This window comes from Arthrobacter sp. Y3222053 (assembly GCF_059092805.1).
This window is the reverse complement of the sequence record NZ_JBNHIA010000005.1, coordinates 225,732-281,078: the sequence shown is the minus strand read 5'-3', so window position 1 is coordinate 281,078 and position 55,347 is coordinate 225,732. Positions and strand designations below refer to the sequence as shown.

Here is a 55,347-nt window from a genome sequence, read left to right as displayed (position 1 = left end):
ACCAGGGCGCGCGGGCTGTGCCGGGCGATCCAGTAGCTGGTCCGGTGGTTGACCGTGTTGGTGGCGGCGGCCCGGGTGCCCAGCAGCTGGCGGCGCGGCCGGTCGTGGCTGCCGATCACCGACAGGTTCTGGTTGCCGGTGCGGTCCAGCTGCGCCGCGCCCATCACCACGTGGCGCCGGCCGGCGGCGATCAGCTCGAACAGCTCGCGGTACGGCAGGTAGCCCGCGGTGACGGCGGACGCCCCGCCTAGGGGCGGCACATCGCCGAAGATCGTGGACTCCCCGTCGCTGAGCATCAGTCCGGGTGCGTGCGTGAGGGCGGCCAGCCGGGCGCCGAGCGTGGGCACGATCCCGGCGGGGCTCGCCAGGATGTCCGTCTCGCCGCGGAACAGGTCGCTGCACGCCGTGACCGCGACTTCGGCCCGGGACGGCGCGCTCATCGCCCGGCTCCCACGGCGGCGAGGTAGCCGGCGTCGTCCACGTCGAGGAACCGGGCACGGAACCGCTGCCAGTCCTCGGCCGAGGCGGCGCTGCGCGCATACTCGCGCTGGAAGGATTCGTCCCGCCCGTAGTCCGGCAGGCAGGAGGTGAAGTGCGCCCCGAGCGGGGCTTCGACCACGGCATCGACCATGGTCCGGTTCAGCAGCAACGTGGAGGGGTGCTCGTTCCGGGTGAGTTCCTCGGTGGGCACCACCGCCTCCGCGCTGACGATGGTGTGCTCCGCCGCCCGCGCGAAGAGGTCGTCGAAGTACGGGTCCGGGCCCAGGCACTGGGCGTTGCCCAGCACGTCGGCGCGGTTCAGGTGCAGCAGGGCGACGTCGAGGGGCACGGCGGGCATGGCCACCAGCACCTCGCCGTCGGCGTAGGGGGAGGCCACGGTGCGGATCCAGGGGTTGGCTGCGAGCGTGTCCGCCCCGACCCCGGAGCGGGTGGCCTCAAAGGGCAGCCGCCGCCCGGCGGCGCGCAGCCCGGCGACCAGCATCGCCTCGTCCAGCTCCACGGCCTCGACGGCGCCGGCCTGCCGGGCCGCGGCGAAGTGCGGTTCCACGGCGATGCTGTCCAGCGTCACGAACCCGAACACCACCCGCCGCACCTGGCCGGTGGCGCAGAGGACGCCGACGTCGGGCCCGCCGAAGCTCACCACGGTCAGGTCCCGGACGCCGGAGCGCACGAGCGCGCGCACCAGTGCCATGGGTTTGCGGCGCGATCCCCAGCCACCGATGCCGATGGTCATCCCGTCGCGGAACCGGGCGGCCACCGCATCCAGGGCGGTGACTTTTCCGCTCATGGGGCGGAGGAGGCGCCGGTGGCGACGAAGTCGTCGCGGAGGTCGTCGGCGACGCCGGCCAGGTTGAGCTCGAAGGTGAAGCCCTGCTCAAACCGGTAGCTCTTCACGACGTCGACGGGGTCGATGCCGTTCAGGGCCTCCTTCGCCGCCCGGATCACCCGGGGATCCTTGGCGGCGACCTCGTCCGCGAAGGCGAACGCGGCGTCGTCGAGCCGGCCGGTGGGAACCACCTCCGCCACGCTGCCCAGCTCCGCCAGGCGGGCGGCGCTGATGGTGCGGCTGGTGTAGTAGAGCGTCCGCAGCAGGTGGGCGGGCACCAGCCGGGACAGGTGCGTGGCCGCGCCCAGGGCGCCGCGGTCCACCTCGGGCACCCCGAAGTAGGCGTCCTCGGAGGCGATGATCGTGTCCGCGCTGCCGGCCAGGCCGACGCCGCCGCCCAGGCAGAACCCGTTCACGGCGGCGACCACCGGCACCGGGCATTCGTAGATGGAGCGGAACGCCTCGTAGCAGCCGCGGTTCGCGCCGAGGATGGCGGTGAAGCCTTCGGTGGCCTGCATTTCCTTGATGTCGACGCCGGCGTTGAAGCCGCGTCCCTCGGCGCGCAGCACCACCACGCGGGTGGCGGCGTCGGCGCCCGCCTCCTTCAGCGCCTCGCTGATCCCGAACCAGCCCGCCACCGGCAGCGCGTTGACCGGCGGATAGTCCATGGTGACCACACGGACGCCGTTGGAATGCATCTTCGATCTGATTGGCATAGCAGTACCCTACCTAACGTTTGCTTGATACCCTAACATTTGCTTGGTAGACGCTACACTGGCCGACCAGGGCAGTGAACCCTAAGGAGAAAATCGACATGACCGGCATCTGTAAGGGACGAGTTGCCATCGTGACGGGCGCCGGCCGCGGCCTAGGCCGCGAGCACGCGCTGGAGCTGGCGCGGCAGGGCGCGAAGGTCGTCGTGAACGACCTGGGGACCTCCCTCGACGGCGTCGTCGAGGCCTCCGGGCCGGCGCACGACGTCGTGGACCTGATCCGCTCGATGGGCGGGGAAGCGGTGGCCAACGGCGCGGATGTTGCCGACTTCGAGCAGGCCCGGGGCCTGGTCCGGCAGGCCGTCGACACCTTCGGGCGCCTGGACATCCTGGTGAACAACGCCGGCTTCGTGCGGGACCGGATGCTGGTCAACACCTCGGAGGAGGAGTGGGACGCCGTGATCCGGGTGCACCTGAAGGGGCACTTCGCCCCGCTGCGCCACGCCGCCGAGTACTGGCGGGCCGAGGCCAAGGCCGGCCGGACCCCCGAGGCACGGGTCATCAACACCTCCTCCGGCGCCGGGCTGCAGGGCAGCGTCGGGCAGGCCAGCTACTCCGCAGCGAAGGCCGGCATCGCCGGGCTCACCCTGGTCGCCGCCCACGAGCTGGCCCGCTACGGGGTCACCGTGAACGCCATCGCCCCCTCCGCCCGCACCCGCATGACCGAAGGCGCCTTCGCCGAGGCGATGGCCGCCCCCGAAAGCGGGTTCGATGCCATGGATCCGGCCAACGTCTCGCCCGTCGTCGCCTGGCTGGCGAGCCCGGGCTCCCGGGAGGTCACCGGCCGGGTGATCGAAATCGAAGGCGGACGCATCTGCATCGAAGAGGGCTGGAACCACGGCCCCGCGCAGGACGCCGGCCGCCGCTGGGAGGCCGCCGCCGTCGGCGAGGCGGTCACGGCGCTGCTGCAGAAGGCCGCCGCTCCCGAACCGGTGTACGGCGCATGAGCGGCGCAGCCGCCCCCGGCATCGGGACCGTCCCCGGGACCGGCACCGGCACCGCCGGCGACTGGGCCGGACGCAGCCTCGGCGACCGCACGGCGGGTTACACCGAAACCGAGGCCATCCTCTACGCGCTCGCCGTCGGCGCCTCCGCGCAGGACCTGGACCTGGTCTTCGAGGACCGGCTGCGGGTGCTGCCCTCCTTCGGCCTGACGCTGGCCCAATGGGCCCCGGACGTGCTGGCCGGGCAGGGGGCCTTCGACAACCGTGCCGTGCACGGCTCGCAGCAGCTCACAGTCCACCGGCCGCTGCCCCGCTCCGGGGAAGTGACCATGAGCGCCCGGGTCGGCGAGGTCTGGGACAAGGGGTCCGCCGCCGTCTTCAACCTCATCGTCGAAAGCGACTTCTTCGCGGCGACCTGGCGGATCTTCGCCCCCGGCTGCGGCGGCTTCGGCGGAGACCGCGGGCCCTCCGCTCCCGCGGCGCCGGACACGGAACCCGCCGCCGTCGGAAGCATCGCCACCCAGCCCAACCAGGCGGCGCTCTACCGGCTGCTGGGGGACCGGCACCACATCCACATCGACCCGCAGGCCGCCCGGCGGATCGGCCAGGACCGGCCCATCCTGCACGGCCTGGCCTCGCTGGCCGCGGTGACGCTGCCGCTGGCCGGGCTCGCCGGAGCCCATCCGGCCGACCTGCGCGAGTTCTCCGGACGGTTCTCCGGCGTGGTGTTCCCCGGCGACGAAATCGCCGTCCGGAGCTGGACGGACGGACGCTTCGACGCCGCCGTGGCGGAACGTCCCGTCATCACCGACGGCCTGATAGCTTTCACGTAACCCGCACGGTTGCGCCCCGAACTTCGACGATGAAAGAGGGAAATCGATGAAAATAGTTGTTCTCATGAAGGAAGTCCCGGACACCTACGGGGACCGCACGCTGAACCTGGAGACCGGGCTCCTGGAACGCGCCGCCGGAGATCCGGTCCTGGACGAAATCACCGAACGGGCCCTCGAGGTGGCGCTGACCCACCGCGGCACCGATCCGGACACCGAGGTGGTCCTGCTCGCCGCCGGGCCGGACGGCACCATGCCGGCCACCCTGCGCAAGGGCCTGGCCATGGGCGCCGACCGCGCCGTGCACGTCTGCGACCCGGCCATGCTCGGCGCCGACACCACCCTCACCGCCGAGGTCCTGGCGGCGGCCATCCGGAACATCGGCTTCGACCTGGTGATCGCCGGCAACATCTCCACCGACGGCGGCGCAGGCGTGCTGCCCTCCATGCTGGCCGAACTGCTGGGAGTTCCCGGCATCACCTTCCTGAGCACGGTGGAACTCACCGCGGAGACGGTCGCCGGCACCCGAAACCTGGAAGCCGAAAGCACCCAGGTCCAGGCGCCCCTGCCCGCCGTCATCTCGATCACCGAAGCCCTGCCGGACGCCCGATTCCCCAACTTCAAGGGCATCATGGCCGCAAAGAAGAAGCCCTTCGACACCCTCACGCTGGCCGACCTCGGCATCACCGTCGACGACGAGGCGAACCGCTCCATCATCCTCTCCGTGGCGCAGCGCCCGGCCCGCGCCGCCGGCATCCGCATCGAAGACGAGGGCGACGCCGGCCGGCAGATCGCCGACTTCCTCGCCGAGAACCAACTCATCAAAGGACACTGACCATGCCCGCATACCCCGAAAACGCGACCCTCGTGCTCGTCGACCTCTCGCCGTCGGGCAAACTGCGCTCCAGCGCCGCCGAACTGATCGGCGCCGCCTCCGCCGTCGGCACGCCGGTGGCCCTCGCGGTGGCCGCGCCCGGCAGCGCTGACCGGCTCGGCAAGGAACTGGCGGGCCTCGGCGCCGCGCACGTAATGGTCGCCGAGACGGACCAGGCCGGCACCGCCGTCGTGGGACCCGTGGTGGACGCGCTGACCGCCGCCGCCGCGGCCCTGGCGCCCGAAGCGGTGCTGGTGCCGAACTCGATCCAGGGCCGGGATGCCGCCGCACGCTTCGCGGTGCGCACCGGCGCTGCCCTGGCCGCCGACGCCGTCGGCGTCTCCCGGGACGAGGAAGGCGTGGTGGCGCACCACTCCGTCTACGGCGGGGCGTACCTGACGGACTCCGCCGCAGCCAACGGCACGCTGGTCATCACGCTGCGCCAGGGCTCCTCCAGCCTCCGCGCCGAAGCGCAGGAACCCTCGGTCGAGGTGCTCGCCGCGCCGGCCTCCGGCGCTCACGACGCAACGATCACCAGCTGTGAGGAGACCGGCACGGTGTCCACGCGGCCGGAGCTGCGCGGCGCCTCCGTGGTCGTCTCCGGCGGCCGCGGCCTGGGCTCCGGCGAAAACTTCGCCCTGGTGGAAAGCCTCGCCGACGCGCTGGGCGGGGCGGTCGGCGCATCCCGCGCCGCCGTCGACGCCGGGTACGTGGCGCAGGCGATGCAGGTGGGCCAGACCGGCGTGACCGTGGCGCCGGACCTCTACATTGCCCTGGGCATCTCCGGCGCCATCCAGCACCGGGCCGGCATGCAGACGGCCAAGACCATCGTTGCGGTGAACAAGGACCCGGACGCGCCGATCTTCGACATCGCCGACTTCGGCGTGGTGGGGGACCTGTTCACCGTGGTGCCGCAGCTGGTGGCCGCCCTCGAAGAGAAGCGGGGATAGTCCGATGGTGAGGAAGGGACTGCCGCGGACCGCGGGGGAGGCAGTCGAGGCGACTCCGGAACAGGCGGCAGCGCCGGTTCCGGGGGCACCGCACGCCGCGGCGAATACGGCGGAAGCGGCAGGCGGCGGTGCGGCAGCTCCGGAGCAGAGGCCGACGGCGGCGGCAGCGGCTGCGACTGCTGCGGCTACTGCGACGGCGGCGGCAGAGCCCGGCGCCGCCCCGGCTCGTTCCGGCAGGCGTCAGGGGCTGCCCCGGACGGCGGGCGCGCCCGGCCCCGGACCGGACGCCGCAACAGCAGCAGCCGCCGGAGAGCCCGGCGGCGCCGCGGCCAACCCCGCCCCTTCCTCACCGTCCGCTTCCTCCTCACCGTCCGCTCCGGCCGCAGCGGCAACCACCGGCCGGCGCCGGGGGCTGCCCCGGCCGGCCGCCGCGGGGGAGGTCCCGGCGGCTCCCACGGCCGAAGCGACTGCCGGCGCGCCTGCGAATGCGCCCACCAACGCTCCCGACGGTGCATCCGCCAAGGCGCCCACCAATGCGCCCACCAACGCACCCACCGGCCGACGCCAGGGGATGCCCCGCCCGGCCGCGGCCACTGCGCCCGCTGCCGCGGCAGCCGCAACCCCGGCTTCCGCGGCCGGAGCGGCCCCAGCCGCCGGTGCCGCAGCCTCCTCTGGCCCGACATCGGCCGCCCCGGCCAAGCCGGCTTCCGCCCCCGCGAAGCCGGAACGGAGCCGGCTGCGGCAGGCCGCCCTGCTCGCCGTCGTCCTGCTGGTGCTCTGCGCCGCCGCGGTGCTGGCCGCCCGGTGGCTGGTCACGCTGGGGCCGGTCCAGGAGTTCCTCGCCCGTTACCCGGGGGAGAGCGAGCTGCCGCACGGAGCCCCTGTCGGGATTCCGGCGTGGCTGGGCTGGCAGCATTTCTTCAACGTGTTCCTGATGGTCCTGATCATCCGCTCCGGCTGGCAGGTCCGCACCCAGCGCCGCCCGCCGGCGCAGTGGACCCCCAAGTGGGGAAAGAACCCGAAGAAGATCAGCCTCACCCTGTGGCTGCACCAGTCGCTGGACATCCTCTGGCTGGTCAACGGTGCAGTCTTCGTGGTGCTGCTCGCCGTGACCGGGCAGTGGATGCGGGTGGTGCCGACCAGCTGGGACGTGTTCCCGAACGCGGCCTCCGCCGCCCTGCAGTACCTGTCGCTGGACTGGCCGACGGAAAACGGCTGGGTGAACTACAACTCCCTGCAGGTGCTGGCCTACTTCGTCACGATCTTCGTGGCCGCGCCGCTGGCGGCGCTCAGCGGCTACCGCATGTCCGGGATGTGGCCGGCCAAGGCGGATCGGCTGAACCGCATCTTCCCGGTGGAGGTGGCCCGGGCCATCCACTTCCCGGTGATGCTGTACTTCGTGGCGTTCATCATCGTGCACGTTGCACTGGTGCTGTCCACCGGGGCGTTGAAGAACCTGAACCACATGTACGCCGGCCAGGACGCGGTGAACTGGACGGGCTTCTGGATCATGTTCGCGTCCCTGCTGGTGATCGCCGGCGGCTGGTTCGCCGCCCGCCCGTTCGTGCTCGCCCCGATCGCCTCGCTGTTCGGCAAAGTCGGGCGCTGACGGCGCGCCGGCCGGCACCGGCCTAGCCGGACCGGGGCCGATTCGGCAATCCGGGCGTTGTCCGGTAGTCTTGTATCTGCTCTTGACGAGCAAACCTGGAGGATTCGCCTAGCGGCCTATGGCGCACGCCTGGAACGCGTGTTGGGTTAACGCCCTCGGGGGTTCAAATCCCCCATCCTCCGCCAGCAGAAAGTTGCCCCGGCTAGGTAGAGCCTAGCCGGGGCAACTTGCGTTAAGGGCCCCGAGCAAAACCGGCGAGTGAGGCAGAAGCCACGGCTGAGCTTCATGACGGCGTCATGGGCGGTGCCTGGCCGTCGGCATCGTAGCCCACATCTCCTGAACCGAGGCCGACCAAGAGCAGTCTAAGGACTGTCACGTGGGGCAGTTAGGCATTGGGGCGTGCTTAAGTGGGTGAGGGGTTCCTCGCAGGCTGCCGGCTGGTCCCGCCCCCTAAGGGCTGCTATTGCTGTTCGATGCCTATCGTCCCTCTGCCCAACAGCTACGCGACCTACCCGCTTGCTCTGGCTGCCAGAGTCGGGGACTGAGACTGCAGGCTTTCCCCATGGTTGTTAGTCGCTCTTGCGCTCCCGGAGTCAGGAGGCAATCCAGCAAGCCGTGGGCAGCGCGGTAGATCTGGCAGGACCGCGTTCATTCAGAGTGGAGCGGTTTCGGCAACGGCTACGGCTTCTGGCGGGGTACCCGCAACACAGGTCTTGGCAGGCTATAGATGTTATCCACAGAGTCATAGGTTGTAGGCGGAACCTATGATTCAGAACCCGAGTTTTATAGCCACACGTGCTGCTGGGCGTCGGCGATGCCAGAGGTCCGCCGCGTCTCATCGTCGTTTGGCTGCGTTGTAGACAGGACTCTAAGGGGCATCACGTCGTATTCGGGGAGCTAGTGGCTCTCATCTAAGCCATCCGTACAGGCAGAACAATGCACCAGGCTCCCGCCGAACTGTCCTTGCCCTCGCTTGGGGGGGGCGCTGTCTCTGCTGAGTACGCTGCTCCTTCGGAAGCGAAGCGAGGCGCAAGCTATAGATGTTGTCCCCAGAGTCATAGGGTGCCCACCAATCCTATGAATCACACCCTTGTGATTCATAGGATCTTCCATGGCGGCGCTCGCACCGGGGCCTGTAGAGGAGAACATCCGTGCGCCTAGTGAGGGGCCCAGCGTTATCTACTCGTCTCGGAACTACATCTATCCCATTCGGCCCTAAGCTATAAATGACGTTGGGCGAGCTAAGGAGACAACCGTGGAGCTGACGGAGTTTGGGCAGGAAGCAGCAGGTACGTTGGTTCCAATTACTGGCTACGATCACTCGCTTGGACGAGATTATGAGCATTGGGCGTTCGTGCCTAATCCCCTTCCAGATGAGCCGAATCTCTCTATGGCTACGTATAACCGGATAGCTGAAGCTGCCTTGGCCCTAGGCCGCTTGGATGCAGCCGCGGACAAGCTGCCAAACCCTCAGCTCCTTGTCCGTCCAGCTCTGCACAAAGAAGCGCAGAGTACCAGTGCCCTTGAGGGAACCCACGCCACGCTATTTGATGTGCTTGAGGCCGAGTTCGTCGACAAAGGGCGCCGCAGTTCGCAAGTTGCCGAAGTGCTGAATTATGTGGATGCTGCCGTTGAAGGTCTAAACTTAATTCAGAGGCGTCCAATTACTGCCGCAGTCATCGCAGAGCTCCAAGGCATTTTGGTTAAGGGCACGAGAGGTGGATCTTGGGATGCGGGGATGGTTCGTCGCTCGCCCGTCTATCTGGGGGGTTCTCGGCCTGGTATCGAGAATGCGCGTTTTGTGCCCGTTCCCGAAGGGGAGCAGCTACAGGAAGGGCTAAACGCTTGGGAACGCTGGATAAATGAACCCAACGACATTCCCCTAATTGCTAAGGCGGCACTGGGGCACTATCAGTTTGAAACTCTTCACCCGTTTACAGACGGAAACGGCCGTATGGGGCGTTTGGTGGTCACCCTGCAGCTCGTTGCAGCCGGCGCGTTGCGGTACCCGATCCTCAATATATCAACGTACTTTGAGCCGAGGAAGGAGCAGTATAAGGACTTGCTCCTGGCCTGCAGCCAGCGGAGTGAGTTCGACAGCTGGGTTCAGTTCTTTTGCGATGCTGTCGAACACCAAGCAAACGCCGAAATTGCTCGAATTGATGCCCTTCTGGAGTTCAGGAACCAGGTCCTAGACGAGCTTCGTGCAGCCAGTGCTAGGGGAGTCGTGCTTGATATTGTTGATGATTTAATCGCTTACCCGGTGATCACGCCATCCCAAGCTGCTCAGTTGCATAACAAGACTTATCCGCCGGCGAATAATGCCATTCAAAGGCTGACGGAAATGGGGTACTTGAGAGAAGTTACGGGGAGGAGCTATGGAAGGGTATATGTCTGCCGCAAGGTTATGGAGATTGTGGACGAGCTGCCTTCGTGACCCTTGCGTTAGGCGATTCGAACTTGCAGTACCCTAAGTAGGGTTGCTGAGCGCGGGATGCGCCGCCGCTAGTTAGATATATGATTTCACGCTGACTCTCTTCAGTCGCTTTAAGTCCTGTTAACCGCACTGGTACCTTTTCACCTCTCGCGGCCCGATGTCACCGTGGTTCCACCGCGATTATTCGGAGGTTCAATTCCCCCCCATCCTCCGCCGATGAGATGATCATCAAAGTAGAAGACCCCGGTCCTATGGGCCGGGGTCTTCTACTTTTCCGGTGTCAGTCGCCGGCATCAGCTCCGGGCCGGGCGCAGCGCCGCCCGGGTGGCCACGGCGACGGAGCCCAGCCCCAGGGCCGCCGTCGCGCCGGCCAGGGCCAGATAGGCGGCCGGGACGATCGACGGCAGCGGCGCCCCGGAGACGCTGTACGCGATGCCCATCAGCGGCGGGACGGCTAGCACGGTGCCCACCGCGACGGCCACCGCCGCGACCAGACCCGCCTCAGCGCCGGTCATCCGCCGCAGCTGGGCATCCGAGGCGCCCAGGCTGCGCAGCAGCAGCATCTCCGGCCGGCGCCGGGCGGTGGCCATGACCAGGGTGTTGACCACCGAGACGGCCAGGTACCCGAGCAGCACCAGCATGGCGATGACGGACACCCAGGACTCGGCGTTCCGTTCCGCGGAGCCGGCCGCGGCCAGGCCGTCGCGGTCCAGCAGCGTCAGCCCCAGTCCGGCCACGGCCGCCTCGAGCTCCGCAGGGTCGGTGCCCGGTGCGGCGCTGACCAGCAGGTGGTCGTTCAGGCCCGTGGTGGTGTGGGCGCGCAGCGTGTCGTTGGCCACCGCGACGTCCCCGAAGCCCAGCCCCCGCTCATAGGTCGCGACGACGACGGCGGTCGCCGGCGTGCCGTCCCCGAACCGGAAGCCGAACTCCCCGCCCGGGGCGACGCCGGCGGCCCGGGCCAGGTCGACGCTGAGGGCCACGGTGCCGGGCTCGGCCAGCCGGTCCAGGGAGCCCTCGCTGACCTTCAGGTCCAGCGTCCCGTCCAGCTCCGCCGGGTCCAGCCCCTGCACGGCGTAGGGCGTGACGCCGTCCTCCATGCCGAGGAAGCGGGTGTCTGCCAGGACCGCGGACCGGGCCACCGCGGTCGCGGACTGCACCCCGGGCAGGGCGGCCACCCGCTCCGCGGTTTCCGCGGACAGCCCCGACGCCGGAGCGCTGACCAGATAGGCGGCCACCGTTCCGTCACGGGCCTGCCGCTCGGCTTCCGCCTCCACGGTGGTGGGCGTGAAGAACTGCACCGAGCCCAGTGCCACGGCCAGCGCGAGCGGAACGATGCCGGCGGCCAGCCGCCGCGGGAAGGCACCGGCGTTGGCTTCGGCCAGCACCAGCGACGCCGAGGCGCTGCGGCCCAGCAGCGGTCGCAGCAGCTTCAGCACCGCGGTGACCAGCCACGGCCCGAGGACCGCCGTGCCGATCACCAGCAGCAGGATGCTGGAGGCAGCCGCCGCCAGCCCGCCGTCGCCGGGCACCGCCATCGGTACGACGGCGGCGAGCAGGCCCGCGGCCAGCAGGGCCAGCCCGGTGTTCACCCGGCCGCGGCCGAGCCGGGCGGACTCGGTCTGGGACTCCCGCAGCGCGGCGGTCGGCGGGGTGCGGACGGTGCCGCGGGCAGCCACGAACGAGGCGCCCACGGCCGCGGCCACGCTGATCAGCACCGCGGCGAGGGCCGGGAGCGGGCCGTAGGCCAGCCGGAAGGATGCGGGGATGACGCCGGCGTCGGCGAACTGCCCGCCCAGCAGCGCGGCGAGCCCGAACCCGGGGGCCGCGCCCAGGACCGCGGCCGCCGCGGAGACCAGCAGCACCTCGCGGACCACCAGCCCCAGCGCCTGCCCGCTGCCCGCCCCCACGGCCCGCAGCATGGCGAACTCGCGGCGGCGTCCCAGCACCGACAGGGACAACGTTCCGGCGGTCACGAACACGGCGGTCATCACCGCCACCCCGGCCAGCGAGCCGCTCAGCAGCAGCAGGCCCGAGCGGGCGGCTGCCCCGCCGAGGTTCTCCACGTCCCCGCGGGCGTCGCCGGTGTAGGCGACGACGCCGTCCACCCGGGCTTCGATCGCTGCGGCCAGGTCGTCCGGACCGACGCCGGGGTCGGCGAGCACGCCGACGGTGGCCACGGAGCCGCCGTGGGGCCACAGGGCCTGCGCCCCGGCCGGGCTGAGGAAGACGGCCGGGCCGGCGGCCGACGACGCGCCGTCCGCGCCGCCGTCGGACGCCAGGACACCGGAGACCGTGTACTCGGTGCGCTCCCCGCCGTGGGCCAGCACCAGCCGGCTGCCCGGCTCCGCGCCGAGGGAGGCATCCACCGCCACGTCGTTAGCCGCCTGCGGGGCCCGCCCGCCGGCCAGCTCGTACGGGCCCAGGGCGGCGCTGTCCCAGCCGGCGGCCGTGACGGCGGCGCCGTCGGCGGTGGCCAGCGGAATCTCGACGCCGCCCACGGCCCGGTCCACGCCGGGCACCGCGGCGATCTGCTCCACCGCCGCGGCCGGCAGCAGGACCCGCTCGGGCAGGGCGACGTCCATGTCCTCCACGACCGGGACCTCCTGCGGGGCGCCCACCACGACGTCGGCGCCCTGCAGCCGCTGGGGGCCGACGCCGCCGCGCAGCCCGGATTCAATCAGCACGCCCATCGCCGTGATCAGCGCCGAGCAGAGGAGCACGGCGACGAAGACGCCGGCGAACCCGCCGCGGTGATGGCGGACGGAGGCTTTGGCAAGGGTCCACATATCAGCGCTCTCCCAGGTCGGCCATGCGGGCGGTGATGTCACGGGCGGAGGCATCCGTGATGCTGCCGTCCAGCCGCCCGTCGGCGAGGAACAGGACGGTGTCCGCGTGCCGAGCGGCCACCGGGTCGTGGGTCACCATGATCACGGTCTGGCCCAGGGCGGAGACCGTGTGGCGCAGCAGCCCCAGCACCTGCTGCGCGGTGGCCGAGTCCAGGGCGCCGGTCGGCTCGTCCGCGAACACGGCGGCCGGGCGGGTGATCAGGGCCCGGGCGATCGCGGCCCGCTGCTGCTGGCCGCCGGAGAGCTCCTGCGGCTTCCGGTGGCCCAGCCCGCCCAGCCCGACCGCCTCCAGCACGTAGTCCAGCCAGGCCTGGTCCGGGCCGCGGCCGGCCAGCAGCAGCGGCAGCGTCACGTTCCGCGCCACGCTCAGCTGGGGCAGCAGGTTGTAGGACTGGAAGACGAAGCCCACATGGTCCCGCCGGAACCGGGTCAGGGCCTTGGGCCGCAGCCGGGAGATTTCGGTGCCGCCCAGCAGCACCCGGCCGGTATCCGGGGTGTCCAGGCCCGCCGCGCTCTGCAGCAGGGTGCTCTTGCCCGAGCCCGAGGGGCCCATGACCGCGGTGAACGTCCCGGCCGGAAGGGCCAGGGACACGTCCCGGAGCGCGTGCACCCGGGAACCGCCGGACCGGTAACTCTTGGAAACGCCCTGCAGCGCAAGGGCCGCAGGTGCGGAAAACTCAGCGGCATCGGTGTACATGGTTTGTCCTATCGGGAAGGGGTTTGGCTTCCCTGTCGACGCTATTGAGCGCCGGGCGGGGATCCGATACCGCCAGCCGGCCGGTTTGGGGTAGAGCCAGCTATACCGACAGCCGCCGGGCGGTCCGGCATAATTCTGGAAATGACCTCCCCGAGCCGCGCAGGCCTCGCCTCCCGCACCCGGGACCTGCTGTTCCTGCTGCGCGAAGGCGCCTGGTCGCTGGTCTCGTGGGCGGTGCTGGTGGCCGGCATCGCGCTGCTGCCGTTCGTGGCGCTGGGCGTGGGCCTCTACGCCGTGCCGGGACTGCTGACCGCGGTGAACCTGCTCGCCGTCCGCGCCCAGCACCGCTCGGCCGGATTCGCCCACGCAGTGATGCCTTTTGACCGGCGGCGGCTGGCCGGCCGGCAGCCGTTCTGCGAGCTGGCCGCCCTGATCACCGCCCCGGACACTAAACGGGACCTGTCCTGGCTGCTGTTCCACTGCGCCGCCGGGCTGCTGGCCGGAGCGCTGGCGCTGGCGCTGCCCGCCGGGGCGGTGCTCTACCTGCTGCTGGCCCCGTGGTGGCAGCTGTTCCCGGCGGACGCGCCGCTGGACATGACGGTCACGGTCACCAGCTGGCCCGACGCCGCTCTGGCCATGCTGCTCGGCGTGCTGTACGCCGTGCTGGCCTGGCTGCTGCTGCCGTGGATGGCCCGGCGGCTGAGCGACGGAACGCTGGCCATCCTCTCGCCGCGCCGCTACGCGGAGCTCTCCCGCCGGATCCAGGAACTGTCCTCCGCGCGGGCCAGCGCGCTCGCCGCGCACTCGGCCGAGCTGCGCCGGATTGAACGTGAACTGCACGACGGCGCGCAGAACCGGCTGGTCGGCGTCGTCATGATGCTCGGGCTGGCGCAGCGGGCCGCGGAAACCGATCCGGCGGCCGCGGTTCCGCTCCTGGGCCGGGCGCAGGACGCGGCGACGGAGGCGCTGGCCGGACTGCGCGCGGCGGTGCACGACATCTATCCGCCGGTCCTGGACGAACTCGGCCTAGGCGGAGCGGCGTCGGCGCTGACCAGCCGCTCACCGATACCCTGCACCCTGGACACGGCCGGCCTGGAGCGGGCCCCGGCAGCGGTGGAATCGGCCGCCTATTTCGTGCTCGCCGAGGCGCTGACCAACGCGGCCAAGCATTCGCAGGCGGCGCGGATCGACGTGGCCCTGCGGACCGAATCGGGCGGGCGGGAGGAGACCCTGGTAATTGAAGTGGACGACGACGGGCGCGGGGGAGCGCGGGTGCCGGACCCGGCCGACGGCGACGGCGCGGCCGGCGGGTCCGGCACCGGCCTGGCCGGCATTGCCCGGCGGGCGGCCGCGTTCGGCGGCAGGGCGCTGCTGGACAGCCCGGCCGGCGGACCGACGAAGCTGAGAGTGGAGCTGCCATGCGCCTTCTGATCGCCGAAGACGACGCGCTGCTGCGCGCCGGCCTGGAACTGCTGCTGCGCGGCGAGGGGTTCGACGTCGTCGGCTCCTGGGACAACGCCGATGACCTGCTGGCGGCCTTCGAGCCCGGCGGCGCCGACGGCGCGGTGCTGGACGTGCGGATGCCGCCGACCTTCACCAACGAAGGCCTGCGCGCGGCCCTGGAACTGCGCGAAAGGGTGCCGGAGTTTCCGGTCCTCGTGCTTTCCGCCTATGTGGAGGACCGGTACGCCAGCCGGCTGCTGGCCTCCGGCGCGCAGGGGGTGGGCTATCTGCTGAAGGAGCGCGTGGGCAACGTCGGCGAGTTCGTGGACGGGCTGCGCCGGGTGCTGGCAGGCGGCACCGTGATGGACCCGGAGGTCATCGCCCAGCTGTTCAGCCGCCGCAGCACCCAGGACCCGATCCGCTCCCTGACGCCGCGCGAGTTCGAGGTGCTCGGACTGGTGGCCGAGGGGCTGGGCAACGCGGCCATCGCGGAGACGATCTCCGTCTCCGAAACCGCGGTCAGCAAACACATCGGCAACATCTTCGCCAAGCTCGGGCTCGCGCCGTCGGACAGCGGGCACCGCCGGGTCCTGGCCACCCTTGCCTACCTGCGCTCCTAGGTCCTCCCAGGCAACACCGGCAGGCGGGGGGCCTACTTGCCGAGGGCTTCGTCCAGCGGCTCCTGGATCTCGCTGTAGTCACCGGACTCGAGCTGCAGCACCTCACCGTCGAGGTAGAGGGTGGGAGTGCCGCGGACCTCGAGCTCCTGGGCGTCCTGCAGGTCCCGGGCCACCCGGTCCCTGATGGCGTCCGACTCGTAGTCGGCGCGGTACCGGTCCATGTCCAGGCCGATCTCCTCGGCGTAGCCGGCGAAGATGTCGTCCACGTTGTCCGCGGTCTTCCAGTCCTGCTGGTGCTCGAAGACGGCGGCGGCCATCTGCTCCATCGCGCCCTGCTCGGCGGCGGCCTCCACGGCGCGGGCGGACGGCTCGGCGTTCTGGTGCTTGGGCAGCGGGTAGTTCCGCACGACGATGCGCACCGAGTCGCCGTAGTCGTCCCTGGCCTGCTGGATCAGCTCATCCATCATGGCGCAGTAGGGGCACTGGTAGTCGGTGAACAGCACCAGGGTGGCCTGCGGATCCGCCGGGTCGGTGAGGGTCCGGGCGTCCGCGGGGATCAGCTGGTCGGCCTGCTCCGCCGGCACCGTGGTTGCCGCGGTGGCGCTGGTCGAGGCTTCCGGAGAGGGCGCGTCGGTGGTTCCGCAGGACACCACGCCGCCGCCTGCCAGCAAACCCGCGATGAGAAGTGAGGTTGCAACCCTGCGCATGGTTCCTTTCAAGAGTCCGGGGATGCCTTGAGTCGTGGGAGGCCTTGTTGATGGGGAGGGGCCGGGAGGGAAAGGAGGGATGGCCGGATCATGCCGGCAGGCACTGCGCTCCCCATCGTTTCGATCGTTGCACCGGCGGCGGGGGTGCCGGTACCCCGCTGATCGGCACCGGCCTATATCGTTCTGATATGGGCGAGCCGTGGCCGGACCTGCAGGTGCTGGAACTGTTCGTTGCCGTGGTCGAGGAAGGCAGCGTCGGAGCCGGAGCGCGGCGGGTCGGCATGGCCCAGCCCAACGCCAGCCGCGCGCTCGCGGAGCTGGAGGCGCACCACGATGCGGCCCTGCTGGTGCGCAGCCCGCGCGGGTCGGTGCCCACCGCCCGAGGACGGCAGCTCGCGGAGGCGGCCCGGGAGCTGCTCGATGCGGCCCGCCGGTTCACCGCCGGGCAGGGCGGCGCCGCCGGCTCGGGTGTACAGGAGCTGACCGTCGGCGCCAGCGACACGATTGCCGAGACGCTGCTGCCGGCCTGGCTGGCCGCACTGAAACGCCGCCTGCCGGAGGCCCGGGTGCAGGTGCAGGTGCTGAACTCCGCCCAGGTGCTCGACGAGGTCCAGCGCGGCGGGCTGCAGCTGGGGTTCGTGGAAACGCCCACCGTGCCGGTCCGGCTGAACACCCTGGTGGTCGCCGAGGACGAGCTGGTGGTGGTCGTGGCGCCCAGCCACGAGTGGGCGGAGCGCGCCGGACGGCTCAGCGCGCAGGAACTGGCGGCCACTCCGCTGGTCGTGCGTGAACCTGGCTCGGGCACCGGCCAGGCGCTGCGGGACGCGCTCGTCGGATACGAGGTCGCCGAGCCGGTGCAGGTGCTGGGCAGCAATGCGGCGGTCCGGGTGGCGGTGGAGGCCGGCGCCGGTCCGGCCGCGCTCAGCGCGCTGGCGGTACGGAACCAGCTGGCCGCCGGCGAGCTGCTGCAGGTTCCGGTGGACGGGCTGGACGCCGGGCGGCCGCTGACCGCCGTCTGGGCAGGTCCACGCCGGCTGTCCGGTGCCGCCGCGGAACTGGTGTCCGTAGCGGCCGCCGGGCATCCGGACCGCTAGGGCAGGTTCTGCAGTCGGGCGATGCGTTCGCGGGCGGAGCGTTCGCTGGGCCCCTGCGCGCCAAGGCCCAGCCGGATCACGCCCAGCACCGCCTTGACCGGCAGGCGCATCGGAATCGGCACCGGCCCCAGATGCGGGGCGCGCAGTCCCAGCAGCCGCCGGTGTTCGGGCGTCAGGGTGGAGACTGCGCCGGCGAACAGCACCCGGTAGCCCAGCCGCTGGGAGCGGGGAAGCGGCGGGTTGCGGAGGAACCCCAGCACCTCGTCCAGATACGCGCTGTGGTACAGCTCGTCGTCGAACGCCGCCATCTGTGCGCGCAGCTGCGCTTCGCTGCGCGGCGGATCGGGAATGCCCATCAGCTCCCCGGCCACCGCCCACTCGTCCACGTATTGGTCGGCGCCGCCGGGAATCGGGCGGCCGAAGGCCAGATGCGAGGTGAGGAACGCGTCGGTGAACGCCAGATGCACCCAGCGGCCGATCTCCGGATCGTTGGCGGAGTAGTCCTGCGGTGCGCCCCCGGCGTCGACGTAGCTGCCCTGCACCCGTTCATGCAGCCGGCGCACCCACTGCGAGCCGTTGCGGGCGGCGGCAGTGTCACCGTAGGTGACGGTGAAGATCCAGCGGATGGTGCCGGCCAGCCGGCCGAGCGGATCCTCCTTGTAGTTGGAGTAGTCATGCACCCCGGCCAGGGCGCCCGGGTGCAGGGCCTGCAGCAGCAGCGCGCGGATGCCCGCGACGATGGGCGTCATGGATCCGTGCACCGCCCAGACGGCGGAGTCGGGGCCGAAGTGGCCGACGTCGTCGCCCTTGGCCAGGTCCAGCTCCCACTGCTGCTCGGTGGGGCTGTTGTTGCTGAAGGTGCCGATCAGCTGCCGGCGCCAGGACTGCCAGGCCTGCCGTACACGGTTCATGGTGCTCCTGCCGCGAGGTTTCTCCCAGTGTCCTCCGGCCGGAACCCCGAAGGCCAGTTCGGGCCGCGTCAGCGTTCCGGCGGGCGGCCCTGCGGCTGGCAGGCCGCGATCACCCACACGGCCGGCAGCAGGGGAAGGAACGCCAACGGCAGCTGGTTCCCGGGGTCCTGCCACAGCACCAGCCGGCCCAGCGCCACCGCCCACACGGTCAACCCGGCGGCGGCGCCCCACGCTGCGCCCGCCGGAAGCCGGCGGCCGAGCAGCTGGCCGTTGAGCAGATACGCCGCTCCCGCCGCCGAGCCCAGGACCGCGGCGGCGCCGGCCACCGCCTGCCCGAGCGGGGTGATCGGGGTCGGGACGGTGAAGGCCACCACCAGGCAGAGCAGGCCCAGGGCACCGACCGTCCAGGCGCCGACGACCCGGCGGGGGCAGCGGTTCGCGGTTTCCATATGCCCGGACCCTAGCAACGGGCCCGGGCCAACACGCCGCCTCGAATTGCTCGAATCCGGCCGGGAACTACGTGAAAACGTGCAGCAAACCTCTCAGCGCAGCAGGATGTTTACCGGCACCGAGCCGCCGGACCGCTGCAGGGTGCCGGAGCGGTTGGTCGCGTCGTCGCGCAGGATCTCGGTGACCGAGCCGAGGAACCGGGACAGGTCCACCTTGTCCTCCGGGGCGGCCAGCAGCAGCTGGAACCCGAACTCGTGCAGCGCGTTGATCGACGCCTCGGCGAAGGAGAGCGAGGACTTCACGAACGCCTCGTCCATCATCACCGTGCCGTAGGTGCTGAACCCCTGGGACACGATGCCCAGCTGGTAGGCCAGCGCGGAGGCCATGATGAACGCGGTGAACCGCTGGCCCTCGCCGCCGGACATCAGCGAGGCCTGCAGGTTGGTGTACGCCCCGCCGTCGGGCAGCCGGTGTGTGCAGGTGATGGTGACGTGCGCGCGCACGTCGAGGACCTCGGCGCGCCAGCGCTTCTCCTCGGGGTCCTTCAGCCGCTCCACCAGCGCCTCCAGGCCGGCGTAGCGGGCGTCCATGTCCGCCTTGTCCTGCCGGCGGCCCATCAGCGGCAGCGCGTTCTTCAGGTCCTGCCGGAACTTGTGCGCGGCGTCGGGAATGCTGTCCTTCACCTCGATCTCCAGGTGGCTGCCGGCGTGGTACTCCACCCGGCGCAGCACCGAGTTCAGCGGCAGCAGCCGCGAGGAGATGCTGCGCCGCTCCTCGTCCAGCAGCTGCAGCAGGTCGCTGAACCGCTCATAGGTGCGGTTGTTGAAGTACTCGCGGAACTCGGCCTCGCGCTGCGGCAGGCCCTCGGTGACGATGTCCTCGTACCGGTCCGCGTAGGCCTCGGCGGCGTCCACGGAGGTGCCGAAGTCCGAGCCCCACTTCTCGGTGTAGGTCTCGAAGATCCGCTCGAGCCGGTTCTTCGATTCCAGCAGCGCCTTCTCGTGCGCGGCGGCGCCGGTGAGCAGCTTGCGTTCGACGGCGGCCGCGGCCGCGGTGACGGCGTCGGCGTCGCGGGCTTCCCCGTAGGGGGCGAACAGGTCCTCCAGCGCGGCGCGCAGCTCCTCGTCCAGGGCCTCGGTGCCGCGGGCGGCGAGCACGTCGCGGCGGCCGACGGCGGCGTCGAGCTGGGCCTGCAGGCGGGCCAGTTCACCCTTGAGCGTGCCGACCTTCTCGACGGCGGCGGTGTGGTCCAGCTCCGCGGTCTCCAGCTCGAAGCGGATCTGCTCCAGGTCCGCGTTCGCGTCCCGGGCGGTGTCCAGGCGCTCCTGCGCGGCGGCCAGCTCGGCGCGGAACGCGTCCGCGGAGAGCTCCTCCCAGGTGCGGGTGTCCTCGGCCACCCGCGACGCGGCAGCCAGCCGGGCGGCGACGGCGTCCTGGGCGCGGGCCTGCTCGCGGGAGGCGGTGTCGGCCTCCTCGAAGGAGCGCTGCAGCGCCTCGAGCTCGGCCTCGAGGGCGGCGACCTTGTCCTTGTTGTCGAAGCCGAGCACCTGGTCGCCGGGGTTGGTGTGCCGGTCGTCCTTTTCGGTGGTGCTGGCGTTGCGCTTGACCGCGCCGCCGCGGGTGACGCCGCGGTCGACGTCGGCCAGCCCGGCCGGATCCGCGACGCACACGTAGTCGTAGTGGGCGGTGATCTTGCGGCGCACCCAGTCGCCCATCGCCCCGGCGGCGGTGAGCAGCTTGGTGACCAGGTGGTCCTCGTCCGGCGCGGTGCGCCCGTCCACGGGCACGGAGACGTCGATGCAGCGGATGAAGCCGCGCAGGTTCGTCTCGCTCAGGTAGCGGGTGACGGCGGGCATGTGCTCGCCGGGCACCAGCAGGGACACGGCCAGGGAGCGCAGGGCGCGTTCGGCGGCGGGGCGCCAGGCGGCGTGCTCCGGGGCGAGGTCGATCAGTTCGCCGGCGAAGGGCATCTCCTCGGCCGGGATGCCGGTGCCGGCGCTGATCCGGGCGCGCAGGTCCAGGCTGTCCTGGCGGATGTTGCTGCGCCGGCGGCGGAAGGACGCGATTTCCTCCTCGAGCCGGCGGATCCGGCCCTTGGCGGCCCACGCTTCGCCGTGCGCGTCGCTGCTGCGCTCGCGGGCGGCGGCCAGCTCGGCGGCGAGGGATCGCACCTGGTCGGCGGCCCGGCGTCGGGCGGTTTCCAGGCCGGCGGGGGAGAAGTCGGCGTCCAGCCCGGCGGCGTCCAGGTCTGCGCGGGCGGCGGTTTCCACCGCTTCGCGGGCGGCCAGCTGGGCCTGCGCGGCGGCCAGTTCGCGTTCCAGGGTGGCGACGGCGCCGCCGCCCTCGGAGGCGTAGCGGGCGCGGAGCGCGTCCATGGCGTCCTTGAGTTCGCCGCGGCGGGTTTCGGCGTCGGCCAGGGCGGTGCGGGCGGCGTCGGTCTCGCCGGTGAGCCGGGCGACCTCGCGTTTCTGTCCGGCGAGGGCGAGGCTGCGGCGGTAGGCGGGCAGGCCGCGGTCCAGCAGGGCGCGGGAGCGTTCCAGTTCGGCGCGGGCGGTGAGGTATCGGGCGTGCAGGCCGGGGACCTCGGCGAGGTGGTCGCGCTGCCGGCGGGCGCGTTCGAGCTGGCGGCGGATGCTGCGCAGGTGGCTGAAGTCCTCCACCGCCTCTTCGGCGGCGGTGAGGGTCTTCGGGGTTTCCAGCACGTTGGCGCGGAAGAAGTCGTTGACGGTGCCGCCCAGGCCGCGGCCGGTCTGCAGGATGCGCAGCAGGTTGAACGCCTTCTCGTCCTCCACACCCAGGGCGTGCCGGTAGCGCTCCGCGAACAGCTTGTGCGAGTCGAAGACCTGTGCGCCGGGCAGCAGTGCCTCCAGGCTGCCCTTGGTGAACCGCCCGCGCATGCCGGTCTCGATGGCGGCGACGTCCAGCGGGCGGTTGTGCAGCAGGTAGAACCGGCCCACGTGCTGTTCGGTGCCGTGCTCGGGCAGGTCCATCAGCACGGAGAGGCTGGTGACCTGGCCCAGGCCGTTGTCGAAGGTCAGGCACGCGGCGGACCAGGTGGCGCCGGGGCGCTGGTAGGCGGTGCCGGTGACCGGATCCGTGCCGGGGGCGGCGTCGGCGGGGGTGCCGGACGTCGGTGCCGTGCCCGCGGCGGGGGCCGACGTCGGCTGGGTGCCCAGGCGGCCGCGCATGTAGCTGAACGCGGTGCGGCGTTCCTCGGCGGTGGTGCCGCCGTTGTTCTGGGCGGCCTCGTTCATCTTGGGCCGGGCGTCCATGACCTGCAGGATCGCGTCGAAGACGGTGGACTTGCCGACGCCGGAGTCACCGGTGAGCAGCGTGCCGGCGCGGTCCACGTGGATGGTGTGCGCGCCGTCAAAGGTGCCCCAGTTGACGATCTGCACCGAGGCGAGCCGGTTCTGGCCGGGGTTGATCAGGTCCCCCATGGGCAGGGTGGTTTCGATGCTCATGCCTGCTCCTCCACAGCGGTATCGAGCTCGGTGAGGTCGAGCGCCGGGGTGCCGGCGGCGTCGGGCTCCGTCATCTCCGTGCCGGACACGGCGGCGGCGGTGCCGGGCGCAGCGGCGGGCGCGCCGTCGTCGTCGGGCTCGGTGAGGGACTGCATGAAGGCGATGATGTCTCCGATGTGCTCGTAGGGCAGGGCGAGCGGCAGGGCGGGGGAGATCACCCAGGTGTCCTCCAGCTCGGTGGGCAGCAGCAGGCGGCGTTCGGAGACCAGCTTGCGGATGGCGGCGTCGGTGAGGTCCTCCACGCCCTTCGCGTCCTGCTGGCCCGGGTCCACGTACTGTTCGAGGATTTCGACCATGTCGCGGCGGGCGATCACGGCGTCGTTGCCGGTGCCGGCGTGGCGGTCCAGCAGCAGGCGCATGCGCAGCAGCAGCAGGGTTTCCTCGCGGGTCATTTCGCGCTGGCGCTGCAGCACCTGGGTGTGCGGCTCGGCCATGTCCACCGGGCGCAGCAGCGCGACCTTGCGGTCCTCGTCAATGACCAGCTGCAGGAACAGTTCACTGAGCCGGGTGCGCAGCTGCTCCTGGTTGTCCACCACGGTGTTGTAGACGTTGTCCGAGGAGGTGGCGTCCAGGTAGGGGCCGCGCAGCAGCCGGACCAGGGCCTGGCGCAGCTTCAGCGGCAGGGTGCCGGTGTCACCGGGGAACAGCTCCGGGCCGTCCACGAGGACGTCGCGGGCGGGGGTGTGGGAGTCGTCGAGGTCGGAGTCGACGTCGTACGTGTCGTCGGCCTCGGGGAAGTCGGTGCCGTCCTCGAGTTCAACCTCGACGGCGGTGTCAGCGGCGTCTGCGAGGGTGGCGTCCTCGCTGGTTGCGTCCACGGCGGTGTCCGTTTCCGGCTCGATCGCATCGGGCAGGTCCTGCGCGGCGGGGGCGGGGGTGGGCTCACTCATGGTCTGGGTCTTTCGCGACGGTGACGGCGGGCAGCACGGCGGTGCGCTCGGTGCCGTCGATCTGGATGAAGGAGACGGATTCGGACCGCGCGCCGCCCCCGGAGGCCGCGGGGGCGCCGTCGGCCGCGGAGCCGGTGACGGTGCCGGCGGCGGCGGCCTGGGCGAGCAGGGCGCGGATGCTGTTCAGGTGCCGGTGTTCGGCCGGCAGTTCGGCGAAGACTTCGGCCACGGTGGCCCGGCCGCGGCGGGCGGCCGCCTTGCGGACGGCGGCGCCGAGCACCTTCCGGTCCGCGCGCGGGGTGCGGGCGGCGCGGTGGATGTCGGTTTCGGTGAAGCTCGGCGGCTCGGGCAGCCGGCCGGGGGCGCGATGGTCGGCCGGGTCGAACAGGCGCACCATGCCCAGGGACTCGAAGGCCGAGCCGTACAGTTTCGGTGCGGGCACGACGGCGGCGCGGCGCCGGCCGCGGGGTGCCTTGTGGATGGCGGTTTCGGCGGCGCGGATGAGCTGGCGCAGCTGGACGGATTCGCGGTACTCGTCGCTCTGCACGTAGGTGTGCATGGATTCGGAGAGTCGGCCGTAGATGCGGTGGATTTCCGCGGCCTGGGCGCGCATGTCGCTGATCAGCCGGTAGAGGGCCTGCCGGTCTTCGGGGCTCATCCGGTCCGCGAAGTCGCGTTCCAATACTTCGCTGATGGCCTGCCGGAAGCGGGCCTGCTGGTCGGCGTCGTTCAGGAACGCGGTGAAGCCCTCATAGGTGCGGCCTTCGCTGGTGCTGCGCAGCTTCCGGTCGGCTTCGAGGATTTCGCCCATGGTCAGGCCCTTGGCGGCGTTGGATTCCACCATTTCCTGGCGGAGCGCGTGCAGCATCTTCTCCAGGCCGTCGCGCATGCGCTTGAAGTCGGCGGGCAGGGACGCGGCGAGGTCGAGGATGTCGCCGGCGGCTTCGAGCGCGGCGTCGGCGTCCATGGGCGGGGGAGCGTCGCCGGCTTCGAGCGCGGCGATCATTTCCTCGCGCCGGGCGATTTCCTCGCGGAGCACTGCGATGCGCGCTTCCGGATCCGGGTTGGATTCCTGGGCGAGGTTCTCCACCCGGGAGAGCAGGGTGGCCAGGCGGGAGCTGTTCAGCGAGGTCTTGTCGCTGGTGAATGCGTCCAGGTAGGAGAGGAAGCGGACGGAGGATTCGGTGAGTTCGTAGACGAACCGGCCGTCGGCGCGGGGGCGGGCCAGGAAGCGGCGGGCCACCCAGTCGTCGGCGTAGTTCTTGCCGGTCCAGTCCTCGCGCAGCGCGGCGCCTTCGCGGCGCAGGGCGGCGAGGAAGGTGTCGGTCATGTCGTGGAAGTCCTCCAGCGGCACCCGGGGCCGGGTGCGGGGGAAGGCTTCGCGGAACAGTGCCAGCACCCAGGGGTTCGCGGAGGTGAGCCGCCAGCCCGGCGCGGCCTGCAGGCGCTGCAGTTCCGCCCGGTGCGCCAGGGCGTTTTCGGTGAAGGACATGCTGCACTTTCCGCCCGTGCTGTGGGGAAAACGGGCCCTCCCGATTCTAGCTGGGTGGGCGCGAAGGGCCGGTACGGGGTGAACGGCGGGAACGTTCCGGGATGGGGCGAGCCGAGGACCGATGCCGAGTCCGGGACAGCGCCCTGCCTGCTCTCTTCCTTTACGCCAGCCGCAGGCGCCAACGTGCGTGCTTTGGGCTGCTGCAGTTGAGCTACCTTCACCGGGCACTAAATCGGGCGGGGTATCTGCGAATACTCGATCTGAGCAGCTCTGCGGGGATGTCAGTTTCCGAAGTCGTCTGCACAGAATGTCAAAAGTGGTCTGCACAGCCCGCCCGTTGGGGATCCTAGAGTGGGACGCCTAATTCCAATCTCGGCTCGTGCCAAGCGCTGCAGTGAGCAGCGAGGTTCCGGCACGCCGGTGCTGCCTCTATCCGAGGCTTGGAAGCTCGGGTATCAGGGGCCGAATCCTTCGACTACATCTGCCAAAACAACGGCTGCCAGTCCCGCATAAACGAGACCAGCGGCGTAGCTCAGCACGGCATCGGTCCGTCGTGAGCCGCCAAAACGTTCATGAAAGACACCGGCCAGCACGCCGAGAGCTCCGTAAAGCACCACTTCAAACACCACGTTGATGACCCCTAGCATCGCGAGCTGCAGCTCAGCGTTCTCCGCACTGCCAATGAACTGGGGAAGGACGGCTAGAAAGAAAAGCAGCAGTTTCGGATTGGTAAGGCTGACCAACATCCCTCGAACGTACGGCCGCCCAGCCGAAACGCTGGGAGCACCGCCGGTAGTGTGGCGTGCGGTGCGGATCGTCACGTATGCGAGTCTCAGCAAATAGAACGCACCGAACACCTTCACCGCGATCAGAATCAAAGGGTGGGACTGGGCTATCTTTCCCACGCCGATGACCACCGCTGCTGCGTAAATTGCCATACCTGTTCCAATGCCGAGAATCGCTTTTACCGCGGAGCGCTTACCAGCTTGGAGACCCACAGCAAGCATGTACGCCATGTCCGGCCCGGGTGGGATCAGAAAGAGAAGAATGAGGGCAACGAAGCCAGGCAGAACGCCGACGTCCACCATGTCCCACCTCGCTCCCTTGCGGTTGAGGGGAACAAATTAGTTCCGCGCGAACCGGCTTAGACGGTTCTATCAGTCTGTCTCAACAAGTTGCAACCGGCTAAGGTGGTTCTCATGCTCACCAAACTCCCCGACTTCCGCCCTGGAAACGTGCTGACAACCAGGTTCACGGGGACCTTAACGGAGCGTTACGGTGACTCCGTTGAGCGCATTCCTACGCCAGAGCGGCTCCAGGACTGGCTTGCAACCAACGGCCTTACCGTGCAGAACTGCACCACTGAAGACCTCGCTCATGCTCATGAGCTCAGGGAATCGATTCACGCCGCCGCGACGGCGACCGCAGCTCGGGCCGCAGCTATCCCCGAATCTGCTGTTAGCATCATTAACGGTTTCAGCAGTCAGGGCAGCCCTTCAGCCTTACTGGCGGCCGACGGAAAACGCTCCTGGCGGCTCAGCGCAACGAGCGGCGTTGCGGACGCTCTGAGCCTGATCGCAGCGGATGCGATCAGCATTATCGCTGGTGACCGCGACGGAAAACTGGCCATCTGCGTCTCCGCTACCTGTCGGGCTGTTTTCCTAGATACGAGCCAAAGCCGCACGCGCAAATGGTGCGATATGAACACATGCGGCAACCGGCAAAAGAAGGCTCGCCTCAAAGCCAGCCAAGCGAGCAGGACCCAAAGGCACCAAGCCCTGTAAGCACCCGGCAGCCGGTTCCCCCTCACGTCTACTCTCGCAAGGAAGCGGCGCCAGGCCGTTGCGATTTAGGATCCCCGAGCGGGACAGCCTAGGCTCACTCCTTCAACAACGGCAGGTGTGCGCCCTTTGATCACGTCGTTGCGATGGTCTGGGGAGGGTTCCTTGCGCACCGAACAACAGCCCGTTTCGACCGATCGGTTGACTCTTCGACCGATCGGACTAAGCTCGGAGCATGACGGACATCGACAAAGTCGAGACAACCGATCTGAAGATACGCCCGCCGGGCCTACAGGTCGACCGGCGGGCACCGGTGTGGTGGATGGTCCGGAACCTGCTCTTCTGCGGAATCCCACTTACGGCCCTAATCGCGGGTGTGGTCCTTTGGGATCCCGCACGGGCGTGGCTCGCTACGCCGATTGTGGGCATGACTCTGGTCCTCGCCGCTAAAGCGGGCGTCGAACCATGGTGGCGCTACCGGGTGCATCGCTGGGAAGTTACGGATCGGGCCACATACGCATCCACGGGTTGGCTCGTCACCGAGTGGCGCGTAGCACCGACCTCACGCATCCAGACCGTCGACGCCGTGCGTGGGCCTCTCGAGCAACTCTTCGGCCTGGCCACGCTGCGGGTGACAACAGCTTCCTCCTCCGGTGCCATCAACATCCGCGGCCTCGACCGCCGCACCGCTGAAGAAGCCGCTGGGCGCCTCGCTTACATAGCCGAGCTCTCCGAAGGCGATGCGACATGACAGCGACGTCCGCTGCCGAAACGCCCTGGCAGCGCCTCAGCCTCCGTGTTGTGTGGGTCGACGTCGTCGTAAGTCTGCTCTCGCTGCTTCCAGGCGCTGCCGCGATCTGGGTCTTCGACGCCGATCCCTCCCTCGACACACTCTGGCCTCTTGCCTTCGTGGCCGTTGCGGGCACCACCCGTGCGGTCAGCGATATCCTGCGCTGGGCCTTCACGACCTACCGCGTCACTCCAACCGACATCGAGCAGCGAACCGGGGTGTTGCTTCGCCGCCACCGTATCCTTCATCGTGACCGGGTACGCAGCGTCGACACGGCTACAAAGCTGCGGCACCGGGTTGCCGGCCTGCGCATCGTCACGATCGGTGCGGGGCAGCAGTCCGGTGCAGGAGAATCGGCACTCGTCCTAGACGCGCTGACATCCACGGATGCCACTACTCTTAGGGAACGCCTTCTCCCCTCCGGCCTCGCCGCCTCACTTGTCACCGCGGCATCGACCGCTGGTGCGTACAACGCCGTGGAGGAGCACGGACATGCCCCGATAGGGAGCGGGCAGACCCAGCCTCCCGGAATCGGCGAGGACATCGAATCCGTCGAGGTACTCGCCACCTTTCGTCCTTGGTGGGTCGTCTACAACATGTTCAGCATCTGGTCCTATGTCATGGCGGCCGGCCTACTCTGGGGCGGGTTCTGGTTCGTCTCGACCTTTGGCGTGGATGCCATCGGCTTCGTCACCGGCCTGACTGATTGGGATGCAATGGGGTGGGCCGGCATCACGCTTCTAGTGCTCGCGGGCTCCGGAATGCTGGGAGCCCTGGGGCTCGGAGTCAGCTTCCTCCTCGGCTATGGAAGGTTTGAGCTTTCACGGGTTCGAGCGGGGAACCACTCCCATCTCCGCACCCGCCGCGGACTGCTGAGCACGCGCGAAGTCATCCGCGACGAAGCCCGGATGCGCGGTCTCTCCATCGGTGAGCCTGTCCTTTGGAGGTGGATCGGGATGGCTGACACCAATGTCATCACCACAGGACTCAACGTGTGGGACCCCGAGGAACCAACCGCAATCCTTCCCCGCGGCCCGATCACAGTTGCCCGCGGCGTAACCGGGAGAATCTTCGGCCGGGAAAATCCTTTCGACGCACCGCTGGCGGCGCACCCTCGCACCGCGCTCCGGCGTCGCCTCTGGTGGGCTTCAGTGGCGTCTGCCGTGGCCCCCGCAGTTCTGTTCGCACCCGCCCTCGCCGGGTTGATACCCGCCTGGGCGCCCTGGGCTGCCGCCGCAGCATGGCCGCTCGCACTTCTCGCCGCGGTCGTCGCCTATCGGGCACTTGGCCACACGATCGCTGGCAGGTACCTCGTGGTGCGCTCCGGACTCTTCAGCCGCACCACCTCAGCGCTGCGGCGCGACGCGGTGAGCACGATCGCGGTGCGGCAGTCGGTGCTACAGCGCAGGCTGGGGCTAGCCACCGTCTCGGCGATGACGGCAGCCGGATGGTCGACGTACGAAATTCCGGATGTGCCTGCAGACCGTGCCGTGGGACTCGCCTCGCAAGCCGCACCCGGCGTGCTCGACGAGTTCATTGGGCACGTCTTCCCCGCCGGCCGACGATAATGGAAACGTGACATCCCCTGAATATCCCGTGCGCACCTTCACCGGGATGGCGCGCCGCGCACAAATCATCCGCGCCGCAATCACGACCGTAAACGAAATCGGATACCACCGGGCGTCCCTCTCTGAGATTGCGGTGCGTGCCGGCGTCGGGAAGAGCGCGATCGTCTACTACTTCGCGTCAAAAGAATCGCTGCTGCTCTGCGTCGTCGACGAAGTGTTCGGCCGCCAGTACGAAGCGATTGCACCTGCGGTGCACGCGGAGCCGGATCCCCCCGCGCAGCTCCGCGCCTACGCGCGCGCCTATCTCGACTACGCCGACTCGCACCGCGAAGAGATCACCGCTGGAATCGAGATTGTCGTCTCGCACCGTACCGAGAACGGAACGCCTCTTTATCTCACCGGCGCCGAGGAGGACTCCGCGCTGCTGCGGCGCATCCTCTCCACTGGTATGGATGCCCGCATCTTCCGACGGATGCCGCTCAACATCGCGGTCTCACTCGTCGAGTCACTCCTTGATGTATGGACCACCGAGCTGCAGCGCGACCTGAAGGCCGAACTCAACAACTTCGGCGAGGAAATCGTCGACTTCCTGCTGCAAGGCCTAGCCGTTTCCCAGCCGATGGACCCGGACTCAGCGAAGACCTCTTAGGTATGACGTAATGGCAACCGCCATCCGAGGAGTGCGTCGCAAGGTAGGCGAGGGTTTGCGCTGGATCTACCGCCACCCTCGGCTCGGACCATTAGCTTGGTCCAGCCACGCCTGGTTTATCGGCTCCGCGATGATGGGGGCAGTCCTTCCGGCACTGGTACTGAATGACCTGAGAATCGGTGCGCTGGGACTCGGTCTGGTTCTCACTGGTGCAGGAATCGGTTCCGTCGTGGGAACCCTCATCTCAATACGTATAGGGCAGCGGTGGGGTACCGGTAGAACGATCGTTACTGCTCGACTCATCCAACCGGCAGCGCTTGCGCTGATCGCCTTTTCTCCGCTGGTTGCTGCCGCATACGGTCCACTGACTGATCAGGCCTACGGATCGCCTGCTGCCTGGCCGACACCGCTCTGGGCCGCTTTCGCCGTCGCCGTGGGAGGACAGTTCCTTTTCTGGATGTCGATGGGCTTTGAGGGCCCTCTGGAGATGGGTTACTGGCAGGCTGTAACGCCAGACAAACTCATCGCAAGAATGAGTGCCACCAGACGCTCTATGAACCGGGGAATGATCGTCCTTGGCGCACCCCTCGGAGGCTTCGTTGCCACCATCACAAGTTCCTCCATCGCCCTCTGGGCCGCCGCCGGAGTCATGTTGCTGTCAGCCTCGATGCTGCTGTTCTCCAAGTTCCGAAACGCAAACGTCGAGCACGATCAACTAACCGATGAAGAAGCTCTCACCTGATCGCACGCTAAGGGATCCCACAACGGGACGGCGTCCCGGTCAGCTTGTGTCGATCCAGCGCTGCGCGAAGACCTTCGTGAAAACTTCACGAAGCGCGACGCCAGTCGGTGACCTCGGGATGCGCAGTGAAGCCAGCCGCCAGGTAAGTGGACACAGCTCCGACGTTGGATCTCTCTGCGCAGACTGCGGCGCTCGATGAGCCCATCTCGCGAAGCGCTGCCGCGGCTGCACGCGTCATCTTCGTTCCGTAGCCGCGACCACGGTGGTCCTGATGCACGCCCATCGGCTCGATGAGACCGGGACGCCCCACGCCTGCGGACCACACCGCTGCGACGGCGACTGCATCGCTGCCGCCGTAGAGCGCCAGGATGCGCGAGGAGCCAAAGAACGGTCCCTCCGCTGCTGCCTCCCATCCGCGCATAAAGTTGTGAGCCCGCTCCTCCGGCATGGGCGTTCCACGGAAGGCCGACCAGTGAACGGCCACCCACTCATCGGTGGAATCCGGTTCGACGGTCTCGACGCGGAGACCAGTAACGTCGACTGGTGCGGTCAGATCACACCGGAGTGGCGTCCACGGCTCGTCGGGTAGCCACCCCTCTTTTTCGAGTTGCGTGGAAAGAGCCGATGCGCCGCGCGCCTCGATGGTTGCGCTTCCTGCGGCGAGGGCGCCCGTCGCCGGCTCACGGACATCGTCGACGATGCGGCGGGCGAGAGATTCGTCCTTGTGCAGCGCCGGATCCATGGCAAACCGCAGCAGCTGCGGGCCGTCGACAAGCGCGATCGCTAGAGCCGTGCCACAGTGCGACCACACCCGCGTCGCAGCGGCAGTGGCAGCCGCTCCACGCAGCGAGTACCAGCCCAAATCGCCCGGATGCAGATGTAAGGGTCCGCTGTCATGCTGCCAAGCCCTCAACGCGCGAGAGATTCCGCCGAGCTCGTCTATGCCTGGTGTTCGCAAGTCAATTTCCATGCGTCGCGCGTTCTCCGTTCTCATGGGTGCGCATGTGGGGCATTTACACGCTGAGGTCGTCCCAGATCAGATGTGTAGTCTTTCCGGTCTCCCAGTCACGTCGAAGAATGGCGTAGGCGATTGAAGCAAGCAGTGTGCCCTCCTCGTTTGGCCAAGACTCACGGTAATGAGCTTCTTTGACCCAACCGCAGCGGAGGAACGTTTTGCGCATGGCGACGTTGTCCTCCCTGGTCTGTCCCTCAAACCGGTTGACTGCTGGCATGGTCATGAAGACATGCTGTGTAGCAGCGCGCAATACTTCCGTTCCAAGGGCACGCTTGCGGAATGGTGCATCGAGGCGAAGATCGAACAGCGGCGTGTTCTCACTGAGGTCTTCGAACCGGAAGAAGCCGATGCGGCCGTGCTCGCTGTGGTCAATCCAGTAGGAGTCATTGTCGTCATTGCGATAGGCCCCTTCACGGATGGCGGTCCCCACAATCTCGCGAGTGGGGTGCGGCCAAATGTGAAAAGGAAATTCGTTGCGCATCATGAAGGATATGAGCGGTTCGCGATCGGTTCCAATGGGATCAATGCGTGTGAAGGTAATCGGCATAGTGCTTCACCCTACTGTGTGCCAGGACAAGACTGACCGAAGTAGGTTCGGTTAAAGCGCCGCGACCCGCGCCCGCAAGCCGGTCGCCTACCGGCCGTCCCCGTGGCCTTGCTGCTGATTTAGGAGACCCGTGTCATGACGGCTCCGGATGATTCCCGTATGACCCGCCTGAGAAACTGCCCGGTGCGGGTGCGACAAACGGACGCACTACCGTGAGAGGAGCTTTTCACCGTCGGGGCGCAGTTCCCCGGTGGGCGAGACGTGGCGGTAGAGGGTTTGGCGGGTGACGCCGAGTTCGGCACAGAGGTCGCTGACCCTGGTTCCTGGTTTGCCCATGGACGCCATGGCGAGCCTGAGTTTCGCCGGGGTCATCTTGTAGGGGCGTCCGCCGTTACGGCCGCGGGCCCGGGCGGAGGCGAGCCCGGCCAGGGTGCGTTCGGAGATGAGTTCGCGTTCAAATTCGGCCAGGGCGGCGAAGATCCCGAAGACAAGCTTCCCGGAAGCGGTGGTGGTGTCGATGGCCGCACCCTGGCCGGTGAGGACTTTGAGTCCGATGCCTCGTTCGGTGAGGTCGTGGACGATGTTGACCAGGTGGCGCAGGTCCCGGCCGGGCCGGTCCAGTTTCCAGACTATGAGGGTGTCGCCGTGGCGCAAGGCCTTGAGGCAGGCAGCCAGCTCGGGTCTGTCGTCCTTCTTCCCGGAGGCACGTTCGTCGTAGAGGGAGTCGGCGCCGACGCCGGCGGCCAGGAGTGCGTCGCGCTGCAGGTCCGTAGTCTGTGACCCGTCCGTCTTTGAGACGCGCATATATCCAACGAGCACAGCCGTCACCCCTCATCATTTATACGTTCGTTTAAGTGACAGTCTGATTCCAGATCGGCCCGGAATCGGAATATGTCACTTAACGCGTTATTTATTCTAAGTCATGCAAAGGGTTACTGATTTTCTGTTTGTGACAAGAAGCCGAACGGCAGGTGAAGCTCGGCGAAGGTTTGCCGGAGACTGCGCACGGATTCTTCACTTCTGCATCCGTACCGTGCGAAATCGTAGAGCTGCTGCGCGACGACTGGGTCTTCTTTGGCTGCTGCGATGCAGACTTCCAGTGCATCCGTTGCCTGCTTCCAGAGCTCATCGAGGGTCGGCTTCTCTTGAGCGGTTGCTGTCAGTGGTCCACGCGGGGTTCCGTCGCTGATCCGGGGGTTCGGTTCCGGGCGCAGGAGGTAGGCGGAGGTTCCCAGCGCGGTCAGTGAGCCGGCTTCAATCAGTTCCATCGCGGCGGCGGCCGCTTCGAGCAGCTGCTGCTGGATGGGCCAGTGGAGGGTCTCGAACGGCTGCCACGAATACAGGCCGGCCCTGAACGGGTGACCGCAGTGTTCCCAGACATGACGCACGTCGTCCAGTTGCCGGCCATATCGTCCCAGGGCTGTGGTGAGTTCGTCCAGGATGGTCCGCAGCAGCCGGAACCAGATGCCGGCGTGAACCGGATATCGGGGCAGGTCCACGGAGCCAGTGGTTATCGCCTGCCACGTGCGCCGGTCCATGAGGGACAGCGACTCCGGCAGCGGCCGCTGGTCATGGGCGGGAGTTGCCCACAGATTGAAATCAGGAGGGTGTCCTTCGTAGGTTTCGAGCCGGTGCCCGTGTACCAGGCAGCTGGTCATGAGCGGCAATTGCCAGAAGAGCAGTATGGCCGGGCTTGATGCCAGGCAGTCCGGGCATCCCCGCCGCGCCCCGGTGGCCGACAGCCATGGCACCCACTTCTGCGGGGCGTAGATATTGCGCCGCTTCGGTGGCAGGAGCACGGAGAGCTGGTGCACATAGGTTTCGTAAGCGCCGGGCGCAGGGCTGAGGCTGTCAACGAGCCATGGCACCCATCCGGCCATGGTCATGGCATTCACTCGGTGTTGATCAAGACCGGTGCGCTTGGCGAGCTCTTCAAGCAGATCCGTCGGCGGGTTCAGATCCAGCTCGGGGTCGCTCAGTTCCCTTTGGCCAAGTCCGTGTTCGAGGAGCTCGTAGGAGTGCATGTCATAGCTGGAGGCAATCCGCCGCAGCCAAGAAGACAACGATTCCATTTCCACTGGAGCCGGGTGCAGGGGCCAGCGTTCCGGCGGTCTCAAATTAGTTCGCGTTCGAACAAGCGCCGCCGTTCGGCGGGTCCTGCATAGTCGGCCATGGCCAGGGTGCGGCGATTGATGCGTTCTTCCCCGCTTTCAACGGCGGCGATCGCCGCGGTCGTCAAGAGGCGGGTGAGTTCGCCAATGGTTCCCTCGCTTCGGGTTAGCAAATACTGCGCCATATCGGAGGTGGCGATGTCCGAGGGGCGCTGCAGCGGCAGGGCGACGGCGAAGCTGGCCAACAACGACAGGGTGTCCTCACCCATATTCCACAGGGGAAGGACGATGGGTTCGAACCTGTTCTCCAACTGATCATCGGATCTGACCGCAAGATACGCTTCCCGTGTTCCGACGCCGATGATCGGCATGCGCAGCTCGTTGCCCAGGAATCGCAGGACGTTGAGGAACTCCCGGCGGCTGTTGCCCTGTCCGGCGAGGACATTGTGCAGCTCGTCGATGACAAGCATCCGCACTCCCGTTGAACGCAGCAGCTTCAGCGAGATCTGCTCCACGTCAGCCAGACGCCGGCGTGGCTGAAGAGGCGCACCCAGCGCTGCCAGGAGCGCGATGTAGAAGCGCAACACGGACGGCTCGGACGGCATCTGCACGCACAACACCGGAGTGTTTTCCCGGTTTGCCTCGGTCACAGGCGGGTGCCCCCGGCGAAACTTTTCCACGATCATCGACTTGCCATTGTTCGTCGGCCCGATCAACAACAGGTTCGGCATTCGCTGTTTGTCCGGCCAGCACAGCAGGGTCTCCAGACGGGCCACCGCCTCCACCGCGCGTGGGTAGCCGATCCATCGGTCGGCCCGGATCAGTTCAACCCGTTCGTTCGCAGGCAAACGGGCCGCGTCCCGCATGCTCGGGTGCAGGTGGGACAACTCGGGTGCCTCGTACTCGCGCATGGTCACCACTGCTCGATCTGATCGAATCGCGCCACTCTGGCCGCGTCCGAGACCGTTTCCGGCGCCTGATCAGCAGGGGCTTCCAGCGGGAGTGAAGGGGCTGGCATCCCGGCGCGCCGCGTCGTCGCTACATTGCGGCGCTCGGCGTCGCGTCGCATGCGACGCGTGGTTTTCGACGCAGTAGTCGCGATCTCTCGCATCTGCTCGATCGTGCGGAACAATGCCGCCTCATCCACTTGCGCTATGCCTCGCTCGTGTAGCCGCGCCAAGGCATGCCTGTGCTCCCATAGGCTCACAGACGGGTTCGCCATCGTCCGGTAAGGAACCTCCACATAATGAACCCCCTCTGGTTCCAGCACCCAGATTCGGCTGATGTCCCGGGGGTCCCGACGGATCAGAAACGGTCCAAGCCTGTCGCGCCGGCTGATCCACGGCTTCAGCGCATTCGAGAAATAGTGGACGTGGTCGATGACGAATCCCGTCCGCGTCAGGGTGCGGCGCACGACGGGAAGGAAGTCAACCAGGAACGCTGTCGGGTTCGAGGCAACCGCCGGCAGCCCCTGGGCGGCCACTCCTTCTGCCCACCGACCGGTGGGAGTCTGCGCCAAGGTGCTGTGGATGGTGCCGTGGTAGCTGGTCATGGCGAGGGTCATCCATTTCTCCAGCTCTCGCAGCGTCAGCGCCGCCTTCCGGTCCGAGTCATACCGGCCCCGTTCAACGGGATTGGAAAAGGTGGTTCCGGGGAGTTCATGGATTTGCTGCATCGCGGTGCCAATCACCCGTTCCACGATCCCGCCATAGTGAGGCCGGCCCGGCGGGCGGTAGGCCAGCTCGATACCGTGTTGTTCGCATCCTCGCCGGAGCGCCTCGCTCTTGAATTCGCTGGCGTTATCCAGGTGCAGCTGCCTCGGCTTCCCGCTCATGGGCCACTGCGCCTCAATAGCCAAACTTTCAAGCCATGGCCTTTTGTCAGTGCTGGCATGCGCCAGGCACAGCCCGACCGACACTGCCGAGGGAGCCTCCAGAGTCACGACCATGCCAATAATGCATCGGCTGTAGACATCGATCGCGACAGTCAGATATGGGCGGCCGATCGGCTGGCGGTCCCGTTCGTCCACGACGATGACGTCAATGACCGTGTGATCGACCTGCACCTGTTCCAAAACTGTGCCGACCGCCGGCACCTCGTCCCCAGCTGACTGCAACGGCCGTACCGCATTGGCACCACCCCTGCGCCGGCCTACCTCAACTGGATTCAGTGCCCGGATTCGCCGCTCGACCGTGTTCCGGGCCGGGACAGGGAGCTGTCGTTCGCGGCACGCTGCAGCGATGTCGCGATACACCGCTGCCAAGGTCCGCTTCTGCCGGGTCAGGAACTGCTTCCGCACGATCTCGCGGACGAGGTCTTCGACCTCGTCCAACAGACGCGCCGTTCCTTTCCCTCCAGAGGAGCGGCCCGGGGCCAAATCCGTCAGCAACCCAGACCCGGCGCGATGGCGTTTGATCAGCACGTAGACCTGGCGATTCGATATGCCCAACGCCAGTGCGGCTGCATCAACTGCCGCCCTGCCGACGACCGCTTGCGCTGCCAAGGGCGTGATCACCGCCGACGTTGACTTCGTCCTGTCCCACAGAGCATCTGGCATAGTCAACGTGCCCGGCTCACGAACGTGTGCAGATTTTTCACCCACTCCGCTACCTCCCTTGGTGTGCAGAGGAGTAGTAAGCAACAACGACGTTAGTGCAGAGGAGTGCGGAAAAACCAGTGCCCAACACTCGTCTGCACAACTGCGAGAACAGGCGGCCAGCAGTGCAGGCGGGTATGGAAATTGACAGGGGAATAGGTTGGGCTGGAGGTACGGCCGAGATGCTGCGCTGGAGGACCGGCTTACGGGACAGCACCCCTAGGTGTCGAGTTCCACATTTCGTGGCGGTTGTGAATATGTAGGGTGTGCCGGTGCAGCTAAGGTAGCTATTCGAAGGACTCCCACCGTGCCGTGGAATGGGAGAAAGGCACTTGTAGGAGGACTAATGAAGCTCACTGAGCTAAGGGTAAGGAACTATCGGACGATCGCGAGCGAACAGACCATACGTCTGAACTCTGGGACCACCCTGGTGGGTCCGAACAATAGCGGAAAGACAAATCTGCTTAGGAGCGTCCAGCTCTTCTTCACGGGATATGAGAACGAGGCTGGCTATGACAAGGAAGTCGACCTCACTTTCGGAGCTGGGTCGCAACGTACAAGTCTGGTGGCGTCGTTCGAACTAGATGGTCATCCTAGAGATAAAGAGGTTGAATCGCTTCTAAACGATCTTCACGAGATTGTCGGCACTAAGCGAGAATCGGAGTCGTTCAGCGTCAACCTCTACTTCGCAGGTGCGAATAACACGCCCGTTTACAGGGTGTTTGCAAACACCAAAGTGCCTAACGAAGCGGATCGACCTGCGTTTAGCCGCAAGCAAAAGCAGCTTGTGGAAATCCTTATGAGTACATTCCGGTGTCACTTTGTGCCCTCTGCCAAGAGCACCTCACGCCTCTACCAAGACTTACTTCAACCGTTCCTCGCAGAGATCGCCGCAGACGCCATCGAGCCACATCTGAAGGGCATTCAGCAAGCTCTAGGTCAGGTTTCAGATAGCCTGAACGACCAGCTCGAGGCTGTAGGACTGGGCCAGATTCGTGCCGCGTTCTCGCTACAAGGTACATCCGGTTCGCGTTTGCTAACCGGATTTGAACTGTTGCTATCGGATCCGCAGCGCACTCCTATCGGAGAGAAGGGACAAGGTATACAGTCCACCGCCCTCTTTGCTTCTTTTGTGTGGATTACGCAGCAAGAGCAAGCAGCTGGGTATGTCCCAATCTGGCTCATTGAGGAGCCCGAATCTTACCTACATCCCGAACTGTCAAAGTCATGCCAGGAGCTTCTTGACACCCTCGCCCAACACTCCCTTGTCGTGCTGACAACCCACTCCCTTTCATTTGTCCCGCCCGACCTTCAGCGGATCCAAGGAGTGGATCTAGACGCACATAATCGAACGGTCGTTTCCAGCTTCGCCACTCACCGCGACGCCACTGGCCGCATCCGGGATGCTTTGGGCGTCCAGTTTTCCGACTACTACAATTTGGGACAAACCAACATCTTTGTAGAAGGTCCGTCTGATGCCGAGCTGCTTGTATGGGCCGCCGAACGATGCGGTGGTGTTGAAGGTTACCCACTGATTCGACAGAGCTACATTGATGATTTCGGGGGTGTGAAGCAACTCGAGGGTTTCCTAAGGGCCGTCTTCGAGCCCATCAGCGCGGAACGGGCTCTGGTCTCGGTCTTCGATGGCGATGAAGCGGGCCATAGAAGCCGTCAAAATCTGCAGCAGTATTTTGGCCAGAAGAACGTCCAATTCCAGCCAAACATCCACTTTGTCTCGATTAGAGCTGGCTATGCGGTGGAAGGCCTGTTCCCTGATTCCTGGCTTGCAGAGGCATATGAGAAACATCCGGGCTGGTTCGATTCCTTCTCAGTTGATTCCGTTGGCGCGGTCGAACCCTTTGTAGTGAAGGACCGAAACAAGTCCAATTTGCAGAACCTCATGCGAGAACAGGCCGACGGTGCCGACAACTTGGAGTGGGCTGACAGGTGGTTGCCAGTGTTGAATGCAATTAAGGCGGCGCTTATGAAGCAACTGGATAAGTTAACCAATGCACCATCTTCTACTGCTTGAGGATCCTTCGTCGGTATGGAAGCGAGTTGCGCTCACGGCGGGAGCGCTTCGAGAGAAGGTGCCGTAGACGGTGTCCCGCTTAGGGGTGAGCTTACGGGACGTTGGCCTCAATTCGGCTGGCTTGTTTGAGAGCTCGGACATGGAGAGCGAGACCTGCGCCGAAAGCGATGACCCCAACCACCACGGCCAATACGCCAAATACGCAGAGAAGAGTAGAGGCTCCTGATCCGAGCAGCATTGCAAGCCCGGCGACAATAATTGCTGTTCCCACAGATCCGAGGGTCGCGGCTCGAGCTTTCATGTCCTTACCTTTCGCGTTTCATTGATCGCATCTTGGCTGGCTTACTCTATTTCGCGACCGAAGGCCTGTGCGCCAGCCATTCCCTTTCCTCTCTGCAAGCAGGATCTCGATGGATGCTACCCGACTCCCCACGGGGGCGCCGCCCGTAAATTGGTCCCACTTCGCCATGCCTGACAGCGACGGAGGCTTGAGGTGTCGCGGTGGGGATCCCTAAATGGGACATCTATGCAGACCCTCCCGCTGGGGCGGTCGGGCCGGGACCGTCGGATCGGACCTCGGTAGTAGATTCAGCGCCTAGCGAGGGCTCCAAGAGTTGTATGGCCTGTCTCGCACGGCTCACTTGGCTCGAGTCCCAGAGGAGAGCCGCACACCGCGGGCCCTTACGGCAGGACCAGGCTCCACACCTCTTACACTCACGCTCCCGCAGCTTCGACTGACGGCGCCGCCCGAGCGCCGAACAGAGGAGCAGCATGCCCACGATGGCGGAGACCGTCGTCCGGAACCTCGCCGCCAACGGGATCCAGCGGATCTGGGGCGTCCCCGGCAATTCCCTGAACGCGGTGCCCGAGGCCATCCGCCGGGAGAAGGGCATCGAATGGATGCTCACCCGGCACGAAGAGGAGGCCGCGTTCGCCGCCGCCGGCGAGGCCGCGCTGACGGGCGAACTCGCGGTCTGCGCGGGCAGCTGCGGGCCCGGCAACATGCACCTGATCAACGGACTCTACGACGCGCACCGCAGCCGCGTTCCCGTGCTCGCGATCGCCTCGCACATTCCGAGCGACGAGATCGGCAGCCAGTACTTTCAGGAGACCCGGCCCACCGAACTGTTCCGCGACTGCACGGTCTTCTGCGAAATGGTCCTCAGCGCAGAGCAGATGCCGCGGCTGCTGGAGGTCGCCATGCGCACGGCCATCGAACAGCGCGGCGTCGCCGTCCTCATGATGGCCGGCGACACCGCGCTCGAAGACGCCAAGGACGAGCGGCTCTTCACCGTGCGTCGCACGGACCCGATGCTCCTGGTGACGTGGCCGATTACCTCACTTGATCCCGTCTACTCAGCGAGCCAGCTGCCATTTGAATCGAGCTTGTAGCCCTCAATTGTGCTGCTCACGATGGTCAGGGTGCCATCCTTCATTACCGTCATGCCGATCGATGCGATATGGGGAAAGTTGAATACATGGACAGTATTGTCCATGTATGATTTGCTGTCCTCCATCGGCGATGCGGCGCACCTCTGGACCTTCGTTATAGTCTTAAAGTCGTCGGAGGCGTAAAACCCATACTTAGGGTCGGACTCGTCAAGGTCACTTATTGAACTGGCAACTCCACCTACAAGGGTGCCCTGGAGGCTTGTGTAAGGTAGACCTGTTAGAGATCTAGCGACCCGTTCCTCCACGGGTCTGGTGTCATCATCGGTACTTCCGTCAGCATCTTTACGCGGTTTTTTTAACTCGTCCACGGCGCCGTCGGCATAGGTGACTGTCAGATCAACGGCACAGTATTTTGCGGAGTTCAACGTTCGAGCAGTGGCGGTGACTGAGGTGATGAGCGCGTTCTTGGCCTCTGGGGCCACCTCAATAAGGTCCTGTGGAATCTGGATCTTCATAGTGTCCTTAGTCCCATAGGCGGGGGTTTTGAACTCATATGTACTAACTGCGGCTGGCGAGCTGGCCGCACCCTCGGCGCCGTCCCCAAGGGCAGCGGGGCTTGCGGACGCACAACCAGTGAGGGCAGCGAATACCGATCCGGCCAGGAGACTGGCCCCGATGAACTTCGCGGGCCGCGTGGGGCCGAGATGAGTTTTCATTTAGTCGAACTCTCTAGGTCGATTTGTTGTTCTTCGAAGCGAAATTGCCTGAAGCTACACATATTAAACCCCATATATTGGGCGAGAGCTTCCGAGACCGGGCAGCGGCGACCTCCCGGTGCGTCAGGCATCCGTCCGGAAAGTCCCACAGCGGCGTCTCGCCGGCAACCGGCTCGTAGACCACTGCGGCATCGCCGATGCCGCCCAGGAAGGTGGCGTTGATTGCCGTCGTGAGGTGGCTGGTGAGCTTGAGGTCGCCGGTGACCAGGGCGGTGTGGGCAATTAGGCCTGGGAAGGTGCAAATGTGCCCATCGGGTCGATTGGCTGACCGCAGATCACCCAGATGATCTGCGTCCTGCGCAGAGCCCGACAACTAGGTTCCAGGCGTTCACGTTCCGGCCCTTAGGGGCTAAGCAATCCAAGTTGCCAGGAACGAGCTAAGAAGCACACCACCGAAAGTGAAAACTGGACCTCCGGTCGTCAACAGTGGAAGTCGGTTCACTCCCGCGTCCTGTATGGCAGAAGAGCGAGATCTCCTCCTCGTTGAGAGATTGTGCGTTCATCCGCTCCAAATCACTGGAGTTGAAGGTTGTCTAGACTCTGGGCTCGTCATCGGTGAGCAGAACGTCCTGCTGGAGGACGGCGCCAGCGTTCCCGCCGGAACGGGCGATTCAGGTGGGGGGCGGTGCGCGCCTCCGTGGTGGAGTCCGCGCCGTGACCTGCGGTGCAGGGTGACAAAGAACCCGCAGCTGCACGAGAGCACCAGCCACGGCAGGTCCACCGGAAAGTCCGGCCCGGCAAAGTGCAGGATCGCGCCGGTGATGTTCAGGTTGTCCACGTATCCAGCACCGCCGATCCGAGAGGTATCCGGCAGCATCTCCAGCCAGTAGGTCCGCGACTCCGCCGGAAGCAGCAGGAAGCGGAGCCCGCCGCTCATCAGGAATCCGGCCGCCATGTTCCGCAGCCCGTGCCAGTCGCCGCGGACCAGGAAATACCAGCCGAACACCAACGGCGTGAGCTTGATCCCCGCCGCCAGCCCGGTCAGCAGCCCCGTGGGCCAGCCGGCCCGCCGGGTGAGGAAGTCAACCATGATCAGGCCGAAGAGCAGGATGTTGATCTGCCCGAAAGCCATCGTCTCCCGCCAGGGGCCAAGCAGCGCCACCAGCCCGAAGAGCATCGTCCAGGCTCACGACGGATCCCTGAGCATCAACGGGCGGCCCGACGGCGGCCTCCGCATCTCCGTTCAGCCGCCTTCCGGCCCGGCCGGCCTGGAGGCAGGTTCCTAGAGTCCTAGAACAGCGGCCAGGGCACCGCGGGCATGCCGCCCCTGGGTCCCGGAAAGCGGCCCATCCGGCGCAGCCGGGTGCAGCGGGCAGCCAGGGCGGCGAGTTCCTCACCGGTAAGCAGATCGGCCAGCTGCTCGCCCAGCTTCCCCTGCAGTGCGCCGGTCAGCCGGTCGATGCCGTCGAGTTCCTCGGCGCTCAGCTCCTCGCCGATCCAGCCCCACAGCACGGTGCGGAGCTTGTGCTCGCCGTGGAACGTGAGCCCGTGGTCCACGCCGTACCGGTGTCCGCCGGGCATGGGCAGGACGTGGTCGCCCTTGCGGTCGGCGTTGTTGACCAGAACGTCGAACACCGCCATCCGGCGCAGCGCCGGGGTGTCTTCATGAATCAGGGCGACGATCCGCCCGCGCTCGTCTTGCCCCTCCAGGACCTGCTTCCAGCCCGTGTCCGGCACGTCATCCGCCGCCACCAGGTCCACCGCGGCCTGCTCCGGGTCGGTCTCCTGCCAGAGCTGCACCATGCCTTCACCGAACGGTCCGTCCCGCAGCCAGGTGCGCGGCACAATGTTCCAGCCCAGGGCCTCCGAGACCAGATAGGCGGCCACCTCCCGGTGCGCCAGGCACCCGTCGGGAAAGTCCCACAGCGGCTGCTCGCCCGCGATCGGCTTGTACACCACGGACGCGTCGCCGATGCCGCCCAGGAAGGTGGCGTTCGACGCCGTCGTGAGCCGGCCGGTGAGCGCCAGCTCCGCGGTGACCAGGTCCGGGGCCGGCATCAGGGCTCGGGCAGGGTGCAGGTGTGCCCGTCGGGGTCCATCGGCTGGCCGCAGATCACGCAGATCGGCCGCCCGGCGCCCACCACCTCGCGGGTGCGCTTCGCGAACGCCCGGGCGGTGCCCACCGGCATCCGCACCAGCAGCATCTCGGGGACGTCGGGATCCTCGCCCTCGCCGAGGGCGCCGTCCTCGGGGGCGCCGTCGTCGTCCTCATCCTCCTCGGGCAGGGGGTAGGCCTCGATGACGATCTGCGCCGTCGTCGGGTCCCAGCCCAGGCTCATGACGCCGGTGCGGAACTGTTCCTCCACAGCCTCGAGGTCGTCGTTGTCGACCAGCTCCAGGGGAGTGTTCGCCGGAACGCTGAAGGGATTGCCGTCGACGGTCATCAGCTGGTCGAGGATCTCGTCGATCCCCTCGGCGAGCTGGGCCGACTGTTGCTTCTCCAGGACGACGCTGATCAGCCGCTTCCCGTCGCGCGCCTGCAGGTAGAACGTGCGCTGCCCCGGGACGCCGACGGTCCCGATGACGACGCGGTCAGGCCAGTCGAACTCATGAACGGTCGTAGGCATAGGACTACTTTAGGCTCATCGGGCCGGCGGCGCTGCGTGTCCCGCGCCGCCGCCCACCGGAGCGTCCTGAGCCGCGGCGCTGGCCGCCAGCCAGGACAGGTCGCCGGCGTCGGTGTTGGTCGCGTGGACGGTGGGGCGGTGGGCGCCGTAGGTCACCACCGACACGGAGGCGGGCCCGACGGCGATGCGCTGGAACAGGTCAAGGTGCATGCCGAGCGCGTCGGCCAGGACGGACTTGATGATGTCGCCGTGGCTCACCGCCACCCACACCGCGCCCCGCCCGTGCTCGGCCTCGAACGCCGCATCATGGCGGCGGATGGCCGCCACCGAGCGGGCCTGCATCGCGGGCATGGACTCGCCGCCGGGGAAGACGACGGCGGAGGGCTGGGCCTGCACGGTGCGCCACAGCTCCTCCTTCGCAAGTTCCTCGAGGGTGCGGCCCTGCCAGGAGCCGTAGTCGCACTCGGTGATGTCCTCCTCGACCGGTGTGTGCGGGGTGCCGGACTGGCGGTCCAGGATGAACTGCGCGGTCTGCCGGCAGCGTTCCAGGGGGCTGGAGACCACCCCGACGACGGGCACTGCGGCGAGCCGGTCCGCGGTGGCGGCGGCCTGGTCCCGGCCCACCTGGTCGAGTTCGACGCCGGGGGTGCGGCCGGCCAGCAGCCCGGAGGCGTTCGCGGTGGTGCGGCCGTGCCGCACGAGGATCACTGTTGCCATTGCCCCAGCCTAGCGGCGGGCCGGACCGCCGACGGCGGTGCGGATCGCGTCGGGGCGGTGGCTGTTGCTGGCGTCCACGGCAGGGGCAATGAAGCGTGTGCCCACGCCCGCCTTCATTGGGCCGAGACGGAGTTCGTGCCCTCGGATTCGATCACGGGATCCCCGGAGGTGTAGGTGATGCTGTTGTTCTCGCCTTCGACATCGATGTCACCGGTCTGCTCGACGACGACGGAGTTTGAGGTCCCTTCCACATCGATGTCGGGCACATTCCTGAGGTTGGCACTGTTGTTGTTTCCCTCAACGTCGAGGCTTTCCGCATCCTCGCCGCTGACTGAGTTGTCATTGCCGTGGACGTCGATATCTTCACACTGACCGGTCGTCCGCACGCTGGCGCCATTGGTCTCGACGTCGATGTCCCCGCCGCCGGAGCAGGTGATGCTGACGCTGGTGTTCGCTTCCGTGATTCTGTGTTCCTGATCCCGGCTCAGGGTGATCGGTGCCCCGGCGGCGCTTGGAGCCGCGGCGGCGCTGGAGCCTATCGGGGAGGCCGATGCCGTGCTCTCCGGTGTTTCAGCGCTGGTTGATGAGGGGGTTTCCTCGGGCGTCGGCTCCGGATCAGCGGTGCAGCCGGCGATGAGTGCAACGCCCGCGAGGGCGGTGAGCACGGGGGCGGTGATGCGGAAATTGCGGTACATGCGGTTCTCCTCAGAGGGGGCTGGGGTGTGGCCTGCCCCGGGAAACCTGGGCCCTGCTCGTGCAGTTCCTCATCCGGGGCTCTTCCGCTTGCCTGTTTTATTGTCCAGTGTCTCGGGCGGGACTGCCACGTATCCCCGCAGAGTGCTGCATATTCAGGGTGAGAAGCGTGCTTGACTGATGACATGAACGTTGAGCTGCCACACGTCGAGTTCGCTTTCCCCGGGCCGCTGCGAGATTCCCTGATCGCCGCAATTCGATCCGGGGCCAAGACTACGACGACATCTCTCCTGCGGGAGTATGAGGTTGGAAACGAGCCTTTGCCCGTGGTCGGTCAGCGGGGGATAGTCATTGACTCAGAAGGCAAAGAAGCGTTCATGATCGAGACGACCCAAGTGCAAACTGTTCGTCTGGCCGATGTTTCCCTGGAACACGCGGTGGCGGAGGGCGAGGGATTCGAATCCGTGGCGCAGTGGCGGGCTGGACACATTCAGTTTTGGTCCTCGGCAGCTATGGCAGAGGAACTCGGAGCCGAGTTCGAATTAACGGACGAGGCTTTGGTGGTCCTCGAACGATTCCACGTGGTGCCTTAACCGATCCCTAAGCGGCACGGCTTGAGGGACTCATCCGCCCTGCGCCATAGGATTCGCTCATGACGGTCGACGAGGCGCCCCGATCCAAGAGGGCGTGGATCCTGATCTGCGGGTTGATCCTAGTGAACACCTTGAACTACGGGCTTCGAACCGGGCGATGCGTCGACTACATCTCCGCATCGGGGACGGTTTCCTCCTGCTCCTCGGAACCGGCGCTTGGCTGGCCGGGAAGTGTCCTCTTAGTGATCGCCAGTCTCGTTGTGCTCGGGTACTGCATCGATCGCCTGTTCCGAGCGTCCCGGTGACGAATCCGTAAGCGAAACGCCCTTCGGTTCTACATTGACCTGCGGTGTGGAGACACCGCAGACGTGCTGCCTGTCACCGGTCCCGTTTGACGATGGTGCCCAACGGTGGAACGCTCGACCCAATGAGGGCTTACCCAACCGTAATCGTCATCGTCAGCACGCTTGCTGCACTCGTGATGAACGTCGTTTTGGATACCTATACAGACATGCAGATGCTGCTTCGGTTGGTCATCGCAGTTTTGTTCGGGCTGCTCATCACTTTCTGCCTCAACCGATGGTTCATCAGGCGCCGCAGCCAGGACGCGCGTAACCAATCACCTCGCATTCGGTAGGCGGGTCCGTTACGGCACAGTTGTGAGCCCTTCATAGGGCAGTCGCCTCCCAGGGCAGTTAATCGTGGCGGAAGGGTTGCGAGCGCCCACTGAATTTCGCCCAAGTAGTTGCGCAGGGACGGCGGACGGCATCCAATAGCCCAATGACGAAGGACCCCGGCGCCACCACACCAAAATCATCACCCGGGCTGAAGCGGGCAGTCGGTGCGCCGCTGCTGTTCGCGTTCATCGTCGGCGACACCCTCGGAGCCGGCATCTACACCCTCGTGGGGACCATGGCCTCCGATGTCGGCGGCGCGATCTGGATCCCCCTGCTGATCGCCCTGGTCGTCGCGCTGCTCACCGCCGCGACCTACGCGGAACTGATCACCAAATACCCGCACGCCGGAGGCGCCGCACGCTACGCCGACCGGGCTTTCGGCATCCCCTACGTGTCATTCCTCGTCGGCTTCCTGATGATGGCCTCCGGCATCACCACCGCCGCCGCGCTCGCGAACGCCTTCGCGGGCGACTACCTCACAGCGCTCATCGACGTGCCGGCGGCTCCCGCAGCTGTCGTGTTCATCATCCTGCTGACCTTGATCAACCTGCGCGGGGTCAAAGAGTCCCTCGCCGCGAACCTCATAGCCTCCATCATCGAGGTCACCGGCCTCGTCATCGTCATCGTCGTCTGCGCGATCGTATTTGCCGCCGGCAACGGGGAACCGTCCCGGCTCCTGGAATTCGCGCCGGACGTACCGCCCCTCCAGGGCGCCTTCGCCGCATCGATCGTCGCCTTTTTCTCCTTCCTCGGCTTCGAGGCGGCAGCAAACATGGCCGAGGAAGTACGTAACCCGTCCAAGGCCTACCCCCGCGCACTCTTCGGCGCCATCTGCACCGCCGGGCTGGTGTATCTCCTTATCGCACTCGGCGCGGTTATCGTGATGGACCCGACCGAGCTGGCCGAGTCCACCGGCCCCCTGCTCGCCGTCGTCGCCGCCAGCGGCGTCGGAATCCCGCCCGGACTGTTCAGCATCATCGCCCTGATCGCCATTGCCAACGGAGCCCTGCTCTTCATGGTCATGGCCAGCCGCGTGGGCTACGGACTGGCTGAAGCGGAACTGCTCCCGCGTGCCTTCAGCCGGGTACTGCCGGGCCGCCGCACTCCGTGGGTCTCCATTGTCGTGGTGGCCGGGCTAACGATTGTCCTGACCCTCACCGGAAATGTTGCCTCGCTGGCCGAGACCACCGTGCTGCTCCTGCTCCTGGTGTTCCTGTCCGCGAACGTCAGCGTCCTGGTCCTCAAAAAGGACAAAGTGGACCATGACCACTTCTCAGCCCCCCGGTTCATGCCGGTCCTGGCGATCATTGCCAGCATTGCGCTCCTCACTCAACAAAGCGCGGCGATCTGGCTCAGCGCCGCCGTCTACGTAGCGATCGGATCTCTGTTGTTCCTCGCCGCCCGGGCCGGCCGCAAACGCGAGGAACGTGTGAGCGCCGGCTGACTCCTGTGCCCTGAATCTATTCAGTCAGTGTGCCGCCCCGGGCTCGACCCAGGCTTGGCTTGCATCGAGGTGTCCGGTGGTGTGCTGCTGTGAGCAGGCAGGGTCGCAGCCGTGAGGCGCTCGCCCCAGCCGCGCATGTAGTCGATCGCTTCCGGCGGCCCGTGGACGGTGAACCTCACGCCGACGGACGCAAGGCAGAACGCCGCCCACTCGAGAGAATCGGCAGCGATCCGGACCGCGCACCGCCCGCCGTCGACCGGGTCCACGCTGCCGTAGTGCGCGATCTCCTGCCGTACCCGGTCCGCGGGCGCCTCAACGCTCGCATGGACAACGTATTTCGCGGGCATGGACCCGATCTGACGGTGCACGTAGGCGACCGGATCGGCCTCGGGCAGCGCGCGGGGAGCGAATGTGGCGCTGCTCCGGGTCGGATTCTCGATGCGGTCCAGGCGGAAGATGCGCCAGTCCGCGCGGTCCTGATCCCAGGCGATCAGGTACAGGCGCTGATCGACCGCGACGGTTCGGTGGGGGTGAGCCGTCCGCTCGCTCATCCGGCCGTCGCGTGATCGGTACCTGAAGGTCAGCACCTCGTGATCGCGGCAGGCCAGGGCGACGGTGGTCAGGCAGGTGACGTCGGCGACGCCGTGCCGCGGGCGATCCGTGCGGGGGCCGGCAACGCTGCGCAGGCTGTCGATACGACGGCGGATGCGGGCAGGGAGCACCTGGACGACCTTCGCCATTGCGCTCACCGCGGCGTCGCCCGTCGGGGCGTAGGCGCCCGACGCCACCTCCCGGAGGCCCATCACCACCGCTGCAGCCTCTTCCTCGCTGAGCACCAAAGGGGGCAGGGACGCGCCGGAGCTGAGCTGATACCCGCCGCCCGTACCCCGTGTGGTCATGATGGGATACCCGAGTTCCTGAAGGCCGTCGACGTCGCGCCGCAGGGTGCGCGGGCTCACGCCCAGCCTGCGCGCCAACTCATCTCCGGGCCAGTGGCGCCGGTTCTGGAGCAGGCCCAGCAACTCAAGGGCCCGGGTACTGGTTGACATGCCGCAAGGCTAGCCTGCCTTGCGGACATATGTTGGCCACAAGCCCTGCCACGATGGAATCTCATCACCGGCCAGAAACGGGGCAGACATCCAATGATCGAGACCGACAGTCTCTCGCGCAGTTTCCGCGGACCGGACGGCGGCGAGGTGCCAGCCGTCCGGAGCATCGATCTTCGCGTCACTGCCGGGGAGACCGTGGCGGTGCTCGGCCCCAATGGAGCCGGCAAGAGCACCCTGATGCGGATGCTCTCCACGCTCCTGCCGCCCACGACCGGTTCGGCGACGGTGGCGGGGTTCGACGTGAGGACCCACGGCGCACTGGTACGGGAACGCATCGGCTACGTCGGCCAGGGCAACGGCGCCGGACATACCCAGCGCGCCGTCGATGAGGTCATCACGCAGGGGCGGATCTACGGGCTGGGTCGGGAAGCGGCCCGCCGGCGAGCCGGAGAGCTTTTTGCGGTGCTCGGGCTGGAACTGCTGGCCAAACGCAGGACACAGGCGATGAGCGGCGGCCAGCGGCGTCGGCTCGATCTCGCGATCGGGCTGGTCAACAGGCCGCCCCTGCTCTTCCTCGACGAACCGACCGCAGGCCTGGACCCGCAGAACCGCAGCAACCTGTGGGACCACATCCTCAAGGTCCGGCAGGAGGCGCACATGACGGTCCTGTTCAGCACCCACTATCTGGACGAAGCCGATCAGGCCGCAGACCGCGTCATCGTGGTTGACCACGGCCGCATCATCGCCGACGGCCCGCCCAGCGCGCTCAAACAACGCCATGTCGGGGATCGGATCACCTTGGATGTTCCGGACGCCGCGGCCGCCGAACGCCTCCGGCCGCTGCTGGCGCAGCTGCGCGGCGTCCGCAACATCACCATCGACAGGTGCGCTGTCACCGCGCAGGCCGACGACGGCCGCGGCGCCCTGGCGGCAGCCATCTCCACTGCCCGATGTCACAACATCGACGTCACCGCCGCGGACACCCAGCTGCCCACCCTCAACGACGTCTTCCTCGAGCTCACCGGGCGGAGCCTGCGCGACGCCGGCGGGGTAGCCGGGGAGCCCGGCCAAGGGAACGGCGAACTTCAGGAGGACAGAAAATGACGACAGCCGGCGCGGCCGCATCCCGTCGCCGCAACGCCCTCAGCGACTGCCTCATTGTGATGGGACGTGAGCTGCGGCCCGTGATCAGCGACCCGTTCTCCCTTGTCGCGGGCATGGTGCAGCCGCTGTTCTTCCTGCTGCTGTTCGGCCCGCTCATCGCGGCAGGCGCACCCTCCAGCGACGGCTCAACCTGGAGCTGGTTTGTCCCGGGCATCCTCGTGATGACCGCGTTGTTCGGGACCGCGGGCACCGGCTCAAACCTCCAGTTCGACCTCCAAGGCGGCTCCCACGAACGCCTCCTCGTCACGCCGCTGTCGCGCTCCTCGCTCTTCATCGGCCGCGCCCTTAAGGAGTTCGTGCCCCTGGTGGCCCAGGCCGTCATCGTGGTGCTGGTCATGATCCCGTTCGGTTTCCGGCCCAACCCTGCCGGAGGGCTTCTGGGGCTGGTCCTGCTGGGCATCCTCGGTATCGGCATCGGGTCCCTGAGCTACGCGCTGGCCATTGCCGTGCGGCACCAGGACTGGGTGTTCTGGACCGTGCACCAGACCGTGCTGTTCCCGCTCATGATCCTGTCCGGAATGCTCCTGCCCCTGGACGACGGGCCGGCCTGGATGCGGATCCTCTCCCAGCTCAATCCCCTCACCCACGTGGTCGACGCCGAGCGGGACCTCTTCGCCGGCCGGATCAGCTCCGACGTCGGACTCGGGTTCCTCGCTGCCGCCGTCACCGCCGCCCTCGGGCTGCTCCTCGGACTCCGCGCCCTCCGAACCAGCACCAGCTAACCCCCGCCGAAAGGACCCACCCATGCGCATTCTCGTCACCGGAGCCACAGGCCAGGTCGGGCGCCACCTCGTCGCCCAGCTTCACGAAGCCGGTCACACTGTCCGCGCGCTCACCCGCACCCCGGCCCAAGCCCGGCTGCCCGAGGGCGTCGAGACGGTAGCCGGCGACCTCACCGACACCGCCAGCCTTGAAAGGGTGTGCGAGGGCATGGACGCGATCCACCTGATCACCTTCGGCGGCGACGAGCGGGAAGACCTCACCAACGGGGCGGAGATCGTCCACCTCGCCGAGCGCTCCGGCATTCGGCGGGCCACGGTCCTGGGCGGCTGGGCGCCCACCGGCATCGAAGAAGCCCTGGCAGCCAGTTCCATCAGCGGGACTCTCCTGCAGCCGGCCGAGTTCATGGGCAACGCGCTCGAGTTCGCCCCCGAGATCCGTGCCTCACGCACCGTCTCCATGCTCGCTGACTACCCAAGCGCCGTCGTACACGAAGCCGACATCGCCGGCGTCGCTGCCGCTGCGCTAACCACGGACGGGCACGCGGGCAGGGCCTACCCACTGACCGGACCGGAGGCGCTCACCCCTGCCGAGCGGACACGCCTGCTCGCGGAGGCAACTGGTGAGCCGATCGAGTTTGTGCAGCTGAGCGAGGAGGCGGAGCGTGAGCGGCTTCGCAGCTACGGCTACGACGAGGACTACGTCGAGTTCGGCATCCAGCTGGCCACCAACCCACCTGAGGCCGCCGGCGCGATCCTGCCCACGGTTGAAAAGGTCACCGGACGTTCCGCGCGGACGTTCGCCCAGTGGGCCAGCGAGCATGCCGAACAGTTCCGTGCCATGTCCTGATCCTTTCGCGGCTGCACCGGAACACTCCCGTCGAACCCGACCTGCCGGAGTGCCGGGGAATAGACCGCCGCCTAGATTCCTTGCAGTCGGCTATGAAAGCAATCGTCTACTCCGAGTCCGGAGCGTCCTCTGTCCTCTCCCTCGCCGAGCGTGAGGTTGCCGATCCCGGTCCCGGCGAAGTGCGGGTCCGCATCACCGTCTCCGGGGTGAACCCCACCGACTGGAAGGCCCGCGCCGGCGGCGTTCCCTTCCCCGAAGTGGTGCCCAACCAGGACGGCGCCGGCATCATCGACGCGGTGGGCGAGGGCGTCACCGGCCTGCAGCCCGGAGACCGGGTCTGGATCTACCTCGCCGCCCACGGCCGCCCCACCGGCACCGCCCAGGAATTCGCCGTCCTGCCCGCCGACCGGGCCGTGCCGCTGCCCGAGGGCACCGGGTTCGACGTCGCCGCCAGCCTGGGCGTGCCCGCCATGACCGCGCACCGCGCCCTCACCGTGCACGAGTTCGGCCCGACCCGGCTGGCCCCGGGGGCGCTTGCGGACCGCACGGTCCTCGTCCAGGGCGGCGCCGGAGCCGTCGGCCACGCCGCGATCCAGCTCGCCGCCTGGGCCGGCGCCACCGTCATTGCCACGGTCAGCAGCGACGCGAAGGCCGAACTGGCCCGCGCCGCCGGCGCCCACCACGTCGTCCGCTACCCCGACGACGCCGAAGCCGACCGGATCCGCGAGATCGCGCCCGACGGCGTCGATCACATCGTGGAGGTGTCCCCGGCACAGAACGCGGCGCTCGACGTCGAGGTGGCCGCCAACCACGCCAGCATCGCCTACTACGCCAACAACAACGGCGAGGAGTACACGGTGCCGATCGTCGCGAGCTTCGCCAAGAACGTCCGCTGGCAGGGCGTGCTGGTCTACACCGAAGGCGAAGCCGCCCACCAGGCCGCGGTCAAGGACATCACCGAGGCGCTGCGCGACGGCGTCCTGCCGGTGGGGGAGTCCGCCGGCCTGCCGCTGACCTGGTTCGAGCTGGCGGACACCGCCGCCGCGCACGACGCCGTGGAGGACGGCGCCACCGGCAAGGTGCTGATCCGGGTGGCCGAAGAGGACTAACCGCCGGGCAGCCCGCCCATCGCCGTCCTAGCCTCACCATCCGCCGCGGGTGGGCGTGTGTCCCTTCCGCGCGTCCTCGGGCATGGTCATTTCCGCCCGCAGGCCCAGCAGACGGATCGGCCGGCCCGGCTCGATCGCCGCGGCGAGGTCCAGCGCCCGCGCGAGGACCTCGCCGCCGTCGGCGGTCTCCGGGATCTTCCGCGCGTGGGTCTTGGTGGTGAACGGCGCGTAGCGGACCTTGAGGGTCAGCCCGATCACCGGCCGGCCCTCCTCCGCCATGTCCTTCAGCGCGTCGTCCGTCAGCTGCCGGACGGCGTCGAGCACCTGCTCCGGCTCGGTGAGGTTCTGCTGGAAGGTGGTCTCGCGGCTGTGCCCGCGCGCCACCCAAGGCGTGTCGTCCACCTCGCTGCTGCCGTCGCCACGGCCCAGCTGCGCGTACCAGGGCCCCATCTTGGGCCCGAACTCCGGCACCAACGCCTGCGGGTCGGCGGCGGCCAGCTCGGCCACGGTGCTGACGCCGAGCTTCGCCAGCCGGGCGGAGATCTTATTGCCCACGCCCCACAGCTCCTTGGTGGGGCGGGCGCCCATCACGTCCAGCCAGTTCTCCGCAGTGAGCCGGAAGATCCCGGCGGGCTTGCCGAAGTCGGTGGCGTTCTTGGCCCGGATCCGGGTATCGCCGATGCCCACGCTGCAGTGCAGCTGCGTCGCCTCCAGCACCGCGGCCTGCAGGTCCCTGGCGTAGGCCGCCGGATCCTCGGTCTCGACGCCGACGAAGGCCTCATCCCAGCCCAGGACCTGCACGACGGCGCCGGGCCGGGCCTTCAGCGTGCCCATTACCGTATCCGACGCCGCCAGGTACGCCTCGGCATCCACGGGCAGGAATACGGCGTCGGGCACTTTCCGGGCCGCCACCCGCAGCGGCATTCCGGAGCCGACGCCGAAGGCCCGGGCCTCGTAGGAGGCGGTGGAGACTACGGCCCGTTCGGTGGGATCACCGCGGCCGCCGACAATGACGGGCTGCCCGGCCAGCTCCGGGCGCCGCAGCACCTCGACGGCGGCGATGAACTGGTCGAGGTCCACATGCAGCACCCAGGCCGTCACGGCGCCTCTTCACTGACCGGAGTTGCGGCGGGCAGGGCGGCGGAGGCGAGGAGGGCGAGCCGCTCCGCGTCCCGGGTTCCGGCGTCCGGGTGGTAGACCACCAGCATCAGGTGATCCGCCCCGCTGATGGCCAGCCGCTCCCGGTTCAGCGTCATCTCCCCGACCTGCGGGTGGTTCAGCCGCATCGGCGTCCCCTTCTGCCCGCGCACTTCATGCCGGGCCCACAGCTGCCGGAAGTACGGGCTGGCGAGGGACAGCTCGCCCACCAGATCAATGAACCGCGGATTGTCCACGTCGCTGCCCACGGCCTGCCGCAGGTTCGCGATGAAGCACTCGGTCACGATTTCCCAGTCCGGGTGCAGGGCCTGCTCGGAGGGGTCGAGGAACATGTCCCGCAGCTGGTTGCCGCCGACGTCGAGCCGCGGGGACAACGCCTTCGCGAGCCGGTTGGAGGCCAGAATGTCGAAGTACCGGCCCTCGATGAAGGCCGGCTGCGGCAGGGACTCCAGGAGCTTGAGCGCCCCCGCCGGCGGCGTCTCCCGGGGCGGCCGCCGGGGCCGCTGCCGGGGCATCTCCGCAACGAGCGTCAGAAGATGGGCGAGGTGGTCGTCGTCGAGCTGCAGTACCCGGGCGATGGATTCCAGCACCTGCACGGACGGATGCCGGTCCCGTCCGCGCTCCAGCCGCAGGTAGTAGTCGGCGCTGATCCCGGCGAGCATGGCCACCTCCTCGCGCCGCAGCCCGGGCACCCGCCGAACCCCGGTGGCGGGGATGCCGGCCTGCTCCGGGGTGATCAGCTCGCGTCGGGCCCGCAGGTAGCTGCCGAGGGCGTTCGAGGCAGGAGTCATACGCTCAGAGTAGGCGCCGCCGGGCCGGGCGAACAGCCGTTTGAGGGGGTCCTGTCAAGCCCCGGGCTCAGCGGGGCTCTGGCAGCAGCAGGGACACGTCCGTAGCGTCTGTACCAAGCCCGCGGGAGACGCCGCGACCACGCAGGAACGACCACGTGAGCCGGGCCTCCGACACGGGATGGACAGTCCGGCACTGCCGCGATCCTTGGACCCAGCGGGGCCGGTGCACCGGTAAAGGAGACTCAAAATGGACCGCGACTCAGACCTTGAACGCCGCGCCCGGGCCATCGTCATCGCGCGCAGCGTGTACAAGGCGATGCTTGTCGTGTGGGCCGTCGCGCTGGCCGGCATGCTGATCATCTGGTGGTCGACGACGCCGGAGGGCTATTTCTGGCCGGTGTGGCCGGCGCTGGGCCTGTCCGTGGCGGCGCTGCTCTGGGGGTTGGCGCTGTACGGCAGATTCGGCTTCCGCGTCCGGGAGGACCAGGTGGCCCGGGAGGTGGAACGCCAGCGGGAACTGGGCTGATGCCCTGCCGCCGGCCGGGCCGGACAGGCAGAAAGCCGGGCCGCGCAATGCGGGCGGCCCGGCTTTCGTTGCGCTGAGCTCTATTTCTGCTCGTCGTCCTTGTTGCCGGTGACTTTGTCCTTGACCTTGTCCTTGGCCTGGTCCACCTGCTCCGGGTGGTCCTTGGCCGCGTCCTTGGCCTTGTCCGCCATTCCGCCCAGATCCGCCATGTGGCTTCCGCCTTTCGTCCTGTGGGGGCCGGACCCGCCGGCAGGCGGCCCCGGTCTGACCTTCCCATCGTCCATCACTGCGGCGGACTTGTGACCGGGCCGGCGCTACTTGATCGGGCTGCGGCTACTCAGTGACGTCGTCGGTGGCCCAGGCCTGCGTGTAGAACTGGGCGGAGCGGGAGTCCAGCAGCTCGGCGTACGCCTCCGGGTCCATGGCCTGCGCGGAGCCGGCCGGCACCTCCGGGGCGAAGGCGGAGACGCCCAGCCCAGCCTGCCGTCCCTCCAGGGTCAGGCCGGCGGCCTCCAGGAGGGTGGGGTACATGCTCAGCTGGTCGACGCCGTCGCGCAGCACGGTGCCCTGGTCCTGGCCGGGCACCCAGATCCGGTTGAAGATGGTGCGGTTCGGGTGGTAGTCCAGCTGCTCGTGGAACGCGTCGCCGGCGCTCATGTGCTTGAGGTGGTCGCCCATGATGACCACGGCGGTGTCCTCGAGGTAGCCCTGGGCCTCCATGTGCTCCACGAAGCCGGCGACCTGCGCCAGCGAGCAGTGGAACGCGGAGGTGACCCGGTTCTCGGTGTCCACCTCGCAGTAGTCGTAGATGTGCACCGGCTCGTGGGTGTCCAGGGTCAGCACGGACAGGTTGAACGGCTTGCCGGTGCGCTC

51 protein-coding genes, 1 tRNA gene and 2 pseudogenes (2 of these 54 running past the window's edge) are annotated in these 55,347 nt (G+C 67.6%); 24 read left to right on the top strand and 30 right to left on the bottom strand.

The window, feature by feature from the left end:
• The 3 genes in view from AC5RUW_RS14170 to AC5RUW_RS14160 are tightly spaced (each overlapping or abutting the next) and all read right to left on the bottom strand, a layout consistent with a single transcriptional unit that may run on beyond the window.
• Positions 1–440, bottom strand: partial view of a CoA-transferase subunit beta gene (locus AC5RUW_RS14170; protein WP_494161274.1) — the 5' portion only. It extends 316 nt beyond the left edge of the window; only the first 440 of its 756 coding nucleotides appear in the window; its start codon is at positions 438–440; its stop codon lies off the left edge, out of view.
• Positions 437–1,288: a CoA transferase subunit A gene (locus tag AC5RUW_RS14165; protein WP_494161273.1), complete on the bottom strand. Its 852-nt coding sequence runs from the start codon at positions 1,286–1,288 to the stop codon at positions 437–439. Before AC5RUW_RS14165 ends, AC5RUW_RS14170 begins: the two co-directional genes overlap by 4 nt.
• A complete protein-coding gene (locus AC5RUW_RS14160) occupies positions 1,285–2,043 on the bottom strand; it encodes an enoyl-CoA hydratase family protein (protein WP_494161272.1) in 759 nt (252 codons plus the stop codon). Before AC5RUW_RS14160 ends, AC5RUW_RS14165 begins: the two co-directional genes overlap by 4 nt.
• A gap of 98 nt (positions 2,044–2,141) precedes the next feature.
• On the opposite strand from AC5RUW_RS14160, the gene AC5RUW_RS14155 reads away from it, so the two are divergent.
• The 7 genes from AC5RUW_RS14155 (at position 2,142) to AC5RUW_RS14125 (ending at position 9,744) form a co-directional block, all read left to right on the top strand.
• Positions 2,142–3,047 (top strand): SDR family oxidoreductase, encoded by a 906-nt coding sequence (locus tag AC5RUW_RS14155; protein ID WP_494161271.1) that lies wholly within the window; start codon positions 2,142–2,144, stop codon positions 3,045–3,047.
• Positions 3,044–3,877, top strand: coding sequence for a MaoC/PaaZ C-terminal domain-containing protein (locus tag AC5RUW_RS14150; RefSeq protein ID WP_494161270.1), 834 nt, complete (start codon positions 3,044–3,046; stop codon positions 3,875–3,877). Before AC5RUW_RS14155 ends, AC5RUW_RS14150 begins: the two co-directional genes overlap by 4 nt.
• Before the next feature lie 46 nt (positions 3,878–3,923).
• Positions 3,924–4,709 carry an electron transfer flavoprotein subunit beta/FixA family protein gene (locus AC5RUW_RS14145; RefSeq protein ID WP_494161269.1) on the top strand — a complete coding sequence of 262 codons (786 nt, stop codon included), beginning with the start codon at positions 3,924–3,926 and terminating at the stop codon, positions 4,707–4,709.
• Between the two features lie 2 nt (positions 4,710–4,711).
• Positions 4,712–5,698 (top strand): electron transfer flavoprotein subunit alpha/FixB family protein, encoded by a 987-nt coding sequence (locus AC5RUW_RS14140; protein ID WP_494161268.1) that lies wholly within the window; start codon positions 4,712–4,714, stop codon positions 5,696–5,698.
• 4 nt (positions 5,699–5,702) lie between these two features.
• Positions 5,703–7,307, top strand: a complete 1,605-nt coding sequence (locus AC5RUW_RS14135) for a cytochrome b/b6 domain-containing protein (protein ID WP_494161267.1) — start codon at positions 5,703–5,705, stop codon at positions 7,305–7,307.
• A gap of 97 nt (positions 7,308–7,404) precedes the next feature.
• A tRNA-Ser gene (locus AC5RUW_RS14130) sits at positions 7,405–7,492 on the top strand.
• Positions 7,493–8,562: 1,070 nt separating this feature from the next.
• Positions 8,563–9,744 (top strand): Fic family protein, encoded by a 1,182-nt coding sequence (locus AC5RUW_RS14125; protein ID WP_494161266.1) that lies wholly within the window; start codon positions 8,563–8,565, stop codon positions 9,742–9,744.
• Positions 9,745–10,037: 293 nt separating this feature from the next.
• Here the strand turns inward: AC5RUW_RS14125 and AC5RUW_RS14120 are convergent, their stop codons facing one another.
• Positions 10,038–12,530: an ABC transporter permease gene (locus AC5RUW_RS14120; protein ID WP_494161265.1), complete on the bottom strand. Its 2,493-nt coding sequence runs from the start codon at positions 12,528–12,530 to the stop codon at positions 10,038–10,040.
• A gap of 1 nt (position 12,531) precedes the next feature.
• Positions 12,532–13,287, bottom strand: a complete 756-nt coding sequence (locus AC5RUW_RS14115; RefSeq protein WP_494161264.1) for an ABC transporter ATP-binding protein — start codon at positions 13,285–13,287, stop codon at positions 12,532–12,534.
• 141 nt (positions 13,288–13,428) lie between these two features.
• Between AC5RUW_RS14115 and AC5RUW_RS14110 the strand changes: the two genes are divergently transcribed.
• Both AC5RUW_RS14110 and AC5RUW_RS14105 read left to right on the top strand, forming a co-directional pair.
• Complete coding sequence (locus tag AC5RUW_RS14110) at positions 13,429–14,718, top strand: sensor histidine kinase (RefSeq protein ID WP_494161263.1); 1,290 nt, start codon at positions 13,429–13,431, stop codon at positions 14,716–14,718.
• Positions 14,706–15,350 (top strand): response regulator, encoded by a 645-nt coding sequence (locus AC5RUW_RS14105; protein WP_494161262.1) that lies wholly within the window; start codon positions 14,706–14,708, stop codon positions 15,348–15,350. Before AC5RUW_RS14110 ends, AC5RUW_RS14105 begins: the two co-directional genes overlap by 13 nt.
• A 32-nt stretch (positions 15,351–15,382) precedes the next feature.
• Here AC5RUW_RS14105 and AC5RUW_RS14100 read toward each other — a convergent pair whose 3' ends face one another.
• Positions 15,383–16,057 carry a DsbA family protein gene (locus AC5RUW_RS14100; RefSeq protein ID WP_494161261.1) on the bottom strand — a complete coding sequence of 225 codons (675 nt, stop codon included), beginning with the start codon at positions 16,055–16,057 and terminating at the stop codon, positions 15,383–15,385.
• Between the two features lie 188 nt (positions 16,058–16,245).
• Here AC5RUW_RS14100 and AC5RUW_RS14095 point away from each other — a divergent pair, with 188 nt between their 5' ends.
• A complete protein-coding gene (locus tag AC5RUW_RS14095; RefSeq protein ID WP_494161260.1) occupies positions 16,246–17,151 on the top strand; it encodes a LysR family transcriptional regulator in 906 nt (301 codons plus the stop codon).
• Here AC5RUW_RS14095 and AC5RUW_RS14090 read toward each other — a convergent pair.
• From AC5RUW_RS14090 to AC5RUW_RS14065, 6 genes are all read right to left on the bottom strand, one after another.
• A complete protein-coding gene (locus AC5RUW_RS14090; RefSeq protein WP_494161259.1) occupies positions 17,148–18,062 on the bottom strand; it encodes an oxygenase MpaB family protein in 915 nt (304 codons plus the stop codon). The genes AC5RUW_RS14095 and AC5RUW_RS14090 overlap by 4 nt on opposite strands.
• A gap of 68 nt (positions 18,063–18,130) precedes the next feature.
• Positions 18,131–18,511 (bottom strand): hypothetical protein, encoded by a 381-nt coding sequence (locus tag AC5RUW_RS14085; RefSeq protein ID WP_494161258.1) that lies wholly within the window; start codon positions 18,509–18,511, stop codon positions 18,131–18,133.
• A 93-nt stretch (positions 18,512–18,604) separates the two neighbouring features.
• A complete protein-coding gene (locus AC5RUW_RS14080) occupies positions 18,605–21,976 on the bottom strand; it encodes an ATP-binding protein (RefSeq protein ID WP_494161257.1) in 3,372 nt (1,123 codons plus the stop codon).
• Positions 21,973–22,926 (bottom strand): DUF4194 domain-containing protein, encoded by a 954-nt coding sequence (locus tag AC5RUW_RS14075; protein ID WP_494161256.1) that lies wholly within the window; start codon positions 22,924–22,926, stop codon positions 21,973–21,975. Before AC5RUW_RS14075 ends, AC5RUW_RS14080 begins: the two co-directional genes overlap by 4 nt.
• A complete protein-coding gene (locus AC5RUW_RS14070; RefSeq protein WP_494161255.1) occupies positions 22,919–24,418 on the bottom strand; it encodes a DUF3375 family protein in 1,500 nt (499 codons plus the stop codon). The genes AC5RUW_RS14075 and AC5RUW_RS14070 overlap by 8 nt, the downstream gene beginning before the upstream one ends.
• A 455-nt stretch (positions 24,419–24,873) precedes the next feature.
• Positions 24,874–25,506 carry a LysE family translocator gene (locus AC5RUW_RS14065; RefSeq protein ID WP_494161254.1) on the bottom strand — a complete coding sequence of 211 codons (633 nt, stop codon included), beginning with the start codon at positions 25,504–25,506 and terminating at the stop codon, positions 24,874–24,876.
• A 111-nt stretch (positions 25,507–25,617) separates the two neighbouring features.
• On the opposite strand from AC5RUW_RS14065, the gene AC5RUW_RS14060 reads away from it, so the two are divergent.
• The 5 genes from AC5RUW_RS14060 to AC5RUW_RS14040 all read left to right on the top strand — a co-directional run bounded on the left by AC5RUW_RS14060 (position 25,618) and on the right by AC5RUW_RS14040 (position 29,948).
• Positions 25,618–26,202, top strand: a complete 585-nt coding sequence (locus AC5RUW_RS14060) for a CGNR zinc finger domain-containing protein (protein WP_494161253.1) — start codon at positions 25,618–25,620, stop codon at positions 26,200–26,202.
• 232 nt (positions 26,203–26,434) lie between these two features.
• Positions 26,435–26,950, top strand: coding sequence for a PH domain-containing protein (locus AC5RUW_RS14055; protein ID WP_494161252.1), 516 nt, complete (start codon positions 26,435–26,437; stop codon positions 26,948–26,950).
• Positions 26,947–28,557 (top strand): PH domain-containing protein, encoded by a 1,611-nt coding sequence (locus tag AC5RUW_RS14050; protein ID WP_494161251.1) that lies wholly within the window; start codon positions 26,947–26,949, stop codon positions 28,555–28,557. The genes AC5RUW_RS14055 and AC5RUW_RS14050 overlap by 4 nt, the downstream gene beginning before the upstream one ends.
• A gap of 7 nt (positions 28,558–28,564) precedes the next feature.
• On the top strand, positions 28,565–29,206 hold the full coding sequence (locus tag AC5RUW_RS14045; RefSeq protein ID WP_494161250.1) for a TetR/AcrR family transcriptional regulator: 642 nt from the start codon (positions 28,565–28,567) through the stop codon (positions 29,204–29,206).
• 10 nt (positions 29,207–29,216) lie between these two features.
• Positions 29,217–29,948 carry an MFS transporter gene (locus tag AC5RUW_RS14040; protein ID WP_494161249.1) on the top strand — a complete coding sequence of 244 codons (732 nt, stop codon included), beginning with the start codon at positions 29,217–29,219 and terminating at the stop codon, positions 29,946–29,948.
• Positions 29,949–30,033: 85 nt separating this feature from the next.
• Here AC5RUW_RS14040 and AC5RUW_RS14035 read toward each other — a convergent pair whose 3' ends face one another.
• The 6 genes from AC5RUW_RS14035 to AC5RUW_RS14010 all read right to left on the bottom strand — a co-directional run bounded on the left by AC5RUW_RS14035 (position 30,034) and on the right by AC5RUW_RS14010 (position 36,223).
• Positions 30,034–30,918: a GNAT family N-acetyltransferase gene (locus AC5RUW_RS14035; RefSeq protein ID WP_494161248.1), complete on the bottom strand. Its 885-nt coding sequence runs from the start codon at positions 30,916–30,918 to the stop codon at positions 30,034–30,036.
• A gap of 43 nt (positions 30,919–30,961) precedes the next feature.
• The gene (locus AC5RUW_RS14030) at positions 30,962–31,510 is read right to left on the bottom strand and encodes a GNAT family N-acetyltransferase (RefSeq protein WP_494161247.1); all 549 of its coding nucleotides are present in this window, start codon (positions 31,508–31,510) and stop codon (positions 30,962–30,964) included.
• A gap of 207 nt (positions 31,511–31,717) precedes the next feature.
• On the bottom strand, positions 31,718–32,329 hold the full coding sequence (locus AC5RUW_RS14025; RefSeq protein ID WP_494161246.1) for a recombinase family protein: 612 nt from the start codon (positions 32,327–32,329) through the stop codon (positions 31,718–31,720).
• 113 nt (positions 32,330–32,442) lie between these two features.
• Positions 32,443–33,627, bottom strand: coding sequence for a TniQ family protein (locus AC5RUW_RS14020; RefSeq protein ID WP_494161245.1), 1,185 nt, complete (start codon positions 33,625–33,627; stop codon positions 32,443–32,445).
• A complete protein-coding gene (locus AC5RUW_RS14015) occupies positions 33,624–34,532 on the bottom strand; it encodes a TniB family NTP-binding protein (protein WP_494161244.1) in 909 nt (302 codons plus the stop codon). The genes AC5RUW_RS14020 and AC5RUW_RS14015 overlap by 4 nt, the downstream gene beginning before the upstream one ends.
• 2 nt (positions 34,533–34,534) lie before the next feature.
• On the bottom strand, positions 34,535–36,223 hold the full coding sequence (locus tag AC5RUW_RS14010; RefSeq protein ID WP_494161243.1) for a TnsB C-terminal domain-containing protein: 1,689 nt from the start codon (positions 36,221–36,223) through the stop codon (positions 34,535–34,537).
• A 340-nt stretch (positions 36,224–36,563) separates the two neighbouring features.
• Here AC5RUW_RS14010 and AC5RUW_RS14005 point away from each other — a divergent pair, with 340 nt between their 5' ends.
• Together AC5RUW_RS14005 and AC5RUW_RS14000 are read left to right on the top strand one after the other, a co-directional pair.
• Positions 36,564–38,249 carry an ATP-dependent nuclease gene (locus AC5RUW_RS14005; RefSeq protein ID WP_494161242.1) on the top strand — a complete coding sequence of 562 codons (1,686 nt, stop codon included), beginning with the start codon at positions 36,564–36,566 and terminating at the stop codon, positions 38,247–38,249.
• Between the two features lie 771 nt (positions 38,250–39,020).
• Positions 39,021–39,551 (top strand): annotated as a pseudogene (locus AC5RUW_RS14000) (thiamine pyrophosphate-binding protein); the annotation flags it as partial.
• Positions 39,552–39,601: 50 nt separating this feature from the next.
• Here the strand turns inward: AC5RUW_RS14000 and AC5RUW_RS13995 are convergent.
• From AC5RUW_RS13995 to AC5RUW_RS13965, 7 genes and pseudogenes are all read right to left on the bottom strand, one after another.
• Positions 39,602–40,156, bottom strand: coding sequence for a hypothetical protein (locus AC5RUW_RS13995; protein ID WP_494161241.1), 555 nt, complete (start codon positions 40,154–40,156; stop codon positions 39,602–39,604).
• Positions 40,157–40,460: 304 nt separating this feature from the next.
• Positions 40,461–40,640, bottom strand: a pseudogene (locus tag AC5RUW_RS13990) (SCO1664 family protein); the annotation flags it as partial.
• Between the two features lie 276 nt (positions 40,641–40,916).
• A complete protein-coding gene (locus AC5RUW_RS13985; protein ID WP_494161240.1) occupies positions 40,917–41,534 on the bottom strand; it encodes a glycosyltransferase family 87 protein in 618 nt (205 codons plus the stop codon).
• 113 nt (positions 41,535–41,647) lie between these two features.
• Positions 41,648–42,415 carry an SCO1664 family protein gene (locus AC5RUW_RS13980; RefSeq protein WP_494161239.1) on the bottom strand — a complete coding sequence of 256 codons (768 nt, stop codon included), beginning with the start codon at positions 42,413–42,415 and terminating at the stop codon, positions 41,648–41,650.
• A complete protein-coding gene (locus tag AC5RUW_RS13975) occupies positions 42,415–42,984 on the bottom strand; it encodes a DUF3090 domain-containing protein (RefSeq protein ID WP_494161238.1) in 570 nt (189 codons plus the stop codon). Before AC5RUW_RS13975 ends, AC5RUW_RS13980 begins: the two co-directional genes overlap by 1 nt.
• Positions 42,985–42,999: 15 nt before the next feature.
• Positions 43,000–43,701 carry an MSMEG_4193 family putative phosphomutase gene (locus AC5RUW_RS13970; protein ID WP_494161237.1) on the bottom strand — a complete coding sequence of 234 codons (702 nt, stop codon included), beginning with the start codon at positions 43,699–43,701 and terminating at the stop codon, positions 43,000–43,002.
• Between the two features lie 113 nt (positions 43,702–43,814).
• Positions 43,815–44,396 (bottom strand): DUF3060 domain-containing protein, encoded by a 582-nt coding sequence (locus tag AC5RUW_RS13965; RefSeq protein WP_494161236.1) that lies wholly within the window; start codon positions 44,394–44,396, stop codon positions 43,815–43,817.
• Between the two features lie 183 nt (positions 44,397–44,579).
• On the opposite strand from AC5RUW_RS13965, the gene AC5RUW_RS13960 reads away from it, so the two are divergent.
• Both AC5RUW_RS13960 and AC5RUW_RS13955 read left to right on the top strand, forming a co-directional pair.
• A complete protein-coding gene (locus tag AC5RUW_RS13960; RefSeq protein ID WP_494161235.1) occupies positions 44,580–44,987 on the top strand; it encodes an ASCH domain-containing protein in 408 nt (135 codons plus the stop codon).
• 780 nt (positions 44,988–45,767) lie between these two features.
• Entirely contained in the window at positions 45,768–47,108 is a 1,341-nt protein-coding gene (locus tag AC5RUW_RS13955; protein ID WP_494161234.1) for an APC family permease, read from the top strand.
• A gap of 20 nt (positions 47,109–47,128) precedes the next feature.
• On the opposite strand, the gene AC5RUW_RS13950 is transcribed toward AC5RUW_RS13955, so the two are convergent.
• A complete protein-coding gene (locus AC5RUW_RS13950; RefSeq protein ID WP_494161233.1) occupies positions 47,129–48,157 on the bottom strand; it encodes a helix-turn-helix transcriptional regulator in 1,029 nt (342 codons plus the stop codon).
• A gap of 93 nt (positions 48,158–48,250) precedes the next feature.
• Here AC5RUW_RS13950 and AC5RUW_RS13945 point away from each other — a divergent pair, with 93 nt between their 5' ends.
• The 4 genes from AC5RUW_RS13945 (at position 48,251) to AC5RUW_RS13930 (ending at position 51,999) form a co-directional block, all read left to right on the top strand.
• Positions 48,251–49,261 (top strand): ABC transporter ATP-binding protein, encoded by a 1,011-nt coding sequence (locus AC5RUW_RS13945; RefSeq protein WP_494161232.1) that lies wholly within the window; start codon positions 48,251–48,253, stop codon positions 49,259–49,261.
• On the top strand, positions 49,258–50,043 hold the full coding sequence (locus AC5RUW_RS13940; protein WP_494161231.1) for an ABC transporter permease: 786 nt from the start codon (positions 49,258–49,260) through the stop codon (positions 50,041–50,043). The genes AC5RUW_RS13945 and AC5RUW_RS13940 overlap by 4 nt, the downstream gene beginning before the upstream one ends.
• A 22-nt stretch (positions 50,044–50,065) precedes the next feature.
• Positions 50,066–50,890, top strand: coding sequence for an SDR family oxidoreductase (locus AC5RUW_RS13935; RefSeq protein WP_494161230.1), 825 nt, complete (start codon positions 50,066–50,068; stop codon positions 50,888–50,890).
• A gap of 92 nt (positions 50,891–50,982) precedes the next feature.
• Positions 50,983–51,999, top strand: coding sequence for an NADPH:quinone reductase (locus AC5RUW_RS13930; protein WP_494161229.1), 1,017 nt, complete (start codon positions 50,983–50,985; stop codon positions 51,997–51,999).
• A gap of 33 nt (positions 52,000–52,032) precedes the next feature.
• On the opposite strand, the gene AC5RUW_RS13925 is transcribed toward AC5RUW_RS13930, so the two are convergent.
• Together AC5RUW_RS13925 and AC5RUW_RS13920 are read right to left on the bottom strand one after the other, a co-directional pair.
• On the bottom strand, positions 52,033–53,100 hold the full coding sequence (locus AC5RUW_RS13925) for a DNA polymerase IV (RefSeq protein WP_494161228.1): 1,068 nt from the start codon (positions 53,098–53,100) through the stop codon (positions 52,033–52,035).
• A complete protein-coding gene (locus tag AC5RUW_RS13920; protein ID WP_494161227.1) occupies positions 53,097–53,948 on the bottom strand; it encodes a helix-turn-helix transcriptional regulator in 852 nt (283 codons plus the stop codon). Before AC5RUW_RS13920 ends, AC5RUW_RS13925 begins: the two co-directional genes overlap by 4 nt.
• A gap of 247 nt (positions 53,949–54,195) precedes the next feature.
• On the opposite strand from AC5RUW_RS13920, the gene AC5RUW_RS13915 reads away from it, so the two are divergent.
• Complete coding sequence (locus AC5RUW_RS13915; RefSeq protein ID WP_494161226.1) at positions 54,196–54,474, top strand: hypothetical protein; 279 nt, start codon at positions 54,196–54,198, stop codon at positions 54,472–54,474.
• Between the two features lie 80 nt (positions 54,475–54,554).
• Here AC5RUW_RS13915 and AC5RUW_RS13910 read toward each other — a convergent pair whose 3' ends face one another.
• Both AC5RUW_RS13910 and AC5RUW_RS13905 read right to left on the bottom strand, forming a co-directional pair.
• Positions 54,555–54,683, bottom strand: coding sequence for a hypothetical protein (locus tag AC5RUW_RS13910; RefSeq protein ID WP_494008176.1), 129 nt, complete (start codon positions 54,681–54,683; stop codon positions 54,555–54,557).
• A gap of 124 nt (positions 54,684–54,807) precedes the next feature.
• A protein-coding gene (locus AC5RUW_RS13905; RefSeq protein WP_494161225.1) for an LTA synthase family protein crosses the window boundary here: on the bottom strand, positions 54,808–55,347 show its 3' portion. The gene runs 996 nt beyond the window's last position; the window shows 540 of its 1,536 coding nt (coding positions 997–1,536); the start codon falls outside the window, past its right edge; it ends in the stop codon at positions 54,808–54,810.

Bases quoted from the DNA above. Each gene is read 5' to 3' on its own strand.
- AC5RUW_RS14165 (WP_494161273.1), bottom strand. From the start codon at position 1,288: ATGAGCGGAAAAGTCACCGCCCTGGATGCGGTGGCCGCCCGGTTCCGC.
- AC5RUW_RS14160 (WP_494161272.1), bottom strand. From the start codon at position 2,043: ATGCCAATCAGATCGAAGATGCATTCCAACGGCGTCCGTGTGGTCACC.
- AC5RUW_RS14155 (WP_494161271.1), top strand. From the start codon at position 2,142: ATGACCGGCATCTGTAAGGGACGAGTTGCCATCGTGACGGGCGCCGGC.
- AC5RUW_RS14150 (WP_494161270.1), top strand. From the start codon at position 3,044: ATGAGCGGCGCAGCCGCCCCCGGCATCGGGACCGTCCCCGGGACCGGC.
- AC5RUW_RS14145 (WP_494161269.1), top strand. From the start codon at position 3,924: ATGAAAATAGTTGTTCTCATGAAGGAAGTCCCGGACACCTACGGGGAC.
- AC5RUW_RS14140 (WP_494161268.1), top strand. From the start codon at position 4,712: ATGCCCGCATACCCCGAAAACGCGACCCTCGTGCTCGTCGACCTCTCG.
- AC5RUW_RS14135 (WP_494161267.1), top strand. From the start codon at position 5,703: ATGGTGAGGAAGGGACTGCCGCGGACCGCGGGGGAGGCAGTCGAGGCG.
- AC5RUW_RS14120 (WP_494161265.1), bottom strand. From the start codon at position 12,530: ATGTGGACCCTTGCCAAAGCCTCCGTCCGCCATCACCGCGGCGGGTTC.
- AC5RUW_RS14115 (WP_494161264.1), bottom strand. From the start codon at position 13,287: ATGTACACCGATGCCGCTGAGTTTTCCGCACCTGCGGCCCTTGCGCTG.
- AC5RUW_RS14110 (WP_494161263.1), top strand. From the start codon at position 13,429: ATGACCTCCCCGAGCCGCGCAGGCCTCGCCTCCCGCACCCGGGACCTG.
- AC5RUW_RS14105 (WP_494161262.1), top strand. From the start codon at position 14,706: ATGCGCCTTCTGATCGCCGAAGACGACGCGCTGCTGCGCGCCGGCCTG.
- AC5RUW_RS14100 (WP_494161261.1), bottom strand. From the start codon at position 16,057: ATGCGCAGGGTTGCAACCTCACTTCTCATCGCGGGTTTGCTGGCAGGC.
- AC5RUW_RS14095 (WP_494161260.1), top strand. From the start codon at position 16,246: ATGGGCGAGCCGTGGCCGGACCTGCAGGTGCTGGAACTGTTCGTTGCC.
- AC5RUW_RS14090 (WP_494161259.1), bottom strand. From the start codon at position 18,062: ATGAACCGTGTACGGCAGGCCTGGCAGTCCTGGCGCCGGCAGCTGATC.
- AC5RUW_RS14085 (WP_494161258.1), bottom strand. From the start codon at position 18,511: ATGGAAACCGCGAACCGCTGCCCCCGCCGGGTCGTCGGCGCCTGGACG.
- AC5RUW_RS14080 (WP_494161257.1), bottom strand. From the start codon at position 21,976: ATGAGCATCGAAACCACCCTGCCCATGGGGGACCTGATCAACCCCGGC.
- AC5RUW_RS14075 (WP_494161256.1), bottom strand. From the start codon at position 22,926: ATGAGTGAGCCCACCCCCGCCCCCGCCGCGCAGGACCTGCCCGATGCG.
- AC5RUW_RS14070 (WP_494161255.1), bottom strand. From the start codon at position 24,418: ATGTCCTTCACCGAAAACGCCCTGGCGCACCGGGCGGAACTGCAGCGC.
- AC5RUW_RS14065 (WP_494161254.1), bottom strand. From the start codon at position 25,506: ATGGTGGACGTCGGCGTTCTGCCTGGCTTCGTTGCCCTCATTCTTCTC.
- AC5RUW_RS14060 (WP_494161253.1), top strand. From the start codon at position 25,618: ATGCTCACCAAACTCCCCGACTTCCGCCCTGGAAACGTGCTGACAACC.
- AC5RUW_RS14055 (WP_494161252.1), top strand. From the start codon at position 26,435: ATGACGGACATCGACAAAGTCGAGACAACCGATCTGAAGATACGCCCG.
- AC5RUW_RS14050 (WP_494161251.1), top strand. From the start codon at position 26,947: ATGACAGCGACGTCCGCTGCCGAAACGCCCTGGCAGCGCCTCAGCCTC.
- AC5RUW_RS14040 (WP_494161249.1), top strand. From the start codon at position 29,217: ATGGCAACCGCCATCCGAGGAGTGCGTCGCAAGGTAGGCGAGGGTTTG.
- AC5RUW_RS14035 (WP_494161248.1), bottom strand. From the start codon at position 30,918: ATGGAAATTGACTTGCGAACACCAGGCATAGACGAGCTCGGCGGAATC.
- AC5RUW_RS14030 (WP_494161247.1), bottom strand. From the start codon at position 31,510: ATGCCGATTACCTTCACACGCATTGATCCCATTGGAACCGATCGCGAA.
- AC5RUW_RS14015 (WP_494161244.1), bottom strand. From the start codon at position 34,532: ATGCGCGAGTACGAGGCACCCGAGTTGTCCCACCTGCACCCGAGCATG.
- AC5RUW_RS14005 (WP_494161242.1), top strand. From the start codon at position 36,564: ATGAAGCTCACTGAGCTAAGGGTAAGGAACTATCGGACGATCGCGAGC.
- AC5RUW_RS13995 (WP_494161241.1), bottom strand. From the start codon at position 40,156: ATGAAGATCCAGATTCCACAGGACCTTATTGAGGTGGCCCCAGAGGCC.
- AC5RUW_RS13985 (WP_494161240.1), bottom strand. From the start codon at position 41,534: ATGCTCTTCGGGCTGGTGGCGCTGCTTGGCCCCTGGCGGGAGACGATG.
- AC5RUW_RS13980 (WP_494161239.1), bottom strand. From the start codon at position 42,415: ATGCCGGCCCCGGACCTGGTCACCGCGGAGCTGGCGCTCACCGGCCGG.
- AC5RUW_RS13975 (WP_494161238.1), bottom strand. From the start codon at position 42,984: ATGCCTACGACCGTTCATGAGTTCGACTGGCCTGACCGCGTCGTCATC.
- AC5RUW_RS13970 (WP_494161237.1), bottom strand. From the start codon at position 43,701: ATGGCAACAGTGATCCTCGTGCGGCACGGCCGCACCACCGCGAACGCC.
- AC5RUW_RS13965 (WP_494161236.1), bottom strand. From the start codon at position 44,396: ATGTACCGCAATTTCCGCATCACCGCCCCCGTGCTCACCGCCCTCGCG.
- AC5RUW_RS13960 (WP_494161235.1), top strand. From the start codon at position 44,580: ATGAACGTTGAGCTGCCACACGTCGAGTTCGCTTTCCCCGGGCCGCTG.
- AC5RUW_RS13955 (WP_494161234.1), top strand. From the start codon at position 45,768: ATGACGAAGGACCCCGGCGCCACCACACCAAAATCATCACCCGGGCTG.
- AC5RUW_RS13950 (WP_494161233.1), bottom strand. From the start codon at position 48,157: ATGTCAACCAGTACCCGGGCCCTTGAGTTGCTGGGCCTGCTCCAGAAC.
- AC5RUW_RS13945 (WP_494161232.1), top strand. From the start codon at position 48,251: ATGATCGAGACCGACAGTCTCTCGCGCAGTTTCCGCGGACCGGACGGC.
- AC5RUW_RS13940 (WP_494161231.1), top strand. From the start codon at position 49,258: ATGACGACAGCCGGCGCGGCCGCATCCCGTCGCCGCAACGCCCTCAGC.
- AC5RUW_RS13935 (WP_494161230.1), top strand. From the start codon at position 50,066: ATGCGCATTCTCGTCACCGGAGCCACAGGCCAGGTCGGGCGCCACCTC.
- AC5RUW_RS13930 (WP_494161229.1), top strand. From the start codon at position 50,983: ATGAAAGCAATCGTCTACTCCGAGTCCGGAGCGTCCTCTGTCCTCTCC.
- AC5RUW_RS13920 (WP_494161227.1), bottom strand. From the start codon at position 53,948: ATGACTCCTGCCTCGAACGCCCTCGGCAGCTACCTGCGGGCCCGACGC.
- AC5RUW_RS13915 (WP_494161226.1), top strand. From the start codon at position 54,196: ATGGACCGCGACTCAGACCTTGAACGCCGCGCCCGGGCCATCGTCATC.
- AC5RUW_RS13910 (WP_494008176.1), bottom strand. From the start codon at position 54,683: ATGGCGGATCTGGGCGGAATGGCGGACAAGGCCAAGGACGCGGCCAAG.